The organism is Pseudomonas sp. 5P_5.1_Bac1 (assembly GCF_025466015.1).
In the GTDB taxonomy this organism is placed as follows: domain Bacteria; phylum Pseudomonadota; class Gammaproteobacteria; order Pseudomonadales; family Pseudomonadaceae; genus Aquipseudomonas.
Genome location: NZ_JANLNX010000091.1, coordinates 340,115 through 397,785 on the forward strand (window position 1 = coordinate 340,115; position 57,671 = coordinate 397,785).

Here is a 57,671-nt window from a genome sequence, read left to right on the forward strand (position 1 = left end):
TCGGGTTCGCGCGGTCAGCACGAGAAAGACATCGTCCTGCAGATCGCCAAGGAATTGCAGCGCCAGATCAATACCGAGAAGGGTTTCCGCGCCGAGCTGACCCGCACCGGTGACTATTTCATCCCGCTGCGCAAGCGCACCGAGATCGCCCGCAAGAAAGGCGCCGACCTGTTCATTTCCATCCACGCCGACGCCGCGCCGTCCACGGCGGCCTTCGGTGCTTCGGTGTTCGCCCTGTCTGATCGCGGCGCCACGTCCGAGACCGCGCGCTGGCTGGCGGACAGTGAAAACCGTTCCGACCTGATCGGTGGTGCCGGCAACGTCAGCCTCGACGACAAGGACCGCATGCTCGCGGGTGTGCTGCTGGACCTGTCGATGACCGCCTCGCTGAGTTCCAGCCTGAACGTCGGGCAGAAAGTCCTGGGCAACATCGGCCGGGTGACCTCGCTGCACAAACGCCGGGTCGAGCAGGCGGGTTTCATGGTGTTGAAGTCGCCGGACATCCCGTCGATCCTCGTGGAAACCGGGTTCATCTCCAACGCCAACGAAGCCGCCAAGCTGGCGACGCCGAGTCACCAGCAGTCGCTGGCGCGTTCGATCCACGGCGGCGTGAAGCAGTTCTTCCAGCAGAACCCACCACCGGGCACCTACATCGCCTGGCTGCGTGATAGCGGCAAGATCGCCCAGGGCCCGCGTGAGCACGTGGTGCGTCCGGGCGAGACGTTGGCCATGATCGCGGTGCGCTATCAGGTCAGCGTGGCCAGCCTGCGCAGCACCAACAGCCTCAAGACTGACGAGCTGAAAGTCGGTCAGAATCTGGATGTTCCGGCGACCACCCTGGCAGCCCAGCCATGACCAGCAGTGCGCGTATCGAACTGCTCAGCCCTCGTCTTGCCAACCAGATCGCCGCCGGCGAGGTTGTCGAGCGTCCGGCCTCGGTCATCAAGGAATTGCTGGAAAACAGCCTGGACTCCGGCGCGCGGCGCATCGACGTCGAAGTCGAGCAGGGCGGCGTGAAGTTGCTGCGGGTGCGCGACGATGGCAGCGGTATTGCCTCCGATGACCTGCCGCTGGCCCTGGCCCGGCACGCCACCAGCAAGATTCGCGACCTCGAAGACCTGGAGCGGGTGATGAGCCTGGGCTTTCGGGGTGAGGCCCTGGCGTCGATCAGCTCGGTGGCCCGCCTGACCCTGACCTCGCGCACCCGTGACGCCGAGCAGGCCTGGCAGGTTGAAACCGAAGGCCGTGACATGGCGCCGCGCGTGCAGCCGGCGGCACATCCGGTGGGGACCTCGGTCGAAGTACGCGACCTGTTCTTCAATACCCCGGCGCGGCGCAAATTCCTCAAAACCGAAAAGACCGAATTCGATCACCTGCAGGAAGTGATCCGGCGCCTCGCGCTGGCACGCTTCGATGTCGGTTTCCACTTGCGCCACAACGGCAAGAGCATCCTCAGCCTGCACGAAGCGCCGGACGATATCGCCAAGGCGCGGCGGGTCGGCGCGATCTGCGGACCGGGTTTCCTCGAACAGGCGCTGCCGATCGAGATCGACCGCAACGGCCTGCGGCTCTGGGGCTGGGTCGGATTGCCGACCTTCTCCCGCAGTCAGGCTGATCTGCAGTACTTCTTCGTCAATGGCCGGGCGGTGCGCGACAAGCTGGTCGCCCACGCTGTGCGTCAGGCCTACCGTGACGTGTTGTTCAATGGCCGGCACCCGACGTTCGTGCTGTTCCTGGAGCTCGACCCGACGGGCGTCGACGTCAACGTTCACCCGACCAAGCACGAAGTGCGCTTCCGTGACGGACGCATGGTCCACGACTTCCTGTATGGAACCCTGCACCGGGCGCTTGCGGATGTACGTCCGGACGATCAGGTAGCGGCGCCAGCGGCGACCACGGAAATCATCCGGCCAACGGGTCAGCAAGCCGGGGAATTCGGACCTCAGGGCGAGATGCGCCTTTCCGCCAGCGTGCTTGAACAGCCGGTTGCCTCGCCTTCGGCGAGCCCGGCGGGCTCGGGCGCTGGTGCGGGTTACCAGTACAACTACACCCCGCGCCAGAGCGCCGCGCTGCCGGTTGGCGAGACGCGTGAGGTCTACCGGGAGTTTTTCTCGCCACTGCCGAATGCCGAGCCCGCGCCGCTGCCGGAAGGCGAGCGTGATATTCCGCCGCTGGGCTATGCGCTGGCGCAGTTGAAAGGCATCTATATCCTCGCGGAAAACGCCCACGGCCTGGTGCTGGTGGATATGCACGCCGCCCACGAGCGGATCATGTACGAGCGGCTGAAAGTGGCCATGGCCAGCGAAGGCCTCAGCGGCCAACCGCTGCTGGTTCCGGAGTCCCTGGCCATGAGCCAGCGCGAGGCCGACTGCGCCGAAGAACACGCGCAGTGGTTCCAGCGCCTGGGCTTTGAGTTGCAGCGCCTGGGCCCGGAGAGCATTGCGATCCGGCAGATTCCGGCGCTGCTCAAGCAGGCCGAGGCCAATCGACTGGTGCAGGATGTGCTGGCCGACCTCATGGAATACGGCACCAGCGACCGGATCCAGGCGCACCTCAACGAGCTGCTCGGCACCATGGCCTGCCACGGCGCCGTGCGCGCCAACCGGCGCCTGGCCTTGCCAGAAATGAACGGCCTGCTGCGCGACATGGAAAACACCGAGCGCAGCGGCCAATGCAACCATGGCCGACCGACCTGGACCCAAATGGGGCTGGACGATCTGGACAAACTGTTCTTGCGCGGTCGTTGATATGGCGGGTTCTCTCCCTCCGGCGATTTTTCTGATGGGCCCGACCGCTGCGGGCAAGACCGACCTGGCCATCGAACTCACCAAAGTACTGCCGTGCGAGTTGATCAGTGTCGATTCGGCGCTGATCTATCGCGGCATGGATATCGGCACGGCCAAGCCGTCGAAGGACGTGCTTGCGGCCCATCCACACCGCCTGATCGACATCCTCGACCCCGCCGAAAGCTATTCCGCCGCTGATTTTCGTCGCGATGCCCTGCAAGCCATGGCCGAAATCACTGCCCGCGGCAACATTCCGTTGCTAGTTGGCGGCACGATGCTCTATTACAAGGCATTGCTCGAAGGCTTGGCCGATATGCCGCCCGCCGATCCTCAGGTTCGCGCCGAACTCGAAGCGCAGGCCCAGCAGCACGGTTGGCAGGCGTTGCACGATGAGCTGGCGGCGGTCGATCCGGTGTCGGCGGCGCGCATTCACCCGAACGATCCGCAGCGTCTGATCCGGGCGTTGGAGGTCTATCGGGTGAGTGGTTTCACGATGACTTCACATCGTTTGCGTCAAGCTGAGCAAAGTAATGGCCCAGGCGCTTCTGGGCAGGGGCAATTGCCCTATACTGTCGCCAGCTTGGCTATCGCCCCGCAGAATCGACAGGTTCTGCATGAGCGAATTGCGCTACGATTCACGCAAATGCTGGAACAGGGCTTCATTGACGAGGTCCGATTGCTGCGCGCTAGAAGTGACTTGCACGCGGGACTGCCGTCTATACGGGCAGTTGGGTATCGTCAGGTCTGGGATCATCTTGATGGCAAGCTGACTTCAGTTGAAATGCAGGAGCGCGGCATCATTGCCACCCGCCAATTGGCGAAGCGGCAATTTACCTGGTTGCGCAGTTGGGCTGATCTTCACTGGCTGGATAGTCTGGCCTGCGACAATCTGTCTCGCACCTTGAAATACCTCGGGTCGGTCTCCATATTGGGCTGAATCCCAGCGATTGCCGTCTATCCTTGGGGGTGGGGCGGCTTTAGCCATCAGTTTTCTTGTTTTTTTACTATTGATCCTTACAGGAGTGCGGCATATGTCAAAAGGGCATTCGCTACAAGACCCTTACTTGAATACTTTGAGAAAAGAAAAAGTCGGGGTTTCGATCTATCTGGTCAACGGCATCAAGCTGCAAGGGACCATCGAGTCCTTCGACCAGTTCGTGATCCTGCTGAAAAACACCGTCAGCCAGATGGTTTACAAGCACGCGATCTCGACCGTTGTTCCGGTTCGTCCGATTCGCCTGCCTAGCGCAGCTGACGCCGAACATGGCGATGCTGAGCCAGGTAACGCCTGATAGGAGTTCGCTTTGTTCTTTGAGCGCCACGGTGGTGGTGAACGAGCCGTTCTCGTTCATCTGGAAGGTCAGAGCCCTGAGGCGCGCGAAGACCCGCAGGAGTTCCAGGAGCTGGCCTTGTCGGCTGGCGCCGATATTGTTGCGCTCGCCAATGTGGGGCGGCACCAGCCTACTGCCAAGTTTCTGATTGGCAGCGGCAAGGTCGAGGAGTTGCGCGACCTGGTCAAGGCTGAAGAGGCCGACCTGGTGATCTTCAATCACACCCTCACCCCAAGTCAGGAACGCAACCTCGAGCGCGTTTTCGAGTGTCGCGTGCTTGACCGCACCGGCCTGATCCTCGACATCTTCGCCCAGCGCGCCCGTACTCACGAGGGCAAGCTGCAGGTGGAGCTGGCGCAGCTTGAACACATGAGCACGCGACTGGTTCGCGGCTGGACTCACCTTGAGCGGCAGAAAGGCGGTATTGGTCTGCGCGGCCCGGGTGAAACCCAGCTGGAAACCGACCGCCGCTTGCTGCGTGTGCGTCTGCGGCAGATCAAGGCCCGTCTGGAAAAGGTCCGCAGCCAGCGAGAGCAGGCGCGCCGCGGTCGCAAACGCGCCGAGGTGCCTTCGGTTTCACTGGTGGGTTATACCAACGCCGGCAAATCGACCCTGTTCAACGCCCTGACCGAGTCCGAGGTCTACGCGGCCGACCAGCTCTTCGCCACACTCGACCCGACCCTGCGCCGACTGGAGCTGGGTGATATCGGGCCGATCGTGCTGGCGGACACCGTGGGCTTCATTCGTCACCTGCCGCACAAGCTGGTCGAGGCTTTTCGAGCTACGCTCGAAGAGTCGAGCAACTCCGACCTGTTGCTGCACGTGATCGATGCCCATGAGCCTGAGCGCATGGCCCAGATCGAACAGGTCATGGCGGTGCTGGGCGAGATCGGTGCTGAAGGCTTGCCGATACTCGAGGTGTATAACAAACTCGATCTGCTCGAAGGCGTTGAGCCGAACATTCAACGCAATGCTGATGGCAAGCCCGAGCGGGTCTGGGTCTCGGCCCGAGAAGGCCGTGGTCTTGAGCTGGTGGGGCAGGCGATTGCCGAGTTGCTGGGGGATGACCTGTTTGTGGGTACCTTGCGTCTTGAACAGCGTTTCGCGCGTTTGCGTGCGCAGTTCTTCGCAGCGGGTGCGGTGCAGAACGAAGAACACGACGATGAAGGCAGCAGCCTTCTGGCAGTGCGCTTGCCACGGGCCGACCTCAATCGTCTGGTGTCACGCGCGGGGCTTGAGCCCGTCGACTTCATCGAACAACACACTTTGCAATAAAAGCCTGATGACGCTGTCAGGCAGCCGTGACAGGCATTCTGTAGCATTGGACGGCGCGCCGTTGGTGCGTCTTTGCTTTATCAGATGGAGAGCGCTATGGCTTGGAATGAGCCGGGTGGCAACTCGAACAATCAAGATCCTTGGGGTGGACGCCGCGGCGGTGGTGGTGGCGACAAGAAAGGGCCACCGGATCTCGACGAGGCCTTCCGCAAGCTGCAGGATAGCCTGAACGGCATGTTCGGCAGTGGCAAGAAACGTGGTGGTGGCGATGGCCTCCCCAAAGGCGGCGGCTTTGGTCTGCTTGGTGTCGGACTCGCTGTGCTGGCTGCTATCTGGCTGTACAGCGCGGTCTATGTGGTCGACGAGCAGGAGCAGGCAGTCGTTCTGCGTTTCGGCAAGTACTACGAGACCGTAGGTCCGGGCCTGAACATCTATTTCCCGCCAATCGATCGCAAGTACATGGAAAACGTCACGCGTGAGCGTGCCTATACCAAGCAGGGCCAGATGCTGACCGAAGACGAAAACATCGTCGAAGTGCCGCTGACCGTGCAGTACAAGATCAGCAACCTGCAGGACTTCGTCCTGAACGTCGATCAGCCTGAAGTCAGCCTGCAACACGCGACCGACAGTGCCCTGCGTCACGTGGTCGGCTCCACGGCCATGGACAAGGTGCTGACCGAAGGTCGCGAGCAGATGGCCGTCGAGATCAAGGAGCGTCTGCAACGCTTCCTCGACACCTACCGTACCGGTATCACCGTTACCCAGGTCAACGTACAGAGCGCGGCAGCCCCGCGTGAAGTGCAGGAAGCCTTCGATGACGTGATCCGTGCCCGTGAAGACGAGCAGCGTGCCCGCAACCAGGCCGAGTCCTACGCCAATGGCGTGGTGCCGGAAGCCCGTGGTCAGGCGCAGCGCATCATCGAAGACGCCAATGGTTACCGCGACGAAGTCGTCTCGCGCGCCAAGGGTGAGGCCGATCGCTTCACCAAGCTGGTGACCGAGTACCGCAAGGCGCCGGAAGTCACTCGTCAGCGTCTGTACCTCGATACGATGCAAGAGGTCTACAGCAACACCAGCAAAGTGCTGGTTTCGGGCAAGGACGGGCAGAGCAACCTGCTTTACCTGCCGCTGGACAAGATGGTCGAAGGCAGCCGCAATGCCGCACCGGCCAGCAGCGTACCGACCTCGTCGGCCAACGATGCAGCCAGCCGTGCCGCTTCCGATCTGCAACAGCAACAGCAGCAACTGCGTTCTAGGGAGAGCCGCTGATGAGCAATAAATCGCTGATCGCCCTGATCGTTGGCGTCGTGCTGGCCATCGTGGCCTGGAACAGCTTCTATATCGTGTCCCAGACCGAACGCGCGGTACTGCTGCAATTCGGTCGTGTGGTCCAGGCCGATGTTCAGCCTGGCCTGCATGTCAAAGTTCCTTACGTCAACCAGGTGCGCAAGTTCGACGCCCGCCTGATGACCCTTGACGCTCCGACCCAGCGGTTCCTGACCCTGGAGAAGAAGGCGGTCATGGTCGATGCTTACGCCAAGTGGCGGGTGAAGGACGCAGAGCGTTTCTACACCGCGACCTCCGGCATGAAGCAGATTGCTGACGAGCGTTTGTCCCGTCGTCTGGAAAGCGGTTTGCGCGACCAGTTCGGCAAGCGCACCCTGCACGAAGTGGTGTCGGGTGAGCGTGACGCGCTGATGGCGGATATCACTGGCTCGCTGAACCGCATGGCGGAAAAGGAGTTGGGCATCGAAGTGGTCGACGTTCGCGTCAAGGCCATCGACCTGCCGAAGGAAGTGAACCGCAGCGTGTTCGAGCGTATGAGCACCGAGCGTGAGCGTGAGGCTCGTGAGCACCGCGCCAAAGGTAACGAGCTGGCTGAAGGCATTCGTGCCGACGCCGATCGTCAGCGTCGGGTACTGCTGGCTGAAGCCTATCGCGAGTCGGAAGAGGCCCGCGGTGATGGTGATGCCCAAGCGGCGGCGATCTACTCCAAGGCCTATGGCCAGGATCAGGACTTCTACGCGTTCTACCGTAGCCTGAAAGCCTACCGTGAGAGCTTCGCCAACAAGAGCGATGTGCTGGTTCTTGATCCGAGCAGCGAGTTCTTCCGCTTCATGGAAAAGGCCAAACCTTGAAACAGATCACCCCGTCGGGCGGCTAATACGTCTGGCGGGGTGATACTGCAAGAAAACGGGTGTATGATGCGGCAGCCGGGAAATTCCCGGCTTTTTTGCGTCTGCAAGATCGAATGACCGCCTGGCGGTCTTGATTCGCGGCGCAGCCCAGGATTTACGAGGGTATCGGCACTGCGGTAACGCTGGAATCAGCGCTGCCCGACATTATTTGCCGGCACCTGCTTCACTCAAGGCTCGCCCGCAGGCAGGCCGCCCGGACCACAGGGGAAATGGCGTAATGGCAACGGTAGACCGCTGGCTGCTGCCAGATGGCATCGAAGAAGTACTGCCACCTGAAGCGACGCGCATCGAAATCGCGCGTCGCCAGGTGTTGGATCTGTTCCAGAGCTGGGGTTACGAATTTGTCGTGACTCCGCATATCGAGTACCTGGAATCGCTGCTCACCGGTGCCGGTCAGGACCTGGACCTGCGTACCTTCAAGGTTATCGACCCACAGTCGGGCCGGCAGATGGGCTTCAGGGCCGACATCACGCCGCAGGTGGCGCGCATCGATGCGCACACCCTGCGCCGCGAAGGCCCGAGCCGCCTGTGCTACGCCGGCAGCGTGCTGCACGCCAAGCCCCGTGCACTGTCGTCCTCGCGCAGCCCGATCCAGTTGGGTGCCGAACTGTACGGCGATGCCAGCCCGGTCAGTGACGTCGAAGTCATCAGCCTGATGCTGGCCATGCTGCAACTGGCCGACGTACCGGATGTCCATATGGACCTGGGCCACGTCGGTATCTACCGCAGCCTGGCCCGTGCGGCCGGCCTGTCGGGTGATGTCGAGCAGCAGTTGTTCGATGCCCTGCAACGCAAGGCCGTCGACGAAGTGATCACGCTGACTGCCAACCTGCCGGCGGACCTGGCCGGCATGCTGCGTTCGCTGACCGAGCTGTGCGGCGGTCGTGAAGTGCTGGAAGCGGCCCGCGTTCGTCTCGGCCGTGCACCGGCTGCGGTACTGGCGGCACTGGATGACCTGCTGGCGATCGCCGACCGTCTGACGGCGCGGTACCCGGATTTGCCACTGTATTTCGACCTGGGCGAGCTGCGCGGCTACCACTACCACACCGGTGTAGTGTTCGCGGCGTTCGTGCCGGGTGTCGGTCAGTCGATCGCCCAGGGCGGTCGCTACGACGATATCGGAGCTGACTTTGGCCGGGCACGTCCGGCCACCGGTTTCTCCACGGATTTGAAGACCCTGGTCACACTGGGGCGGGCAGAGGTCGTGTTGCCCACTGGCGGGATCTGGATGCCCGACAGCAGCGACGCGGCTCTGTGGCAGTTGGTCTGCCAGTTGCGCAGTGACGGTCAGCGGGTTGTGCAGGCTCTGCCTGGCCAGCCACTGGCTGCCGCCATCGAGGCGGACTGCGATCGGCAATTGATTCTGCAAAACGGGGCCTGGCAGGTACTGCCACTGGCCATCTGAGATTAGCCGCCGACCCCGTGGTCGGCGCCAAGTTTGCGCGAATGAGGACAAGTGTTATGGGTAAGAATGTCGTAGTCCTGGGCACCCAATGGGGTGATGAGGGCAAAGGCAAGATCGTTGATCTGCTGACCGAACATGCCGCCGCCGTAGTGCGTTACCAAGGTGGCCACAACGCCGGTCACACGCTGGTGATCGACGGTGAGAAAACCGTGTTGCACCTGATCCCGTCGGGCGTCCTGCGCGAAGGCGTGCAGTGCCTGATCGGCAACGGCGTGGTGGTTGCTCCCGACGCACTGATGCGGGAAATCATCAAACTGGAAGAGAAAGGCGTCCCGGTACGTGACCGCCTGCGCATCAGCCCGGCTTGCCCGCTGATCCTTTCCTACCACGTTGCCCTGGACCAGGCGCGCGAAAAAGCCCGTGGCGAAGCCAAGATCGGCACCACGGGTCGCGGCATTGGCCCGGCCTACGAAGACAAGGTCGCTCGTCGCGGCCTGCGCGTCGGTGACCTGTTCCACCGCGAGCGTTTCGCCGCCAAGCTGGGTGAGCTGCTGGACTACCACAACTTCCAGCTGGTCAATTACTACAAAGAGCCGGCCATCGACTTCCAGAAAACCCTGGACGAGTGCATGGCCTACGCCGAGCAACTGAAGCCGATGATGCTCGACGTCACCGCCGAGCTGCACGCTCTGCGCCGTGCCGGCAAGGACATCATGTTCGAAGGCGCCCAGGGTTCGCTGCTGGACATCGACCACGGTACCTACCCGTACGTCACCAGCTCCAACACCACCGCGGGCGGCATCGCCACCGGTTCCGGCGTTGGCCCGATGTACCTGGACTACATCCTCGGTATCACCAAGGCCTACACCACTCGCGTCGGTTCGGGCCCGTTCCCGACTGAACTGTTCGACGAAGTCGGTGCCTTCCTGGCCAAGCGTGGCCACGAGTTCGGCGCCACCACGGGTCGCGCTCGTCGTTGCGGCTGGTTCGACGCCGTCATCCTGCGTCGCGCCATCGACGTCAACAGCATCTCGGGCCTGTGCCTGACCAAGCTGGACGTGCTCGACGGTCTGGACACCATCCGCATCTGCGTGGGTTACAAGAACGAAAACGGCGCGGTCCTCGACGCACCGACCGACGCCGACAGCTACATCGGCCTGGAGCCGGTGTACGAAGAAATGCCGGGCTGGAGCGAGTCGACCCTGGGTGCCAAGACCCTGGAAGAGCTGCCGGCCAACGCCCGTGCCTACATCAAGCGTGTGGAAGAGCTGGTCGGCGCGCCGATCGACATCATCTCCACCGGCCCTGACCGCAACGAAACCATCGTTCTGCGTCATCCGTTCGCCTGATCTCGGTCATGCTGTAACCACCAAAGGCCCCTCTAGAGGGGCCTTTGGCGTTTTTGCCTTCTGCTGCGGCACAACCTTTGCTGTGAAAATGCCTTCAGGGATGCCATCACTGTAATGGCTCCGAAAAGCAGAGGGATTTACTGTGTCTGCCGTCATCTCATTGTTACGAAGCCGCCTTTTGCGGCCTGTCTTTGTTGCGCTTGGTATCGCTCTTTTGGTGCAAGTGGTGGTCGCTGTGGTGTTGACCCGCAGTACCGTCACCGCGTTGGAAGCCGATCTGGGCAATCGTTTGGGCACCGATAGCCAGAAGCTCACCACCGAGCTGGATCAAGCGGCGAAGGAGGTCAGTTCCGGGCTGAGCAATCTGTCCGAAAGCACCCGTCAGCGCCTGACCGCCGGTTTGTCGTCGCGTTTGGAGGAAGAACAGGCGCAATTGCGCGCCACCCTGGAGAAGAACCTCAAGGACTCGGCCAATGACATGGCCGAACTGCTCGCCTCGGTGGCGCCCCGCGCGGTGTGGGACGCCGATGTACCGACCCTGTCGGAGTTTGCCCGGCGTGCCCAGCGCAACCCCAACGTGCTGTTCGTGGTGTACAACGATGCTCAGGGAGAACACCTCACCCGCTACCTGAACCGTCAGAATCCCATCAACCAGGCCCTGCTCGACAAGGGCAAGGGTGAACGCGCCCTGGACAAGGTGCTGGAAGCCGCACGCAACGACCCGTCGGTGTACTTCGTCGAAGCCTCGATCAGCCCCAACGGCGTCGAGATCGGCAAGGTCCTGATGGGTGTATCGACCGCGTCGGTGGATGCTGAACTGCAAGCCCTCGACAAACGTTTCTCCGCGCTGATCGCCAGCGGTGACCAGTTGGTGGGCGACAGCCTGACCAGCGCCGCCGCCGACAGCACCAAAGCGCTGCGCAGCCGGCTGGAGACGGCGCAGGGCAGCGCCGCGCAGATGGCCGCCAACACCTCGCAAAGCGTTCAAGGCGCCGCAGAAACCCTGCGCTGGCGCATCGGCCTGGGCCTGGCCCTGGTCGGCTGCGGCGTGTTGCTGGTGGTGGCGGTGGTGTTGGGCCGTCGGGTGGTGAACAAGCTGCGCCTGCTGATTGCCGCGCTGGATGATCTGGCGGCCGGCGAAGGCGACCTGACCAAGCGCGTAGCCATCGACAGCCGCGACGAGATCGGCGATATGGCGGCAGCGGTGAACCGCTTTGTCGACAAGCTGCAACCCATCGTTCGCGAGGCCGGCGAAGTGGCCCAGCGCACCGGGGTCGAGATCGGCGCCATGGCCCAGCAGAATGCCGGTGCCGATTCGGCCGCGGCGGCGCAGCGTGATGAAGTGGCCGAAAGCCTGCGGGCGCTGTCGAGCATGGCCGATGAAGCCCAGGCCGAAAGCAAGGCCATGCAGGCTGCGTTGCAACAGGTGGTGGATATTCGCCAGGCCACCGACGAGAACAGTCGCACTTCGGCGCAGGTCGCCAAGCTGATCGAGGCGTTGGCCGGGCAGGTGGACACCGGTTCCAAGGTGATCGTGCGTCTGGCCGAGCAGAGCGAGCAGATCGAGGTGGTGCTGACGGTGATCCACGGGATTGCCGAGCAGACCAACCTGCTGGCGCTCAACGCCGCAATCGAGGCGGCACGGGCGGGCGAGACCGGTCGCGGCTTTGCCGTGGTGGCGGACGAGGTGCGGGCGCTGGCGAGCAAGACCCAGAGTTCCACCGGCGACATCCAGGCCCATATCGGCGCGCTGCAACAGGGCGCGAAGGAAGCGGTGGCGGCGATCAGCCAGGCGGGGCGTCAGGCCAGCGAAGGCTTGCTGGTATTGCGTGACAACGCTCGTTTGCAGCAGTCGGTGCAGGCGTCGGTGGAGCAGGTGCATGCGGCCATCGGCCTCGCGACCCGCGCTGCCGAGCAGCAGGCCCAAGGCGCGCAAGCGGTTCGCGGACGGGTGGAAAACATCCATGCGCAGGCCGAACGGGCGGCCCAGGTGGTCATGCAGACCACCGCCAGCAGCAAGGTGCTCGACGACCTGGCGGCCCAGCTCAAAGCCAGCCTGGGCCAGTTCCGCGCCTGATCAGGCGCGGTTCAGGTACATCCGGGTGGTCAGCAGGTACACCGGCAACCCGGACACCAGGATCAGCAGCGCCGCATACGGCGCTGCTGCGGCGAACTCGACGTTGGCGGTGTGCGCCCAGACTTCGGTGGCCAGGGTGGTCATGCCGGTCGGGCTAAGCAGCAAGGTCGCCGTCAGCTCCTTCATGGCGTCGAGGAACACCAGGGCGAAGGCCGCTGCCAGTGCCGGGAAGATGATCGGCAAGGTCACCCGGCAGAACGCCGTGAATGGCGTCGCCCCCAGCGTCCGCGCCGCTTCTTCCAGTTGCGGCGCGGCCTTGGTCAGCGCGGTGCGCACCGGCGCTTGCGCCAGTGGCAGGAACAGCAGCGCGTAGGCCAACAACAGCAATCCAGTGGTCTGGTACATCGCCGGCACATAGTGCAGGGCGAAGTACACCAGCGTCAGCGCAATCACCAATCCCGGCAGGGCATGCAGCAGGTACGGCAGGCGCTCGGCCCAGATCGCCAGGCGACCCTTGTAGCGCACCACCAGGAAGCTCACCGGCAACGCCAGCAGCAGGCTCACGCCCGCGCCGCCCAGCGACAGCGACAGCGACGACAGCAGCGCCCGGCTGATGTCCGCGACCGGGAAGGCCGCCGACGAACCGACGCTCAGCCAGTACGCCAGCATCCCCAGCGGAATGCCGCTGCCGAGAATCGCCAGGCCCAGGCAATACACCTGGCCCAGCGGCATCCAGCCGCGCAGGCGAACCGGTGCACCGCGTCGCGCCACGCCCTGGCCGATGCGCACATGGCGGGCCTTGCCGCGCACGCGCAGTTCCAGCCAGAGCATCAGCAGGCACATGAACAGCAGCACCGCCGAGAGCATCGCCGCGTTGGCGTTGCTGAATTCCAGTTCGAACTGCTGGTAGATCGCCGTGGTGAAAGTCTGCAGGCCGAGAATCGACAGCGCGCCGAACTCCACCAGCATGTGCAGGGCGATCAGCAGGCTGCCGCCGAGGATCGACGGCCACAGCAGCGGCAGGGTGACGCGCCAGAACACCGCCCAGCGGTTGCAGCCCATGGTCCGCGCCGACTCTTCCAGCGAGGTATCGAGGTTGCGCAGGGTCGCGGCCACCGGCAGGAAGATCAGCGGGTACTTGGACAGGCTCATCACCAGGATGGCCCCGCCCAGCCCTTCATAGATCGGGCTCAACGACACCCAGGTGAAGCCGCTGACAAACGACGGCACGGCGAACGGCAGGCACAGGATCACGCCCCACAGACGCCGGCCCGGCAAATCGCTGCGCTCCAGCAACCAGGCCAGGGACAGGCCGACCACCGCGCAGGTGACCGTGACCCCGACCATCAGCAGCAGGGTGTTGCGCATCAGGCCCCAGACGAAGGGCCGCCAGATCAGGCGCAGCGCTTCGTGCCAGCCGGCCTGCCAGGTTTTCAGGGCGACGTAGAGCAGTGGCAGCAGGCTCAGCCCCACCAGCAGCAGGACCGGCAGCACCACCCAGATCGAGGGCCGCTTGCGGCGGGGAACGAAACCGGTGCCGAGCTGAACGGGCAGGGCAGCGCTCATCAGAGCAGGCCGACTTCGCGTTCGAGTTCCAGCGCTTCCTCGGCGTTACCCAGGTCGGCCGGGGTGATCTTCGGCGGACGCAGGTCTTCGAACGGCTTCAGGCCCTGGTCGGAGACCATGCCCTTGTGCAGCGGGTACTCGGCGGTGGTCTGGGTGATGACGCGCTGGCCTTCTTCGCTGGCCATCCAGGCGAGCAGGGCCTGGGCTTCCTTCGGATGCTTGCTGGCCTTCACCGCGGCGGCGCCGGAGATGGTCATCAGGCCGCCGACGTCGCCGTCCGCCAGGTAGTACAGCTTGGAGTCGAGCTGGCCGCGTTCTTTCTTCAGCGCGTACCAGTAGTAGTTGTTCACCAGCACGGCGGCGACTTCACCGTTTTCCACGGCTTTGAGCGCGACCATGTTGTTGGTGTAGGTCTTGCCGAAGGCTTTCAGGCCGGTCAGCCATTCTTCAGCGGCTTCGCGGCCGTGGATTTTCAGGATGGCCACGGCCTGTTCCTGGAACGCGCCGCTGGTGGGCACGAAGCCGATCTTGCCGTCCCACTCGGGATCGGCGAAGTCCATTACCGATTGCGGCAGGTCTTTCTCATCGATCTTCTTCGGGTTGAACGCGACCACGCGGGTGCGCGCGGTGACGCCCATCCAACTGCCGTTGCTGGCGACGAATTCCTTGGGCAGCATCTCCAGGGTCGAATCGTCGATCTTCGCCAGCAGGCCCAGTTCGCCGAGGTTGTTCAGCGGCGGCGATTCTTCGGTGTAGATCACGTCGGCCGGCGAGCGGTCGCCTTCCTCGATGATCTGGCTGGCCAACTGATTGCTGCTGCCTTTGCGGATCTTGATGTGAATGTCGGTCTTGGCCTCGTAGGCCTTGGCGATGGCGTCACCGATTTCCTTGTGCTGGCCGTTGTACAGCGTCAGGGTCACAGGATCGGCGGCCATGGCGGCCGGCGCTGCGAGCACCAGGCCGAGAAGGGAAACGGCCAGGCCGCGCAGCATCGGGTTACGGCGAATCGTCATGCGGGTGGTTCCTCGCTTACGGCTACATATTTGGAAACAATGGTAAACGAAATTGTTTCTCAAGTGGCCGGATGACGGGAAATTCATAAGCTGACTATCGGATGGCTTGACGCCGGCTGCGGCCAGTTGGGTGCGGGACCGGCTACCAGCCGGCGATCCCGCCCTGAACAGCCAGGACCTGATCCTGGGTCATCAGTGCCTCGACCAGAAAGAAGGTTGCGCAGGCCGATTCCACCAATTGCTCCTGCTCGGTGCCGGTGCGGTAGTAGTGCCCGACGAAGCATCCCTGCTGGACCTCGCTCGACAGCAACGCGGCGATCTGCTGACAGGCCAGGTCGCGCCAGTCGTTCATGCCCGGCAGGCACTGCCACAGGCGCAGCAGCGCCACCGACGCGATGGCCACTGCGCACGGGTCGGCATTGCGCGCGACCAGGGTGCCCCGGCTGGCCGCTTCGCCCCAGCGGCTCAGCCAGTAGGCGCAAGCCTCGCGGGCGGGCGCGGCGTACTCGCCGCCATACAAGCCGACCGCCTCGGCCAGGCCGAGCATGGCCCATGCCTGGCCGCGTGCCCAATCACCCGCAGGGCCCGGCTGGAACTGGCCGTGTTCATCGAGCCGGGCGTGGCTGGCCCAGGCACCGTCGGCGCCGCGCAGGGTGCGCAGGCACAGGTCCAGATGGCTGCGCGCCATGTCGCGCTTGTGCGCATCGGGCTGCAAGTGCATCAGCGCCAGCGTCGGAGCCAGGGCGTCGATATTGAGGGTTGCGTGGCCGTTGTCGCCGCCGCCCATGCCGGGGCCCAGCGGCCAGCCGCCGATATCCGGGCGAAAATCCCGGGCCAGGGCGTCAGCGGCACGCAAGGCCAGCTCCCGTGCCGGTTCGTCCTGGGCAAGGCGGCCACCGAGGGCGGCGCCGTACCAGAACACGAAACTGCGATTCAGACTGGGTTCGTCCAGTTGCGCACCCAGTTGGCGCGACCAGAACACCGCCTGGTCGAGGTCTTCGCTGAGTTCGGTGAACGCCGCACGGCGCCACCACAGCGCCGCCCAGAAACCGCCGAGCCACGAGCCTCGCCGCGACAGCTTCCACTGCCTGTCCCGTGGCAGGCGGTACAGCGGGAATTGCTCGCCGCACTGGCGGGAAATACTGTCGAGCTGCTTGAACAGGGCGTGGACCACCGCCTGGCGTTTACGCTGTGTCGGCATGGGGATGAGCCTCTTCTGAGCGACGGGCGCGGTACAGGTTTCGGCACAGCGCGGCGCCGAGACACAGGGCAAAGATGAGTAAGGTCCAGGCGGCAGAGAAACCACCCGGCTGGCGCAGCAGCACGCCGAACAGCGGTGGCCCGACGGCGATGCCGCCGAAGAAACCCAGCGACAGCATGCCGGCGCTGCTGGCCACGCCACCGAAGCGCGGTTCGCGCAGCAGCATGCTCATGGCCACGGCGTTGCTCGCCACCAGGCTCAGGCCCATGCCGACCACGGCGAACCACAACGGCCAGTGGCGATCGGCGGCGGCGTATTGCATGACCAGCACGGTGCCGAGGCCGACCAGGAACAGCCCGCCAAGCAGCACGGTTTCGTCCTTGAGGCTCGCGCCCAGCGGGGTCAGCAACAGGCGGGAGAGAATGCCCATCAGGCCGAATCCGCTGACCATCAGGCCAATGGTGGCGGCACTGACGCCCAGGCTGCTGGCGTACACGCCGAAGAAGGTGATGAACGCGGACAGGCACAATCCCGCGCAGCCTTGAATGCCCATCAGCCGCAGCAGCCAGCCATTCGGCGCCGTCAGGCGCAGCGGAGGTCGCGGCCCCGCCGCCGGCGCGGCGATGCGTCCCGGCACCAGCAATGCCAGCAACAACGCCAGCGGTACCCAGCAGGCCAGCGCCAGGCGCCAGCCGATCGCGGCGCTCAATACCGGCAAGACCAGCCCGGCGATCAGCGCGGACAATTGCACCCCCGCCTGCTTCAGCCCGACCAGTGCCGCGCGCGGCGCATCCCTGGTCTGCGCGATGGCCTGGTTGGTGGCCGGGTTGGCCAGCGCCTGCGCCACACCGCAGAACAACAGGGCGATGACCACCCCGGTGAAGCCGGGCAGCACCGCCATCAGGCTGAACGACAGCGCCACTAGCAGAAACAGCGCCAGCAGCCCGCTACGCGAGCCGATGCGCTGCACCAGCGCCCCGGCCCAGGGCGACAGCAAGGCCGCCAGGCCGAAGGCGCTGGTGGTCAGCCAGCCGAGGTGTTCGCGGTCGATATGCAGGTCGGCGATGAGTTGCGGACCGAGCACGCCGAGGGCATAGAACACCATCATCGGCAGGCCCATGGCGCAGGTCAGCAAGGCGGCGAGGGCGGCGTGGCGTTTCATGGCGTTCCCTTGTCCAGGTGCAGTGACGGGCAACGGCTGTCGAAGGGCTTGCCGGGGGCCGTGGCCGCCAGCAGGTCGCGGCCGAGGGTGCTGATGAGCGCGTCGTCGGTGCCGTCGAGGATGTGTGTGGTGCGGGCGTGCCGGTAGATGCCCGACAGCGGCGACAGCTCGCTCAGGCCTTCGGCGCCCATGACCTGCATCGCCGAATCGACTGCGCCGGACAGCGCCTCCGACGCCGCCAGCTTGGCCAGGTTGACCTCGATGCTGTTGGCCTGGCCCTGGTCGAACTTGGCCGCCGCATCCTGGAGCAAGGCGCGGGCGCTGGCGATGTCGCGGTACACCTGATAGACCCGCCCCCGCAGCAGTTGCTTGTCGGCCAACCGCGCCATATGCCCGCGCGGCGAATGCACCCTGGCGCAGAGGTCGTCGAAGCAGCGCTGCGCCAGGCCCAGCCAGTGGGCGGCGCGCAACAGGCGGCCGAGCCCGAGGCGGCGCTGCATCAGGGCGATGCCCTGGCCGGGCGTGCCGAGCACCTGGTTCGGCGTGACGCGCACATCATCGAAGCGCAACTCGCCCTGGCCCTGTTGACGGCCCAGCAAGGCCAGCGGGCGGACGAACCGGAAGCCGGGGCTGTCGCTCGGGACCACCAGCATCGACAACGCTTCGCCTGTCGGGCCGTCGCCGGTGCGGGCGATCACGGTGGCGAAGTCGGCCCGTTCGGCGCGGCAGATGAACCACTTGCGGCCGTTCAGGCGCCAGTGATCGCCGTGCCAGTCGGCGCGGCTGGTCATGGTCGCGGGAATCGAGCCGATGCTTTCCGGTTCGGACATGGCGTAGCACGGCACCTGCTCGCCACGTACCAGCGGCATCAGGAAGCGCTCGCGCAGTTCGGGATTGGCATGGCGGTCGAGCATGTAGGCGTCGAGGGTGGCGTCGCAGCCGAGAATCGCCGGCGCGAACTCGCTGCGGCCTTCCTCGGTGGCGACCGTCAGGTACTCCACCAGGCTCACCACCCGGCCGCCGAGGGCGAACGGGTAGAAGTTGCCGAACACGCCGGCGGCTTGCGCCTTGGCCTGCAGTTCGGCGGCCAGTGCGCTGGCTGCCTTGTCGCACGCGCCCAGCTCCAGCTCGCGCGGCAGAATGTGCTGCTCGACAAAGTGCCGAACCCGGTGCGCCAGCGGTGTTGTTTCAGGGGATGCAGTGGTCATGGCTCAGCCCACCTGCCGAACAGGTTCGCCGAGGCCGGCGGCATCCGCGGCGAGGGCGCGCTTGTCGATCTTGCCCGCCGGGGTAAGCGGCAGATACCGATAGAAGCGCAGGTATTCCGGCAACTTGTTGACCTCCAGACCCTGCTCGCGCAGGAAGCCGGTGATGTCCTCCAGGGCGAATTTCGCCGCCCCTTCGCGCAGGGTCACGCACAGGCACACGCGCTGGCCGAGGTCCGGGTCGGGCACCGGGACGCAGGCCACGGTGACCACATCCGGGTGGGCCATCACCAGGCCCTCGATCTGCACCGGGCTGATGTTGGCGCCGCCGCGGATGATGATGTCCTTCTTGCGGCCGGCCAGCACCAGGTAGCCCTGCTGGTCGATAAAGCCCAGGTCGCCGGTCTTCACCCAGCCTTCGGCGTCGCGGTAGCGTTCGTCCAGCTCGGGGGCGTTGACGTACTGCATCGGGCTCAGCGGCCCGCGCGCGGTGATTTCACCGACATCGCCGTGAGGCAGTTCCCGGCCCAGGTCATCAATGATGCGGATCTCGCACACCGCCGGGTTGGGTTTGCCGACGCTGCCCAGCACCACGTCGATCGGGTCGTCCAGGGTGTTGTGGCAGTTCACGCCGTCGGCCGAGCCGTACAGGCTGATGAAGCCGCAACCGAAGTGTTCGGTACAGCGCAGCACGGTGGCCTCGTCGATCAGCGAGCCGCCGCAGATCAGGCCGCGCAGGCTCGACTTGTCGATATCGGCCAGGGCCGGCTCGGCGGCGATGCGCTGGAGCATGGTGGGCACGCCGAGAATGAACGTCGGGCGCAATTGCTCGATGGCCTTGATCGCCTCGCCGACATCGAAACGCGGCAGCACCACCAGCGAACCGCCCAGCCAGCAGAGCACGCCGAAGGTGGCGGTGGAGCCGAACGACGAGCCCAGCGGCACGAGGTAAAGGCCACGGAATTCGGCGCCGTCGTCACTGATGCGTTGCAGGAAGCGGCCACGGCCACCGACCAGCGCATTGTGCGAATAGGCGACGAGCTTGGGTTCGGACTCGGTGCCGGACGACACCAGCAGGCGCACCGGTGAGTTGGGGCAGACGTTGGGCAGGCTGGCGCTGTCGATGGGGGCGGCGTCGAGCAGCGCGTCGAGGGTCGCCCAGCCGGCGCGGGGCTCGCCGTCGACGATCAGGATGCGCAGCGAGAGCAGGGTCGGGCGCAGCGATTCGATCACTTCACAGAGGTCGATGCCGGCATATTCCTGCGGCACGATCACCGCGCGGGCGTCGCAACGGCGCACCAGCGACTGGATGTCGAGCTTGCCGCGCCCCGGCGGGAACGGCGCCACGACGGCACCCAGCGCGGCCACGGCGAGGTCGACGGCGCAGCAGCGCCAGTGGTTGCTCAACTGATAGGCGACCACGTCGCCGGCGACGATACCCGCCTGACGCAGGCTGGCAGCCATGCGCAGGGCGGCGTCGAGCAGTTGCGCATAGCTGACGTTGCCGTCCGGCGACAGCACTGCGGCTTTGTCCGGCGATTGCGCGGCGCGTTGGCGAAACAGGCTGAACACATCCTGGTTGGGGTAGCTGCCGTCTTCGCTCCAGCGGCGGCGGGTGTGCAGGGGGACCAGGTCAACGATTCCGGCAGTATTCATAGGAAACTCCACGGTGATTGAACAGAGCGGTAGGCGCGTTGGGTAAGGCTCGGGGCCACGCGCGGGTCGGCGGCGAGCAGGGTGAGGTCTTCATGGGCGACGCTGGCGGGAACGCCGGCCAGCAGGCAGGCGTCCACCCAGTGTTCGCTGCCGTGCTCGGCCAGTTGCGTCTGCAGGCGGCGCGGGTCGGCGTCGCCGCCGAGTAAGCGGGCCAGGGCCTGATGCTGCTGACGGGTCTGGCAGTCGAGGGCGAGCAAGCCGTCGGCGGTGCTGAACAGCCCTTGCAGCAAGGTCGGTGAAGGCAGGCCGCATTGACTGTCGAGCAGCAGGTCGGCGGCGCCGAGCAGCGAGCTGTGCAACTGCGCGCCGTGGCCATGCAGCTCGCGGTCGAGCAGGGCGGCGCAGATGCCTTGGGCGCTGATCACGCCGCCGAGCACATCGAGCGCGGTAAACAGGGTGCCGCCACGGGTGCCCGACGCGGAGGCGATGCGGGCCGCCACGCCAGACCAGGCTTGCACGGTGAAATCGGTGCCGGGCGCATCGATCGCCGCCTCGCCCCAGCCGCCGGCGTAGGCGTGGATCAGTGACGGCTGGGTGGCGTGCAGGTCGGCGGCGTCCAGGCGCAGTTCGGCGGCTTTGCCGGGCGCCCAGTTGTGCAGGAACACGTCGGCGTCCTGGCACAGCGCGTGGATCTGCGCGCGGCCGGCGGCGGACTTGATGTCCACCTCGCGCACGTCTTTCAGGTGGTTGAGCGCATCGAAGCGCACCGAGCAGCCTTCGGCGCACGGCGGCATGTTGCGCAGTGGGTCACCGCCCGGCGGTTCGAGGCGGATCACGTCGGCGCCGAGCAACGACAGCAGGTGCCCGGCCAGCGGACCCTGGATGCGGCGGCAGGATTCGAGCACGCGAATGCCTTGCAGCGGCAGGCGCCCGGGGACCGCGCGCCGGGCGGGCATGCCGGCCTTGCCGCGCTGCAGTTGCCAGGGGCTGGCGGCGCTTGCCGCGTAGTCGCTGTCGGCGCGACGCTGAATCAGACCGCGCACCGGCACCAGCGCCACACCCGTTTCCAGGGCGATGGCCTGGATTCGCGCCAGCGGCAAGCCGGCCAGGGCATCCAGGCATTCGGACGGCATCGGCGCGACGGCGCGGGCGTAGCGCAACAGGAAGCGCTGCCAGGCCTTGCCGGCGATGGCGTCGCTTACTTCCAGGGCATTCCAGAAGCGCCGCCATGGCTGACTGTCGAGCGTTTCCAGTTCGAACAGCACGCCGTCAGCGGAGACGAATGGCGGCCGGGCCAAGGCGTCATCAGCGCCGGGCAGCAGCCGTTCGGCGTCTTCCGGTGCGGTGGCGCCGGCCAGGTATTGGCCGATGCTCAACAGGGCGCCGGCGGCCGGTTGCAGCGAGACGTTGGCGAAGTCGCCACCGCGCAACTGGCCGACCGCGGCGGCCAGGCTGCCTTGCCAGGCGAGCGCGGCATTGAGGGTGGCGAGGTAGTTCACGCCCAGGGCCTGGGGCCTGCCACTGGCGCGGCCGTGCACCGACATGAGGCCGCAGGCGGCCTGGATCGTGAATTCGGTAGACAACTCCAGCGGCAGTGCCGGCAAGCCGGCGAAGCGGGTCTGGAGCGGATGCAAGTCGGGGTGCAGCAAGTGCAGGGACGGGCCTTCGGGGTCGCTTTCGGCATGCTGCACACCGAGGCATTCACCCTGGCGCTGCAGGGCTGCGCTCAAGGTCTGCCAGGCGGGCAGGCAGGGGCCGCTGCGCCAGGTGAGTCTGGCGTCATCCAGGATACGGGGCATGGTGGGGCACCTTGGCGTGGGGCGATCGGTCGGAATGCCGGGATTTCGGTGCGGGCCTTTTCGCGGGTCAGTCCGCGAAAAGGCCGTCGCGGTTCAGCCGCCAGCGACGGCGGGCAGTACGGTCAGCTTGTCGCCCGGCGCAATGGCGGTGGCCAGGCCTTCGGCAAAACGGATGTCATCGTCGTTGACGTAGATATTGACGAAGCGGTGCACCTCGTCCGCGTGCACCAGGCGCGCCTTGATTCCGGGGTAGCGGCTGTCGAGGTTATCGATGATGTGGCGAACCGTTTCGCCCTGGGCCTCGACTTTTTTCTGCCCGTCGGTGAGGGGACGCAGCAGGGTTGGAACCATGACTGAAACCGACATGTGATTCTCCTTTGATGGGGTGTCCTGGCCGCCGGTCAATGGCGGCCCTGTTCATTCCTGAATGGACAGTTGCTCTTCGAATACCCGGCCTTCGACGATCCGGAAGCTGCGGATCCGGTGCCTGGCGCCGGGCCAGGTGGACAGGATCAAGTAGTGCAGCGCGGGGTCCTGGGCGTGGGCGATGTCCTCGCGGCTGGGCCAGGCTTCGCTGGCGGTGTGCGAGTGATAGAGCACCCGGCATTCCTCGTCGCGCTCGTCCAGCTCGCTCCACACCCGCAATTGCTCGCGGGGGTCGAAGCTGAACCAGACCTCCGACGCGGCGTGGTTACGCATCGGGATCACCCGCGCCGCGACCGTTGCCTCGCAGGGCGCGGCGATCAGGCCGCAGGCCTCGATCGGGTGCTCCCTGGCCGCCTGGCGCTGGATCTGCTCGAGCGCCGCACGGGTGATGCGCAATGGCATGCCTTGCACCTCAGTAGGTCGGCAGCGCCGGCTCGACGTCACGAACCCAGGCCAGCACACCGCCTTCGAGGTTGCGCACCTTGTCCAGGCCCAGCTTGCGCAGGTCGCTGGAAACGGCCTGGGAACGCATGCCCGACTTGCAGGCGATGACCAGCTCGGTGTCATGGCCGAAGCGCGCGACGATCTGGCTGGCGACGTCGGCGGACTTGGGCATCAGCAGGGCGCCGTCGATGCGCACGATGTCCCACTCGGTCTGCTCGCGCACATCGATGATCACCGGGGCCGTGCCGCCATCCTTGAGCGACTTGAGCTGGAGCGCGCTGATCAGCGGCACGCCGCTGTCGTTCGCGGCCGCTGGCCGGTTGAGGCCGCAGAACGCCTGGTAGTCGGACAGCGCGGTGACCGGCTGGCGGTTGCGCAGGCGGCGGATCGGCAGTTCGCGGTAACTCATTTCCAGGGCGTCGTAGACCATCAGGCGGCCGAGCAGCGGGTCGCCGATGCCGGTCAGCAGCTTGATCGCTTCGGTGGACATGATCGAGGCGATGGCCGCGCACAACACACCGAGCACGCCGCCTTCGGAGCAGGACGGCGCCAGTTCCGGTGGTGGCGGCTCCGGGTAGAGGTCGCGGTAGTTGAGGCCGCGACCGTCCGGGGCGTTTTCCCAGAACACCGAGGCCTGGCCTTCGAAGCGGAAGATCGAGCCCCACACGTAGGGCTTGTCCGCGAGGATGCAGGCGTCGTTGACCAGGTAACGGGTGGCGAAGTTGTCGGTGCCGTCGAGGATCAGGTCATAGCGCGAGAACAGCTCGACCGCCATCTCCGGTTCCAGACGGTCGCTGTGAGTGATCACCTTGACCAGCGGGTTGAGGCGGGCGATGGCCTGGCGGGCACTTTCCACCTTGAGCTCGCCCACGCTGTCGACGGTATGGATCACCTGGCGTTGCAGGTTGGACTCATCGACCCGATCGAAATCGATCACGCCGAGGGTGCCGATGCCGGCGGCGGCGAGGTACAGCAGGGTCGGCGAGCCGAGGCCACCGGCGCCGATGACCAGCACCTTGGCGTTCTTCAGGCGGCGTTGTCCGATGACGCCCAGGTTGGGGATAAGCAGGTGACGGCTGTAGCGGTTCACTTCCTCGCGCGTAAGCTCGGCACCGGGTTCGACCAGCGGCGGTAAGGTCATATCGCTTTCTTCCATTCAGTAGATACGAACTGGAATTATTTTCAAATGTGACAGGAAAAGTTGCAATCGGGGTAGGCGGGGGATTCGTATGGCAAAGCGCGGAAAAGCTATGAGATCTGCTGGGGCCCTGTCGCTGTGGCTCGGCGCCCCGAACCACAGCGATGAACCTCCTCAGGATTCGAACGTGGCCAGGTCCTCACAAACCGCAGCAAACGCGCCAAGGAACCGGTCCGCCTCGTCGACACTCAGCACCAGCGGCGGCTGGATGCGCATCACCCGGTTGTTGTTGGCGGTGACGAAGGTGAGGATGCCGTGCTCCTCGGAAAGTTTGGTCATCAGGCGCAGCACGAACATGTCTTCGAGGCTCTGCTCCAGCTCTTCCATCGCCGCTTCCAGGTGCCGCCGCGCGGTGCCCGAGAGCATGCGGTAAGTGGCTGCCGCCTGACCCGGAATGCGCCCGGCCATTTCTCGCACCAGCGCCTCGATGCCGCCGGCCATGCTGTTCTGGAACTCGATGGCGAGCATCAGGCCACGACCCCGTACGGCCTTGATGAACGGGTAGCGCTCGGCGATGTGCAGCAAGCCCTGTTGCAGGTGCGCGCCGACCTCGGCGGCATTGGCCATCAGGCCGTCCTGTTCCAGCACGTCCAGTGCCGCCAGTGCCGCCGCCGCGGCGAAGTTGCCGCCGCCGAAGGTCGAGGTGTGCAGGGCGAAGGTGTCGATGTCGCCATAGGCGCGTTGCCAGACCGCCTCGCGGGAGAGGGTCGCGCCAATCGGCACGAGGCCGCCGGACAGTGATTTGGACAGCACCATGATGTCGGGCGCGACGCCGTCCCATTCACAGGCGAAGCGTTTGCCGGTGCGGCCCAGCCCGGTCTGGATCTCGTCGAGGATCCACAGGCAGTCGTACTCGTCGCACAGCGCCCGCACGCCGGCGAGATAACCGTCAGGCGGCAGGATCACACCGCCTTCGCCCTGGATCGGCTCGATGATCAGGGCCGCTACATCGCCTTTGGCCAGGCGCGTGCGCAGGGCGTCTAGGTCGCCGAAGGGCAGGCTGTCACAGCGCGGCAGCAGCGGCTCGAACGGCTTGCGGTGTTTGGCCCGGCCCGTCACCGAGAGCGCGCCGAGGGTCTTGCCGTGGTAGCCGTTGTCGCAGTACAGCACGGTGTGTTTGTCGCTGGCGGCGAGGGCCAGTTTGAGCGCCGCTTCCACCGCTTCGGTGCCGGAGTTGCTGAAGAACACCCGCGACAGGCCGCCCGGCGCCAGGTCGGCCAGACGCTTGGCCAGCAGGCTGGCGTGCAGGGGCGCGGAAAGGTACTGGATGAACGTCGGGAACTGTTGCTGCAAATAGCGTTGCAGTGCGGCGCTGATGGCCGGGTGGTTGTGGCCGGTGTTGAGGCAGCCGTAGCCCGCGACGAAGTCCAGGTAGCGGCGGCCATCCAGGTCGGTCAGCCAGCAGCCTTCGCCGTGGCTGAACACCCGCTCGATATGGTTGAACTGGTAGAACTCGCGCAGCACCGGGTTGATGTGCTCGCCGAAGTTGTTGAGCACCTCGCGGCGCAGGTTCATCGGGTCGTCCTTGGCGTCGCTGGCGCGCACCGGACGCTGGCCGTGGTGATGGCGGCGCAGGCGGCCGAAATCATCGTCTGCGAGGGCTTCTCCGTCGCTGGCCATGGGCGAGGGTGTGAAGCCGTGGCGGGCGGCGATGGCGCCGATTTCCAGCACCTTGTCCGCCGGCAATTCGCGGCCGATGGAGAACGCTTCGGCGCGGCCTTCCAGCGCCAGGATCATGGTTTCGGCCAGGCAACCGTTCATGCTGCGCTTGGGTTCCAGGCCCATGGTGCGCATGCCCAGGTGCACCGCCGGGCTGGCCGAAACCAGGCCGCCGTCCACCAGCAGGATGTCGCGGCGGGTGTGCGCGACGTCCATCACGTCCTTGGGCAGCGCGGCGTCGATCACCACCGAGCCGGGCAGCAACCGACGCGGGTCGATCAGGCCGCCGCTGGAGGTGGCGGCGACGAAGAAGCGCACGCTGGCGTAGCAGTCTTCGATGCTGTCGTGCAGGCTGACCTGCGCGTGGTACTGCGCCGGCAGGTATTCGAGCTGCGCCTCGGCCTGGCGTTGGTTGCCGCGGTGCACCAGACGCAGCCGGCAGCCATGACCGGCGAGCAGACGCGCCACCGCCAGGGCGATCGAGCCGGGGTAGCCGAGCACCGCCACCTCGGCGTTTTCCGGCGCGACGCCGAGCAGGGTGAGGCTGTCCAGCAGGTTGATGTAGGCGGCGTAGGCGGTCAGCGAATTGCCGGTGGTCACGGCCACGTCGGCCTGTTCCATGGTCGCCAGGCCGCGGTTGCCGACGATCGCGGTGAAGCCGCCCAGGCCGACCAACTCGGCGCCTTCGGCCTTGAGTGAATTGACCCCTTGCAGCACGCGTTCGGCGATGGCCCGGGGCTGGCGCAGCATCTGCTCGGCGGTCAGCGGCATGAACTGCAGGATGCCGGAACACTCGGCGCCGCACGCGCTGACGATGCGGCCGAAATCGACGAAGGGCACCAGGTTGCGCTGGCGCCAGCGGGCGCTGTCGTAACCCCAGGCCTGTTCTTCCAGCGTGCGGTCGAGCAGGTCGACCAGCTTGACCTGATGCAGCAGGCCGGTGGAGGTGGGGTGGGCAATGAATCCGAATTTCATCAGTGGCTCTCTGCGTTGAGGCGGCTCCAGGCCGTTTCGGAGACGAGGCTCAAGCCGTCGCCCTCCGAGTTGTGGCCCAGCCAGACGTCGAAGAAGTTGAGGCGACCAGGCGCGGTGATGGCCTGGCGCAGGGTGTCGGGGCAGAACGCGAGCAGGCGCGCGCGGCAGATGCTGATCGGGCCGAAGGGCTGTTCGTCCCAGACCGGCCCGCCGTTCAGCGGCACGTTGACCTGCGCCGCGCCGTGGCAGGCGTAGCGCTTGTCGAGGTAGGTCTGGATCATCGACAGCACGCCGTTGGAGAGGTACAGCACGGTGACGTTGCGCTGCGCGGCGTCGGCGGTGCTGGCCAGGCACATGGCCAGGCGCTGTTCGATGTCCGGCACCAACGCGCGGGCACCGTCGCCGATGAACGCCAGCACATGCCGGCGGTTGTTCAGGGCGATGTAGGGCAGCGACATCAGTGCGTCGCCCATCAGCGCGCGGCCATACCAGCCGGAGAACCCGGCGTCGGTGCGCGGCAGGTTGCGCATGGCCGAGATGCTGCAACGGCCGACGTCGTAGACGCCGGTGTAGCGGTAGCCGTCGCGCTGGATCATTTCGCCCAGCAGCAGGCCGAGCCGATGGAAGAAGAAGTTCGGCGTCATCGGCAGGGTTTCGACCTGGTCGCTCGGCAGCGCCTCGCGGGTGCGCTGCAACCGCTGCAAGCGCTCGCGGCGCGCCTGCAATAAGGGCGGCGGCACATTCAGGCGCGGCTCAAGATAGTCCAGCACCGTGGCCAGCGGCAGCTCCAGCGCCACTTCGGTGAAGGGCGAAATGTGTTCGCGGCGGCGGTTGATCTGGACGATGTGGAACAGGCGCTTGAGCCGGCCTTCGGAGTAGGGCGTGGCCGACTGGTCGATCTTGCTCTTGAGAAAGAACAGCCAGGGTTTGCCTTCGTCGGCGTCCGGCTGTTCGAGGAAGGCGTGGATGCGCCGGCTGAAGCCGTACATCGACAACGGGCCGAGGTAGTTGAGCACTGGTTCCTGGTCTTGATAGGCGCTCACGCTGCCCGGCGCGATGATGCTGTCGGCCAGTGCCACGCCGCTGCGCTTGGCCAGGGCCATGACGCGGTCGCGTTCCTGTTCGCTGAGCCGGCCGCATTGCCAGAGGATGCGCGACGGCTCGTGGTTGAGCACGTCCAGCACGCTGTCGAGGGCGGCGCGCTGGGTGTCGTCGAGTTCGCTGGCCGGGGCGGGTTGCGGCGGTGCCGGCTCTTCCGGGCCGGTTTCGACCCGCGACTCCAGCACCGCCTGGGTGGCGAACAGGAAGGTGGGCGCTGGCGCGGCGTCGAGCGCGGCGAAGGCGGACTCGACGCTGGCGCGGGATTCATCGGGGCGACGGATGAACCGCTGCCACAGGCCGCGGGCGGCAATCACCTGGTGGCCGTCGTTGTCGCGATCGAGGCTGCCCTGAAAGGCGAACCACACCGACTCGGGCGAGTCGGCGCAGATTACCAGTCCTGGTGCACCGGCGCGTTTGAGGTTGGCCAGGGTGCCGCGCAGTTCGTCGAGCATGCCCGAGGTCATGACGATCACGTAGGCGCGGCGGTACAGCTGCCAGCCGGCCAGCGCACTGACCGCCAGGGCGTGCTCGTTGCTGGCGGTGTGGAAACCGCGACCGCTGCCACGCAACAACGCGCCCATGGAATCGAGGAAACCCGCGACCATGGAGCCGGTGAAGAAGTGGCAGTCCCAGTGGTCGCCCCAGCGTGCGTCCATGCGCTGCTGGATGTCCCGCGCCAGCGCCACCGGCTCGCTGGACTGCAGCGTGGTGCGGGCCAGCAGGCGGTTGAAGTAGGCGTGTTCCAGATGATCGACGAACAGCCGCAGCAGGTCGGCGCGGCGCAAGGTTTGCGTCGGATGCGGCACCCGCACCAGGCGGTTGCCGCCGAGGCGCGGCAGCCAGTGTTGCAGGTGTTCTTCGTCACACAGCAGCAGCGCCGAGCTGGGAGAACGCTTGGCTTCGGGCTGGGCGTCGAGCAGTTCCACCAGCGGGTCGCTGTCGGGTTGAGCGGGCAGGTGACGGGTGTCGAACAGCACGTAGTCGCTTTCGCTGCTGGCGGTGGCCAGTGCCAGGCTGGCGTCGGCGGCGCTGTCGAACACCCGCAGGTCGAGATACAGGCCATGCCCCTGGGCGTGTTCGCGCACATAGGCTTCGGCTTGCCCGGCCACCTGCCGGTACAGGCACTGCGAATCGCTGTCAGGCCAGTGCTGGCTGTACAGCGACGTTTCATGGCCCAACCAGTGGTTGAGCCGGTCAAGCACTGCTTGCACATCCTCCTGCAGCGCGCGATTGCGGCTGATCAGGCAGATGCCGACGGTACGCGGCTTCATGCTTTGCCCTCGGTAACGATGGGGATCACGCCGGCAGTGGCGTGGCGTTCATTGACCAGCAATGCTTCGGCACTGCCGGCGATGCTGTGGCGTACCCGCCACGCCAGCAGCAGCGCCAGCAGCAGACCGGTGCTGAGGCAGGCGAGCATGCCGGCGTGGCCGAGGCGGTCCAGCAGCAGTCCGGCAGCCACGGGGGCGGCCAGGCGAGTGATGACGAACAGGCTCGATTGCAGGCCGTAGTCGCTGGCGGTGCGTTGGCGCCGGCTGAAAAACAGCGTCAGGCCGAACATCAAGGCCGACACCGCGCCCATGCTCGCCGCCAGGCACAACGCGCTGGCGATCAGCCAGGCCGGGCCCAGCCGCAGCCACACGGTGACGGTCAGCAGCACTAGGGCGAGCAAGGCGGCGAGCAGGTACAGCAAGATCGCCCGCGCCGTGCCGAGCACGCTGAGCAGGCGGCCGCCGAGCAGGCTGAACACAGCGCCGGTGGCACCGCCGGCGATGCCCACGACCCAGGCCACTTCCTGCATTGGCATGCCTTGGTCGAGCAGCAACGGTTTCAGGTACAGCCAGGCGGCGCCGATGAACGGGAAGGCGGTCAGCAGCAGCCAGGTCCACTGGCGTGCCGCCGGCTGGCTGAAGAAACTCATCCAGTCGGCGACAAAGCCGGACGGCGCCGCCGACGCGGGTTCCACCGGTTGCGGCCGTCGACGCAGAACCAGCAGCGGCACCACGCCAATCACCAGTGCCACGCCCATGATCAGGAACGGCGCCTGCCAGCCCAGCCGGGCCTGAATCAACAGCATGGCGCCGCCACCGACGATCGCCCCGAGGAACAGCGCCGCCGAGCGAATGCTGCCGGCGCGCAACTGCTCGCTGCGCGGCAGCCACTGCACCGCGAGAGCGTTGAGCGGGATGTCCATCCAGGTGGCGATGATGCTGATGGCGAAGGTCATGACGAACAGCGGCATGCGCTGCTCGATCAGGTTCTGTCGGCCGATCAGCCAGTACAGCACCAGCAGCGCCGCGCCGAGCAGCAACATCCAGTGGACCAGATGGCCCTTGCCCAGACGCACCCGTTGCACTGGCACGGCCAGCAGGAACTTGAACACCGCCGGCAACCCGGCGAGCTGGAACAGGCCGATTTCGGTGCCGCTCCAGCCGTACTGGCGCATGACCAGCGGCATGCCGAACATCAGGTAGATGCTGGGTACGGCCAGCGCCAGGTTGAGCCAGCCGAACAGCAATTGCAGGCCGGCGATTCGCGTGCGGTCCATCGAGTTACCCCTGGGGTTTGCGAGCGATGACGGCGTTGACCGGGGTGACCGGGAAACGCAGTTCGTTGAGTTGTTGCACGGCCCTGAAGCCGATGCCTTCGAGCGTGCGCGCCAGTTCACCTTCGGCGAGCACGTGGCGCCCTTGCAGGCGCATGTGCAGGTAATAAGGCAGCACCTGCGCGGCGGCCTGGCGTTCGTCCGGCACTTCGGCCTGGCAGCACAGCAGCACGCCACCGGGACGCAATGCGGCGAAGAGGCGGTGCAGCGTGGCGGGCAGGTCGTTCACGAAATGCAGCACCGACGAACACCAGATGAGGTCGTAGCCGCTGCCGAAGTCGTCGTCGTTGAGGTCGCCGCCGATGGCTTTCAGGCGCTGGGCGAGGCCGGCGGCGGCGATGTTTTCGCGGGCCACTTCGGCGGCCAGCGGGTATTCGAAAACCACGCCTTCGACGGCGGGCAGGCGCTCGGCCAGGGCAATCGCCACCAGGCCGGGGCCGCCGCCAAGGTCCAGCAAGCGTTCCAGTCGGTGGACTTCGGGCAGGCTTTCGACCAGCGCGCAGGCCACGTCGCGGGTGACGGCGCGCTGCTCCTGGGCGATCTGCAGGCGGGCGGCGTCGGCCCAGCCCTTGGCGATCGCCGCGGAAGCCATTGGCGCGCGCGGCACGCCGTTGCGCAGGTAGTCGCCGAGCTGGGCGCCGGTCTGGCGCATGACCCGGTGGCGAAACAGCAGGGCATCGCCGCAATAGGCGCTGGCCTCGGCGCGCAGGTACAGGTCGGCCAGCGGCAGGTTGTGGTAACGCGGTGGTTGCTGGCGGTCACGTTCGAGCAGGCCCAGGCTCCACAGCAGTTCGAGAAAGTAGCCGGTACTGGCGGCGTCCAGCTCGAGGGTGTCGGCCAGCGCGGACGCGCTGACCGGCGCGCCCAGATGGTCGAACAGCGCGCATTCGAGCGCCACCTGCAGGGCGTCGGCGCCGAGTCCGGCGAGTTGCAGGTCCCAGCACGACTGCAGGGGATGGGCGCTGTTCAGATCTTGGTGAGGCTGATCGAGGTTGGCACGTTGAGGCACGGTAACTCCCTGTACTTGGCCGCCTTGTTCATAACGAAACAAGCCGTGGCCGAATCACTGAAAAAGGTGATATATATTAAATGAGAATCATTAATGTTAAGTATGCGAGCCGGAGCCGTTCCTATGCGAAGCGCCGCTCGCATGGCCGCAGGGATGTCGTCATGAGCACAATGAAAGGGAGTTGCCGTCTCGGCCTGGATCACCCCAGGCACCGTTCGGTGCAAGCGGACGGACGCTTGCGCATGCAACTGTCCGAGGACCTCGGCCAGTGCTATTCGGAGCTATTGCAGCTCGAGCAAGGCTTGTCGCTGGGGCGTTTGCACTACCACCCCGTGCGCACCCTGATCGAAGAAACCTGCGGCCCGCATGACGGTCATGTGATGGTCGTGACCATCGGCCTGCAGGGGAAATCCGGTTTTCTCGGTCAGGACGGCAGCAACCTGGCCTTCGACGCCGGCCACACGACCATCACCGCGTTCCGCGCCACGCCTGGCGAGCGCCGCTATCAAGCCCACGAGACCGCCTCGCAACTGCGTGTGGTGATCGATCAGCCGACCCTCTGCAAGTACGTCGGCGAGGAACGCGCCGCGCAGGTGCTGGGCAGCGGCCGCTTGAACCGGCTCGACTACCGCGCCAGCTCCAAGGCTGCACAGGCCCATGCCGCGGCGTTGGTGCGCTACCTGCAACCCGGTGTGCTCAACCCGTCCAACCGGCTGGACTTGCACATCCATACCCTCAGCCTGCTGTCGGAGCAGTTCAACCTGCTGGCGCCGCAGGACAGCACCGCGTCGCCGCTGGGCACCAGTGACATCGAGCGCATCGAGCGGGCCCGTAACCTTCTCTGCGAGCAGCTACACACGCCCCTGACGGTGGAGTATCTCGCCACCGCTGTCGGCATGAACGAACACAAGCTCAAGGAAGGCTTCCGCTACCTCTTCGACACCACGCCCGCGCGCATGCTGCTCGACTTGCGCATGCGCAAGGCCATGACCTTGCTTGAGTCCGGCCAGCAGGTCGCCCAGGCGGCGTGGCAGGTGGGATACAAATACCCGAACAATTTCACCGTGGCGTTTACCCGCTATTTCGGGCGCGCGCCCAAGTCGATTTTCGGCAAGAAACGCTGAGTCTCCTTCCGGGAGCGGACTTCTCCGCTCCCTGCCTGCCCGCATAGAAATTTCTGTTTCCCGCATATGAATCTAAACGAGATTCATTCGCTTTTGTCGGTAGTATCACCTCGCCGCCGCAGAGTGGCCATGTATCTGCCATCTACCACCGACAACGACAGGTTTCGCCATGCTCTCGCCCGTACCCACGCCTTCGTCCCTGCCACTCAAGCCTCTGGTCTGGTCGATCACCCTGGCGCTCTCCGGCGCCGCTGCATTTGCTGAAGAACAGGCGTCGACGCCGAATATGGGCCCGCTGGAAATAGAACTGCCCGCCGGTTATGAGGAAGCGATGAGCAAGCCGGGGACATCGCAGCGCGGATTGCAGGTGCTGGAAGCGCAGGAAGTGAAGGGCGAGTGGGAAGACCGCGATGAGAAGGGGCAAAGCGACGTTTACCGCAAGGATGTTTCCAACGTCTATGTCGGCAAGGAGGAGCTGGAGCGCTACAAGGGCACTTCAGTGTCTGACGTGTTCAGCGGCCTGAACGGCGTCTACAGCGGCGATGCGCGCAACAGCGGGGCGCTGGACCCGAACATCCGCGGCATCCAGGGCGAAGGACGGATTCCGGTGACGGTTGACGGCACCGAGCAGGCGATGTCGGTGTGGCAGGGCTCGGGCGGCATTTCCAACCGCAACTACGTCGACCCCAACATGATCGGCAGCATTTCGGTGGAGAAGGGCCCGTCCGTCACCGACGGGGTCAAGACCGGCATCGGCGGCTCGGTCCAGATCAAGACGCTGGATGTCGACGATATCGTCAAGGCCGGGCAGCCCTGGGGTATCGAGATCAAGACCGAGACGGCGACCAACTCGGTGTCGCCGGACGAGTCGGGGATCAATCAGTTCGGCAAGGATTATCGTGACGTACCGGGTGCCACCGCAGGCTACGACGGAACCGTAGGCTTCGCGCTGCCCAATGGTGGCCGCATGACGCCGCGCAAGGGCTCGGGCGGCACCGATTTCGACTTCGAAGACAATGCTTTTCGTATCGCCGCCGGTACCCGTCAGGAAGATTTCGACCTGTTGGCGGCGTACAGCTACCGCCGCAAGGGCAACTACTACAGCGGCAAAGGCGGCAGCCAGCGCTACGAGACGGAAGACTGGCTGGACAAGGCCAAGGCGGAGAGCCAGCAGAGTGTGCCGGGAGCCGGGACGTCCTATGTGGCTCAACTGTTCCAGCCGGGCTATGAAGTCACCAACACATCGAGTGACGTGCGTACCACGTTGCTCAAGGGCACCTGGTACCTGCCTGACCAGCAGAGCCTGAAGTTGTCCTACATGCACACCGATATGGAGTTTGGTGAGAGTTCGCCCTACGTGATCAGCCTCACCACGTACACCGGGCTCGATGGCAACCAGAATGTCGGAATCCAGTATCCCTACGCGAAGGTCAAGCAGGACACCTGGTCGCTGAACTACGAATGGAATCCCGAAGACAGCGCCCTGATCAATCTCAAGGCCGGTCTCTGGATGACCAGCAACGACAGCGATCGTTACCAGACAGGCGAGTCCATCTATGGCGTCGGCGCGACGGGCCAGGATATCGACCGAAACTGGAACAACTATGTGTTGTGCCAATACCGTAATGACCCCACGGCCTGTGCTCAGGCGCCCACCCAGCCGGTCCGGCTGGACAACAGCGATGGCCGCTTCACCCTCATTCCCAAGTCGCTTCAGGTTTCCAACCATGAGCGTTGGGGCGTGAACCTGAGCAACCGGATGGAACTGAGCGACACCCTCAACCTCACGCTTTCCAGCGACTTCAGCCATGAAAAGCTGGACGAGCGCTACGGCGCCGCCAACGCGACAGTCAATGAGATCGTCTGGGCCACCCAGCATTTCGGGCCGCGCAGTGGCAACCGGCAGCAGTACAACTTCAGCTTCAACAACGAATGGACGGTCATGCCCTGGCTGGTTATCAACGCGGGAGCCAGGTACAGCGACTACAACTCGTTTGATGAAGGCTTGGCCAAGCACCGTGAGAACCGCGACAGCGACTGGGCTGCGGGTTCAACCACAACGGGCACCCGCTTCGGTTATCGACGCCTGATGAGCGATGAGGAAGCCACGGCACTCGAGCAGAGTGTGCGAGCAGAGTACGAGTCCTGGGGCTTCACACCAGAAGAAATCGAGCAGGAAATGCTGACGGCCATGGATAACTACCAGGTCAATGGCGTGTATTACACCGCCAGGAACAGTGAGAGTTTTGTCGCCGCGTACGACGGTTTCAAGATCGATCGTTCCACCAACCAGTTCCTCAACGGCACCATCGACCTGAACGAGACGGTGGCTAACGCCCAAGGCACCACGGGCACCGTCAATCGCTATATCCAGCCGGAACAGATTTCGACCGTTACCGTACCGCCCACGGAGGGAGAGTTGTGGGCCAAACCTGACAAGCGCCGTGATCACGCCTGGACGCCGATGCTGGGGGCAACCTTCCTGCTGACTGAAAATGCCCGGGTATATGTGCGCTACAGCGAACTGGTGCGGTTCCCCACGTTGTACGAAGACACTCAGGCCGGTACGACGTTTGGTCGTAGTTCCACCGGCAGCATGAATCCCGAGCATGCGTATAACTGGGAAGTTGGTTATGTCCACGACCTGCGCAGTTTCGTCCCGGACTGGCGTCATGCCGATTTCCGTATCAATTACTACGAGAATGAAATTCACGACTATATCGACCGCGACCAGATGTACAACATCGTGCAGTTCGATAAAAAAACTTACTCGGGTATTGAGTTGCAAACCCGTACTGATACGGGGCGTTATTTCACTAACTTCTCCGTCAGCTACCGGTTGGAGCAGAAACTATGTGACAAGGACTATGCCGCCACGCTCGATCCTATCTACAACAACGCAATCGACAGTTGCGTCACCGGCGGTTTTCCTTCCACCTTTGCCCGCACCAGCCTGCAACCCAAATACTCCATCAACCTCGACAGCGGTATGCGCCTGCTCGATGAGAAGCTCGAAGTGGGCGGGCGGATGGTCTACCACAGCAGCGCCGAAAACGAAGAAGAAGCCAAGTGGATCGCCAGCGGCGTGACGGGCGCTGAAGCATTCGGGCGACCTTATCGCTGGCACCCAATCTGGGTATTCGATGCCTATGCAAGTTATCAGGTAACCGAGAACCTGGATGTCGATGTCGGCGTCAACAACATCACCAACCGTTATTACATCGATCCCTTGGCCAGGGCCATGTTGCCGGCACCCGGCCGCACGATGAAGTTGGCACTAACCGCGCGATTCTGAATAAGAGCATCCCTGAATTTTTTGCTGTTTTTTATTAAAAACAGTGGCCTTTCAATTATCCAAGGAGGTTTCATGAAAAAGCTGTTTGTACTTTCCGCATTGTCTCTGATGGCATCCACCAGCTTCGCGGCAACCGTCGCGGGTGGCTCGTCGAGTAGCTATGTAGTGCCCACGGCATCCAACATGATGGCTGTCGGCACCGCCGGGATTGCAATGCCTACCACGGTAGGTGGCACTGCGGATCTCACCAAGGTCGTCAGCTTTGCGGCGGGTCCGATTGCCCAGACCAACGCGCTGATTGCAACACCAGGTACTGCTTCGGCAATCATTACCCAGATTCATCCGGTTACCGGTCTGCCTTACAACGTCTCGGAGACCTGGAAAAACACCGTTGCGTACAACACCAGCGTCTACGCCTATCGCCAGATCGACAACCCGCTGCCGAACTTCCCGCAGTTCGGCGGCGAAGTCATCGCCAAGGTTTCCGGCGCCGAGGTGTACTTCGGTGAATGGGCGCCACGCAAGTCTGGCACCCAGCCGCTGAACAGCACCGACCTGAACCTCACCGATGCCAACCGCACCGTCTGGTATGTCGGCGAAAACCCGACCACCAGCATGCCAACCCTGGTCAACGCCAAGTACAACGTGGTCGGCGTCAACCAGTACAACCCGGGGACCGGCGCTGGCGTGACCTCGGGTGTGCTGACCGCCAACTATGGTTCCGGCAGCGGCACCCTGACCGGCACCGTTGGCTCGATCAACTTCGGCGGCACCACCATCGCGTCGAATGGCTCGTTCTCGCGTACTTCCCAGATCCAGGGTCAGTTCTACGGCGCCAATGCCGAGGCCCTGGCGGGGATCTACACCAGCGGCACCACCAAAGTCGCCTTCGGCGGCGCCAAGCAGTAACACCCGCGTGTCATTGGAGGAGGGAGCTTCGGCTCCCCCTTCCGACCTCTTTCTTTCTGTCCCGGAACGATCACCATGCTGCCGTCCATGCGGGGGCGCGTTGCCCTGCTGTGTTTCTCTGCCCTGTGTTCCACCGCGCTGCTGGCCGATGACGACGACACCCGTCTGCTGTTGAACAAGATCGACCGCACCGCCGAGGCGCGCGAGCGGGCCAATCTTGGCGCGCCGGATCCGGCCGAGAACGATGCTTCGCTGATCACCATCGAGGGGCAGACCTACAACGTACAGAACACCCTCGAAGACTTGGGGCCGGCCATCTACGTCTCCATCAACCTGCAGCAGTGGGGCAAGGTGCGCCAGTTTGTCGAGCGCTACCGCCAACTGCCCGGTCATGAGCCGGCACTGATTGAAATGGCCGAGGGGCTGATCGCCCGCAGCGACCGCCAGTACAAGCAGGCCATCGCACATCTGCGCAGGGCCGATGAGCTGCAGCCAGGTTTCGTCCGTGCTCGCCTGGAATTGGCGCGCACGCTGTTCGAAGACAATCAGACCCGTGAAGCTGAAGCGCTGTTTCGCGAGGTCGCCGCGTCCGATGTGCCCGAGCAGGTCCTGAGCGTGCTGGGCGAGTACCACAAGGGCATCGACCTGCGCCGCGAATGGCATGGATCGGCGTCGCTGGGCTTCGGCTACAACAGCAACATCAACCAGGGTAACGGCATGACCACCAGCACCCAGGTCTGCACGATCTTCTTCGAATGCTTCGACTACAGCCGGCAGATGCCCAAGCCAATCACGTCATCCAGCCTGGTCTATGACATGGCCGCCGAGCGGCGTTTCCAGATTGCCGGCAATCACCATCTGCTGGTGCGCGGCCTCAGCTATGGCAATACCTACGACAAGCATGGCGATGACGGCGAAACAAAGACCTGGTACGACGACAACACCTCGGTGCTGTACGCCGGCTACAGCTTCCAGAGTGCGCTGAACGATGTGTCGCTCACGCCACTGTTCGAGAATTACTACAACGACCATCACACCAAGTACCAGGCCAGCGGCGTGCGCGGGGAGTGGAAGCACAACCTGACCAACCGGCTGCAGGTCGGCCTGCAGGCCCAGCACAAGCACTTCCGCTTCCAGGGCGAACAGCGCGAGTACTTCGATGATTACGACGAACGTCAGGTCGGCACCTCGCTGTCGTACATGCTCGATCCGCGCACCCTGGTATTCGGCGGCGTCACCTACACCCGGCGCAGCCAGGACGCCGATACCGCCAGCAATCGCGAGTACATGGGCAGCCTGGGCGCGTATCACAGCTTCGACCTGGGGGTTAACTTGAGCGTGGTCGGCTTGTACCGCACCACCCGCTATGATGCGCCGGACGTTTTCCTCGGCGGCCTGCGCAAGGACCGCCAGCAGATCTACATCGCCAACCTGAGCATGCCGCGTTTCGCGTTCGCCGGGGTGGTGCCGAATCTCTACATGAAACGCACGGTCACCGACAGCAGCATCGACTGGGCCTATGCCTACCGGCAGACGGAGGTGGCATTGAAATTCGAGAAGACGTTCTAGGAGGGAAGGGGCCTCGGCGAGATCCGAGGTCAAATCGCAGGCATAAAAAAACCCGCTTTCGCGGGTTTCTTTGAATATGGTGCCCAGAAGAAGACTCGAACTTCCACGACCGTAAGGTCACCAGCACCTGAAGCTGGCGTGTCTACCAATTTCACCATCTGGGCAAATTTGAAGCAGTTGTAACAAAAACAGTCTAGCGTATTGCTTAATCTCAGACACGTTATGAAGCTATCTGAAACTTGAAATATGGTGCCCAGAAGAAGACTCGAACTTCCACGACCGTAAGGTCACCAGCACCTGAAGCTGGCGTGTCTACCAATTTCACCATCTGGGCATTTCGTTGATTTCGCTTCGATGCTTCACATCGTGCGGCTTCTCAACTATAACGACGGTCTCCGTCGCTGTGGTGCGCACTATACGGATGGCTCCAAGGGCTGTAAAGCCCCGGTTTGAAAAAAATCTTAAAAGATTCAAGCCGTTGGTCTTCCACAGCGAACAGCGCATTCTGGGGCCGGTCCCAACGGGGCTGTCCAAGGTTGAAATTTCCGGTTTCAATACGGCTATGCCAAACTAACCCTTATATAGACAAGGTGAACCCCTCCTAATGGCCGATTGGCAGTCCCTCGATCCCGAGGCCGCTCGTGAAGCGGAAAAATACGAAAACCCCATCCCTAGCCGTGAGCTGATCCTCCAGCACCTCGCCGAACGAGGCTCGCCCGCTGCGCGCGAGCAGCTGGTCGAGGAACTCGGCTTGCATACCGAGGAACAGATCGAGGCCCTGCGCCGTCGTCTTCGGGCGATGGAGCGTGACGGCCAGCTGATCTATACCCGGCGCGGCACCTATGCCCCGGTGGACAAGCTCGACCTGATCCTCGGCCGTATTTCCGGTCACCGCGACGGTTTCGGTTTCCTGATTCCCGATGACGGCTCCGAAGACCTGTTCCTCAGCCCCGCGCAGATGCGCCTGGTGTTCGACGGTGACCGCGCCCTGGCCCGTGTCTCTGGTGTCGACCGCCGTGGCCGCCGCGAAGGCGTGGTTGTCGAGGTCATTTCCCGCGCCCACGAGAGCATCGTTGGCCGCTACTTCGAAGAAGGCGGCATCGGCTTCGTTACCCCTGACAACCCGAAGGTCCAGCAGGAAGTGCTGGTCACCCCGGGTCGCAGCGGTGGCGCGCGTGTCGGTCAGTTCGTCGAGGTGAAGATCACCCACTGGCCAACCCCGCGCTTCCAGCCTCAGGGCGACGTTGTCGAAGTCATCGGCAACTATATGGCTCCCGGCATGGAAATCGACGTTGCCCTGCGCAGCTACGATATCCCGCACGTCTGGCCTGAAGCGGTCGTTAAAGAAGCGCGCAAGCTCAAGCCTGAAGTCGAAGAGAAGGACAAGGAAAAGCGCATCGATCTGCGCCACCTGCCGTTCGTCACCATCGATGGTGAAGACGCCCGCGACTTCGATGACGCCGTTTATTGCGAAAGCCTCGGCAAACTGCGGCTGTTCTCCGGTGGCTGGCGCCTGTACGTCGCTATCGCCGACGTGTCCAGCTACGTCCGCCTCGGTTCGGCGCTGGATGCCGAAGCCCAGGTGCGTGGCAACTCGGTGTACTTCCCCGAGCGCGTTGTGCCAATGCTCCCCGAAGAGCTTTCCAACGGCCTCTGCTCGCTGAACCCGCACGTCGATCGCCTGGCCATGGTCTGTGAAATGACCATCAACAAATCCGGGCAGATGGTCGATTACCAGTTCTACGAAGCGGTCATCCACTCCCATGCCCGCCTGACCTACAACAAGGTCAGCAGCATGCTGGAACACGCCCGCACCCGCGAAGGCCGTGCCCTGCGCGAGGAATACAGTGGCGTGGTGCCGCACCTGAAACAGCTTTATGCGCTGTACAAGGTGCTGCTGGACGCCCGTCATGCCCGCGGCGCGATCGACTTCGAAACCCAGGAAACCCGGATCATCTTCGGCTCCGAGCGCAAGATCGCGGAAATCCGTCCGACCGTGCGCAACGACGCCCACAAGCTGATCGAGGAATGCATGCTGGCGGCCAACGTCGCCACCGCCGAGTTCCTCAAGAAGCACGAGATTCCGGCCCTGTACCGCGTCCACGACGGTCCGCCGCCGGAGCGCCTGGAAAAACTGCGCGCCTTCCTTGGTGAGCTGGGCCTTTCCCTGCACAAGGGCAAGGACGGTCCGTCGCCGAAGGACTACCAGGCACTGCTGGCCAGCATCGCCGGTCGCCCGGACTTCCACCTGATCCAGACCGTCATGCTGCGTTCGCTGAGCCAGGCGGTGTACAGCGCCGACAACAACGGCCACTTCGGTCTGAATTACGAGGCGTACACCCACTTTACCTCGCCGATTCGCCGCTACCCCGACCTGCTGACCCACCGGGCCATCCGCAGCGTGATCCGTTCCCGCCAGGACACCCCGCACGTCAAGCGCGCCGGTGCGATGAGCATTCCCAAGGCGCGGATCTACCCGTACGACGAAAACACCCTCGAGCAACTGGGCGAACAGTGCTCGATGAGCGAGCGGCGTGCCGACGAGGCGACCCGTGATGTGGTCAACTGGCTCAAGTGCGAGTACATGAAAGACCGCGTGGGTGAGTCGTTCCCGGGCGTGATCACCGCGGTGACCGGTTTCGGCCTGTTCGTCGAGCTGACCGACATCTATGTCGAAGGCATGGTGCATGTCAGCGCGCTGCCAGGCGACTACTACCACTTCGATCCGGTCCACCACCGTCTCACCGGCGAGCGCACCGGGCGTACCTTCCGTCTCGGCGACACCGTCGAAGTGCGGGTGATGCGCGTCGATCTGGAGCAACGCAAGATCGACTTCGAAATGGCCGAGAACACCCTGAATGCGCCGATCGGCCGCAAACAGCGTCAGACCGCGCCCGAACCTGCTGGCAAGGCTCCAGCCGCTGCCAAAGAGCAGCCGGCACCTCGCGCCAAGAAAGCCAAGAACGAAACCGCCGAAGCCTATTTCCCTTCCCATGCCGCGGCGAAAAACGCCGAAGTGCGCAAGAGCCGGGAAATGAAGAAGGCCCTGCTGGCCGATGCCAAGCAGGCGCACGCCAGCGGCAAGCCGGCGGGCAAATCCGGCAAGACCGAGAAACCGACCAAACACCGCAAGGGACCGCCCAAAGCTGGTTCCACGTCGCGTAAACCCAAAGGCAAGTCATGAGTCAGTTGGAAAAGATCTACGGCGTCCATGCCGTGGAAGCGCTGTTGCGGCACCACCCCAAGCGGGTCAAGCAGATCTGGCTGTCCGAGGGTCGTAGCGAGCCTCGGGTCCAGGCGCTGCTGGCGCTGGCCGCCGACAACCGCGTTGCGGTCGGCCAGGCCGAACGCCGCGAGCTGGATGCCTGGGTCGAAGGTGTTCACCAGGGCGTGGTCGCTGAAGTCAGCCCGAGTCAGGTCTGGGGTGAGGCGATGCTCGAAGAACTGCTGGAGCGTACCGAGACGGTTCCGCTGCTGCTGGTTCTCGACGGCGTCACCGATCCGCACAACCTCGGCGCCTGCCTGCGTACTGCTGATGCTGCCGGCGCGCTGGCGGTCATCGTGCCGAAGGACAAATCGGCGACGCTTACCGCGGCCGTGCGTAAAGTTGCCTGCGGCGCTGCTGAAGTGATGCCTCTGGTGGCCGTGACCAACCTGGCGCGAACCCTGGAGAAACTCCAGCAACGTGGCCTCTGGGTGGTCGGCACTGCGGGCGAAGCCGAGCAGGAGCTGTATCAGCAGGACATGACCGGGCCGACCGTGCTGGTGATGGGCGCGGAAGGCAAGGGCATGCGCCGCCTGACCCGCGAGCACTGCGATTTCCTGGTCAAGCTGCCGATGGCAGGCAGCGTCAGCAGCCTGAACGTATCGGTCGCCACTGGCGTCTGCCTGTTCGAGGCTGTTCGTCAGCGTAAAGCCGGCAAATAATTCGCGATCCCTCTTGTAGGAGCGAGCTTGCTCGCGATGGCCTCCTAAGTCGGCCTATCGCGAGCAAGCTCGCTCTTACAGTTGTATTTGAGGTTGCCGGCTATCGGCACTGCTCAATATTTCACCAATCACCTTGCTTGTCCCTCGGCGCTTCTCTACAATTGCGCCCCTTGCCGTGTTGGCAGGCGCGCATGTGCCTCTTTCCAAGGCAAGACATACAAGTGTCATTCACTCCTTGTCTGACCGCCATTTGTCGGCAGACTACAACCCGTAAGGAGCATTCATGCGTCATTACGAAATCATCTTTCTGGTCCACCCGGACCAGAGCGAGCAAGTCGGCGGCATGGTTGAGCGTTACACCAAGCTGATCGAAGAAGACGGCGGCAAGATCCACCGTCTGGAAGACTGGGGCCGTCGTCAACTGGCCTACGCAATCAACAATGTTCACAAGGCTCACTACGTGATGCTGAACGTTGAGTGCACCGGCAAGGCCCTGGCCGAGCTGGAAGACAACTTCCGCTACAACGATGCCGTGATCCGTAACCTGGTCATCCGTCGCGACGAAGCCGTTACCGGCCAGTCCGAGATGCTCAAGGCTGAAGAAAACCGCAGTGAGCGCCGTGAGCGTCGCGATCGTCCTGAGCATTCTGACAGCGCCGAAGGCGATGACAGCAATGACAGCGACAACAGCGATAACGCTGACGAGTAATCCACGGACCTTTTGAGGAGCCTATTACATGGCACGTTTCTTCCGTCGTCGTAAATTCTGCCGCTTCACTGCTGAAGAAGTGAAAGAGATCGATTACAAAGATCTCAACACCCTGAAAGCTTATGTATCTGAAACCGGCAAGATCGTTCCAAGCCGTATCACTGGTACCAAAGCTCGTTATCAGCGTCAGCTGGCTACCGCTATCAAGCGTGCCCGCTTCCTGGCCCTGCTGGCCTACACCGACAGCCACGGCCGCTGAGACCGGGTCGTCGACAAGTAGCAAAGGATAAATTGCATGCGTGCCCTGGCTGATTTCATCATGCGCGGTCGCGTGCAGGCCACTCTCGTAGTGGTCGGTTGTGCGGCATTGCCGCTGTTGTTCTGGTTGAGTGCCGCCGCCGGGAGCCTGATCTTCCTGCGGCGCGGTTTCAAGGACGCCTCCGGTGTCCTTGCCTGGGCATTGCTGCCGGCGTTGGCCTGGTGGTTTTTCGGTGAGCCGCGCACCTTGATGGTGTTGCTTGGCACGCTGGGTCTGGCTGCGCTGTTGCGCGCCGGGCAGTCCTGGAATCGGGTGCTGTTGTTCAGCATCGCCCTGGGCCTGGTGTATGGCGTCGCTCTGGGTTCGGTGTTCCGTGAACCGATCGAGTCGCTTGCGCAGGGGATCGCCAAGATCCTCCCGCAGATGCTCGAGGGGATCTACCAGCAGTTGAAGGTAGAAGAACGGGCCCGACTGGAGGGGCTGATCGCACCAGTGCTTACCGGCCTGATTGCGGCATTGTTGCAAGCTGTCAGTGTGCTGGCCCTGATGTTGGGTCGCTACTGGCAAGCAGCGTTGTATAACCCGGGAGGCTTCGGTCGCGAGTTTCGCGCCGTGAGACTGCCGCTGGCGGTGGCGTTGGGGCTGCTGGTGATCATTCTGGTGGGGCCGAATTTCGGTACCGAACTGGCGATGTTGACACCGCTTTGCACCATCCCGCTGCTCTTCGCCGGACTGGCCGTGATTCATGGCCTGGTGGCGCAGAAACGACTGGCGAAGTTCTGGCTGGTCGGGTTGTACGTGACACTGCTGCTGTTCATGCAGCTGATTTATCCGTTGCTCGTGGTCCTGGCCATTGTCGACAGCCTGATTGATTTTCGCGGACGCGGGGCGTCCCCAAGTGACGCCGACAACGGCTCCGCGAACGGTGAAGGTTAAAAGTTAAGAGGTTATTACCAAATGGAACTGATCCTGCTGGAAAAAGTCGCCAACCTGGGCAACCTGGGCGACAAAGTTAAAGTTAAGTCGGGTTACGGCCGTAACTTCCTGCTGCCATTCGGCAAGGCTGTCGCCGCTACCGCTACCAACCTGGCCGCGTTCGAAGAACGTCGCGCCGAGCTGGAAAAAGCTGCTGCTGACAAGAAAGCTTCGGCTGAAACCCGCGCTGCCCAACTGGCCGAGCTGGAAGTGACCATCACTGCCACCGCTGGCGACGAAGGCAAGCTGTTCGGTTCGATCGGCACCCACGACATCGCTGACGCCCTGACCGCCTCCGGCGTTGAAGTGGCCAAAGCTGAAGTTCGTCTGCCAAACGGCACCATCCGTAACGTCGGCGAATACGACGTTGCCGTGCACCTGCACAGCGACGTTGAAGCCACCGTTCGCGTGGTCGTCGTCGCAGCCTAAGCTGTATCGACCTGCTGGCTCCCTCGGGGTCAGCCGGTTAACATCGGGCACGATCCTGCATTGCAGGTCGTGCCCTTTGTCTTTTTCAACACCCAGATTTCCAGGTGGCCATGAACGAGATAACCGCCCCAGAGCAATATGATCTGCAAACCTCCGCCCTGAAGGTTCCGCCGCATTCCATCGAGGCCGAACAGGCCGTGCTCGGTGGCTTGATGCTGGACAACAACTCCTGGGAGCGAGTGCTCGATCAAGTCTCCGATGGCGACTTCTACCGCCATGACCACCGCCTGATCTTCCGGGCGATCCACAAGCTGGTCGACCAGAACGTCCCCTTCGACGTCGTGACGCTGCACGAGCAGCTCGACAAAGAGGGCCTCAGCTCGCAAATCGGCGGCCTGGGCTATCTCGGCGAGCTAGCGAAGAACACCCCGTCGGTGGCCAACATCAAGGCCTACGCGCAGATCATTCGCGAGCGCTCGACGCTGCGCCAACTGATCAGCATCAGCAACGACATCGCCGACAGCGCCTTCAACCCGCAAGGGCGCAACGCCGCAGAAATCCTCGATGAAGCCGAGCGGCAGATCTTCCAGATCGCCGAGGCGCGGCCCAAGACCGGTGGCCCGGTGGGAGTCAACGACCTGTTGACCAAGGCCATCGACCGCATCGATACGCTGTTCAACTCCGACAGCGACATCACCGGCCTGTCCACCGGCTACACCGACCTGGACGAGAAGACCAGCGGCCTGCAGCCGGCTGACCTGATCATCGTCGCCGGTCGTCCATCGATGGGTAAGACTACCTTCGCCATGAACCTGGTGGAAAACGCCGTGTTGCGCAGCGACAAAGCGGTGCTGGTGTACTCCTTGGAGATGCCAGGCGAATCGCTGATCATGCGTATGCTTTCGTCCCTCGGCCGCATCGACCAGACCAAGGTGCGCTCCGGCCAACTGGACGACGACGACTGGCCGCGGCTGACCTCGGCGGTCAACCTGCTCAACGACCGCAAGCTGTTCATCGACGACACCGCCGGCATCAGTCCGTCGGAGATGCGCGCGCGAACCCGGCGTCTGGTCCGTGAGCACGGCGAGGTCGGCATGATCATGATCGACTACCTGCAGTTGATGCAGATCCCGGGTTCCAGCGGCGACAACCGGACCAACGAGATTTCCGAAATCTCCCGCTCGCTCAAGGCCCTGGCCAAGGAATTCAACTGCCCGGTCATTGCCCTGTCGCAGCTCAACCGCTCCCTGGAGCAACGCCCGAACAAACGCCCGGTGAACTCCGACTTGCGGGAATCCGGAGCGATCGAGCAGGACGCCGACGTGATCATGTTCGTCTACCGGGACGAGGTCTATCACCCGGAAACCGAGCACAAGGGCATTGCCGAGATCATCATCGGCAAGCAGCGGAACGGCCCGATCGGCTTTATCCGCCTCGCGTTCATTGGTAAGTACACCCGCTTCGAGAACCTTGCGCCAGGCAGCTACAACTTCGACGACGACGAATAAAATCGTCCCCTGATCAATTCCGACCTGCAGCGTCGGAATTGGTCAATTTTTGTGCTATATTCCGCGCCCGCGATTTTTCCTGCATCCAAAAAAACCGGTCACTGACATGCAAGCAGCCAAACCACTCTTCGACTATCCCAAGTACTGGGCCGAATGCTTCGGACCAGCGCCATTCCTGCCAATGAGCAGGGAGGAGATGGATCAGCTCGGCTGGGACTCCTGCGACATCATCATCGTGACCGGCGATGCCTACGTCGACCATCCGTCGTTCGGCATGGCGATCATCGGCCGGCTGCTGGAGGCCCAGGGCTTCCGCGTCGGGATCATCGCCCAGCCGAACTGGCAGTCGAAAGACGACTTCATGAAGCTCGGCGAGCCGAACCTGTTCTTCGGCGTCGCCGCCGGCAACATGGACTCGATGATCAACCGCTACACCGCCGACAAGAAAATTCGTTCGGACGACGCCTACACCCCGGGCGGCATGGCCGGCAAGCGTCCTGACCGCGCCAGCCTGGTTTACAGCCAGCGCTGCAAGGAAGCCTACAAGAACGTGCCGATCGTTCTGGGTGGCATCGAGGCGTCGCTGCGCCGCATCGCTCACTACGACTACTGGCAGGACAAGGTTCGTCATTCGATCCTGATCGACGCCAGCGCCGACATCCTGCTCTACGGCAACGCCGAGCGCGCGATCGTCGAAGTGGCCCAGCGCCTGTCGTTTGGCGAGTCGATCGAGACCATCACTGACGTGCGCGGCACCGCGTTCATTCGTCGTGACACGCCGAAAGGCTGGTACGAGTTCGACTCGACCCGCATTGACCGTCCGGGCAAGGTCGACAAGATCATCAACCCGTACGTCAACACCCAGGACACCCAGGCCTGCGCCATCGAGCAGGAGAAGGGCGAGGTCGAAGACCCGAACGAAGCGAAGGTGGTCCAGTTGCTGGACAGCCCGCGGATGACCCGGGACAAGACCGTGATCCGTCTGCCGTCCTTCGAAAAAGTGCGCAACGACGCCGTCCTTTATGCCCACGCCAACCGCGTGTTGCACCTGGAAACCAACCCCGGCAACGCCCGGGCGATGGTGCAGAAGCATGGTGAAGTGGACGTCTGGTTCAACCCGCCGCCCATTCCGATGACCACCGAAGAAATGGACTACGTCTTCGGCATGCCTTACGCGCGGGTCCCGCACCCGGCCTACGGCAAGGAGCGCATTCCCGCGTACGAAATGATCCGTTTCTCGGTGAACATCATGCGTGGCTGCTTCGGCGGCTGTACCTTCTGCTCGATCACCGAGCACGAAGGCCGGATCATCCAGAACCGCTCCCACGAATCGATCATCCGCGAGATCGAAGAGATTCGTGACAAGGTACCCGGCTTTACCGGCGTCATCTCCGACCTCGGCGGGCCGACCGCGAACATGTATCGCATCGCCTGCAAGAGCACCGAGATCGAAACCCACTGCCGCAAGCCGTCCTGCGTGTTCCCGGGTATCTGCCCGAACCTGAACACCGACCACTCGGCGCTGATCAAGCTTTACCGCAGTGCTCGTGCCTTGCCGGGCGTGAAGAAGATCCTGATCGCCTCGGGCCTGCGCTACGACCTGGCGGTGGAATCTCCGGAGTACGTGCGCGAGCTGGTGACGCACCACGTCGGCGGCTACCTGAAGATCGCCCCGGAGCACACCGAGGAAGGCCCGCTGAACCAGATGATGAAGCCTGGTATCGGCAGCTACGACCGCTTCAAGCGCATGTTCGAGAAGTTCTCGAAAGAGGCGGGCAAGGAGCAGTACCTGATCCCGTACTTCATCGCCGCGCACCCGGGCACCACCGACGAAGACATGATGAACCTGGCCCTGTGGCTCAAGGGCAATGGCTTCCGCGCTGACCAGGTGCAGGCGTTCTACCCGTCGCCGATGGCCTCGGCCACCGCCATGTACCACTCGGGCAAGAACCCGCTGCGCAAGGTCACGTACAAGAGCGAAGGCGTGACCATCGTCAAGAGCGATGAACAGCGCCGCCTGCACAAGGCGTTCCTGCGCTATCACGATCCGAAGGGCTGGCCGATGCTGCGCGAGGCGCTGGAGCGCATGGGCCGCGCCGATCTGATCGGCTCGGGCAAGAATCAGTTGATCCCGGCCCACCAGCCGGCGACCGACAGCTACCAGAGCGCCCGACGCAAGAACTCCACCCCGGCGGGCAGCCACAAGGTGGGCAAGGAACAGAAGATCCTGACCCAGCACACCGGCCTGCCACCGCGTGCCAGCGACGGCGGCAAACCGTGGGACAAGCGCGAGGAAGCCAAAGCTGCCGCCTTCGCCCGCAACCAGGAAGCCGCCAAGGCGCGCAAAGACGCCGCCAAAGGCAAAGGCCCGCGCAAGCCTCGCCAGCCGGCTGTGCCGCGCTGATGTCCATGGTGGGGCCTGTCGATGACATGCCCCGCCATGAGGCGTTGCAAGGCACTGGTTCAGTGCATTGTCTTTCATAAGGCCGGCGCCTGGTGCGCCGGCCTTTGTTCATGTTCAATGAATGCTCGGCGCAAGCCCCGGTGGCATAACTCTTGCCGCGTTTCTGTGCAAAAACACTTGGCGCACGACGCCGAGACACCCTGCCCGTAAATGAGCACTGCCATGGCTGACCTGCCGGATCGTTCTTCGCCGAGCGCCGCGACCTATCACGAGATGCTTGCCGCCGATGGCGCGGTGCGTCCGCACTGGCAGGCGCTGTACGCCCATGTGCAGCGCAGCAGCCCGGCGCAACTGGCCCAGCGCCAGGCGCTGCTGAACCGGCAACTGCGGGAAAACGGTGTCACCTACAACATCTACGCTGACCCCGACGGCGCCGACCGGCCGTGGGAGCTGGACCTGTTGCCGCAGGTCATTCCCGCCGCCGAGTGGCAGGCGATTGGCCAGGGCGTGGCGCAGCGTGCTCGCCTGCTCAACGCGGTGCTGGCGGATATCTATGGCCCGCAACAGCTGATTGGCGAAGGCCTGCTGCCCGCCGAGCTGGTGCATGGGCACAATAATTTTCTCTGGCCGTGCCAGGGCATTTCGGTGCCGGAGCAGACCTTCCTGCATGTCTATGCCGCGGATCTGGCGCGTGGCCCCGATGGCCGTTGGTGGGTCACGGCGGATCGCACTCAAGCGCCGTCCGGTGCCGGCTATGCGCTGGAAAATCGCACTGTGGTGTCGCGTGCCTTTCCCGAGCTGTACCGCGACCTTCATGTGCAGCACCTGGCCGGCTTTTTCCGCACGCTGCAGCAGAGCCTGGCGCGACTGGCGCCCAGCGAGCGGGAAACGCCGCTGGTGGTGCTGCTGACGCCGGGGCGCTTCAACGAAAGCTATTTCGAACACCTTTACCTGGCCCGCCAGCTTGGCTATCCGCTGGTGGAAGGCAGCGACCTGACCGTGCGCGACGGTACGGTCTTCCTCAAGACGCTGAGCGGCCTGCGGCGGGTCCACGCGATCATGCGCCGGCTCGATGACGACTTCTGCGACCCACTGGAACTGCGCACCGACTCGGCCCTGGGTGTGCCGGGCCTGCTGGACGCGGTACGCCAGGGGCGGGTGCTGGTGGCGAATGCCTTGGGCAGCGGGGTGCTGGAGTCGCCCGGTTTGCTTGGCTTCCTGCCGGCCATCAGTCAGCGCCTGTTCGGCGAAGAACTGAGCCTGCCGTCCATCGCCACCTGGTGGTGCGGCGAGCCGGCGGCGCTGGAGCAGGCGGTGGAAAAATTGCCAGAACTGCTGTTCAAGCCGGCGTTTCCTTCGCAGAGCTTCCAGCCGCTGCTGGGGCGGGATCTGGATGACGCCGAGCGTCAGGCCCTGGTCGGGCGCCTGCGGGCGCGCCCTTACGCTTACGTCGCCCAGGAACTGGCGCAACTTTCCCAGGCGCCGGTATGGCAGGCCGATCACTTGCAGGCGCGCCCGGTGGGCATGCGCGTCTATGCCGTGGCCAGTGCCGATGGCTACCGGGTGCTGCCGGGCGGATTGACCCGGGTGGCGGCGCAGGCGGATGCCGAGGTGGTCTCGATGCAGCGCGGCGGGGCGAGCAAGGACACCTGGGTGCTCGGCGAGGTCGCCGCTCAAGGCGAGCAATGGCAGGCCAGTCGCAGCCTCGGCGTGGCCGACCTGATCCGCCAGGACCCGTATCTGCCCTCGCGGGTGGTGGAGAACCTGTTCTGGTTCGGCCGCTACTGCGAACGTTGCGATGCCAGCGCGCGGCTGCTGCGAATTCTCCTGAGCGGTTATCTTGACGGCGACTCGCCGCAAGCGCTGGATGCCGCCGTGACCCTGGCCGAGGAGCTTTCGCTGTTGCCCGCCGAGGGCACGCTGGACGCGCGTTTGCGCACGGCATTGCTCGATCCGGCGTGGGGTTTCAGCCTGCGGGCCAACCTTCAGCGTCTGCAATGGGCGGCAGGGCAGGTGCGCGGCAAGCTTTCGCGGGAGAACTGGCAGGCGCTGGTGGAGCTGCAACGGGAAGCCCAAAGCCTCGATGATCTGTCAGCGGATTTCGCCGAGCTGCTGGACTTCCTCAACCGCCTGATTCTCGCGCTGGCGGCGCTGTCCGGTTTCGCCCTGGATGACATGACCCGCGACGAAGGCTGGCGCTTCCTGATGACGGGGCGGCGCATCGAGCGCGTCTACGCCTTGAGCAGCAGCCTGGCGAGTTTCCTGCGCGGGCCGGGAGACGCCGATCAGGTGGGGCTGGAGTGGCTGCTGGAACTGGCCAACAGCAGCATCACTTATCGCTCGCGTTACCTGGCGGTGGCGCAGCGGGTGCCGGTGCTGGACCTGCTCCTGCTGGATGAGCAAAACCCCCACGCGGTGTTGTTCCAGCTCAAGGCGCTGCTGCGCTCGTTGGGGCGTCTGCAAGAATCCTTTGGCAGCCCGCCGGAGGTGGATCTGGCGCAGCTTGCTGTCCGCCTGCAGCGTTTCGACCTGCACAGCCTGGAAAACCCGTTGTTCGGCGAAACCAGCGTGCGCGCGGTGCTCGACGGTCTGGCGGCGCTGCTCACGGAAATCGCCGAGGCCAGCGAGGCGGTATCGGACCGCCTGGCCCTGCGTCACTTCGCCCATATCGATATCAGCCAGCAGACGGTGTCCGCCTGATGAGCGTTCGTTACCAGATTCTTCACGACACCCATTACCGCTACGCCAGCCCGGTGTCGCTGGCCCAGCAACTGGTGCACCTGTGGCCGCGGGATTGCCCGTGGCAGCGCTGCGAAGCGCGGCAACTGGACGTGACGCCCACGCCGACGCGACGGCGTGATGCGCTGGATGTGTTCGGCAACCCGCTGACCCGGCTGGCCCTGGAATACCAGCACGATGAGCTGCGGGTCAGCACCCGGGTGCGTGTCGAGGTGCTGCCCCGGCCTGCGCCCTGCCTGACGGATTCACCGCCTTGGGAACTTGCGCGCAACGCCCTTGGCTATTCGCGACAGGCGCTGTCGGCGGAGGTCCTGGATGCCTGCCGTTACCGTTTCGAGTCGCCGTATGTCCGCCTGAAAAAGCGTTTCGTGGAGTTCTCCGAGCCGTGCTTCGGTGCCGGCGTGCCGCTGCTGGTGGCGGTGCGGGCGCTGATGGAAAAGATCTTTCGCGAATTCACCTTCGATGCCGGTGCGACCCAGGTCGCTACACCCTTGGTGGAGGTGCTGGCGCGACGTCGCGGCGTCTGCCAGGACTTCGCCCACCTGATGCTCGCCTGCCTGCGCTCTCGCGGCCTGGCGGCGCGTTATGTCAGCGGTTACCTGTTGACCCGGCCGCCGCCCGGGCAAGCCCGGCTGATCGGCGCCGATGCCTCGCATGCCTGGGTCTCGGTGTTCTCCCCGCGGCAGGGTTGGGTGGATTTCGATCCCACCAACAACCTGCTGCCGGCGCTGGAACACATCACCCTCGGTTGGGGCCGGGACTTTTCCGATGTGTCACCGCTGCGCGGGGTGATTCTCGGCGGTGGCAGCCACGACCCGGACGTGCGGGTGACGGTGCTGCCACTCGATGATGAGCCGGCTCAAGCGGGCGGCTGATCGACCCACTTCGGCGCGACCACCGGCTTCCAGGCGTCCAGTGCGTCGAGCAGGGCGTCGGGCTCGGGATTGAGCTGCAGCATCGAGCGGTGTTGCGGGCGGACGAAACCTTCCTCGACCACATGATCGAGGAAGCCGCTGAGTTTCTCGTAGAAGCCGTTGACCTCCAGCAGCCCCAGTGGCTTGCCGTGGTAGCCGAGCTGGCCCCAGGTCCAGACTTCGAACAGTTCTTCCAGGGTGCCGAGGCCACCGGGCAGGGCGATGAAGGCATCGCTCAGTTCGGCCATGCGCGCCTTGCGGGCGTGCATGCCGTCTACGACTTCAAGGCGGGTGAGGCCGGGGTGGGCGATTTCGGCGCGTTGCAGGCTGACCGGGATGATGCCGATCACCTCACCGCCGGCCGCCATGGCCGCGTCGGCGACGATGCCCATCAGGCCCACGGCGCCACCGCCGTAGACCAGGGTCAGACCGCGACGGGCGATGGCCTCGCCGAGCGCCACCGCGGCTTCGCGGTAGGCCGGATTGGCGCCGGTGCTGGCGCCGCAGAATACACAGACGGAACGTAGAGACATGGTTTTCTCCGGGTCGAAAATCGCCACAGAGTAAGGGCCATGGGCAGGTCTTCCAAGCGTTGTGTTATTCCGGGCGGGAGAACTCGTACACGTTGCCGGCGTTGGCGCAGGCGTAGGCGGCGAGCATGCTTTGCATGAAAGTGCTGATGGACATGTAGGACTACTCCTAATTGAGAGGTTGTCGCATCGTCCGTCATACGGGCATGATGGGCACGTTGATTGTCTTGATGGACACCATAGAAGAATTTCACCGCCCGGATATGGTCCCACGTTTGACCCATATCAGCAGCGCAGAGCGCTGGATAGGGCAGTCTGATTTCGATAAAAAACCTGCCATGGAGATTCACAATGTTTGCCAAGTTCGTTGCCGTGTCCCTGCTGACCGTTGCCAGTGCCCAGGTAATGGCCGCTGATTGCAAGGTCACCGTCGACTCCACCGACCAGATGTCCTTCAACACCAAGGAAATCGCCATCGACAAGAGCTGCAAGCAGTTCACCGTCGAACTGACCCACTCCGGCAACCTGCCGAAGAACGTCATGGGCCACAACCTAGTGATCAGCAAAGCCGCTGACATGCAGCCAATCGCTACCGACGGCCTGAGCGCCGGTATCGACAAGGATTACCTGAAAGAGGGTGATACCCGCGTGATCGCGCACACTAAAGTGATCGGCGCTGGTGAGAAAGACGCCGTCACCTTCGACGTTTCGAAGCTGGCCGCTGGCGAAAGCTACGGCTTCTTCTGCTCCTTCCCGGGCCACATCTCGATGATGAAAGGCACCATCGTTCTGAAGTAAAAGTCCCTTTCGCGAGCAAGCTCGCTCCTACGGGTTCGGCACATGCCGGGCTGTGTAGGAGCGAGCTTGCTCGCGATGCCTCAAGGCGCGAACGGCATTTCCCGCTTGTGATGCGTCTTTTCATACGTCCGCTTGATGATCCCGAACGCTTCCTCGCTCACCGGCTCGCCGTGCAGGAAGGCGTCGATCTGCGCGTAAGTCACGCCATGTGACGCTTCGTCCGGCTTGCCCGGTGCAAGGTCTTCCAGGTCGGCGGTCGGCACTTTCTCTACCAGTGACTCCGGCGCGCCAAAGCTGCGTGCGATCGAACGCACCTGGTTTTTCACCAGCCCGCTCAGCGGTGCCAGGTCGCAGGCACCATCACCGAACTTGGTGAAGAACCCCATCACTGCTTCCGCCGCATGGTCAGTGCCGATCACCAGGCCCGCGCGGGCACCGGCGATGGTGTACTGGGCCACCATGCGCATGCGCGCCTTGGTGTTGCCGACCACGAAATCCACCAGGCTCGGCTGGCCGCCTTCCAGCGCCTTGACCTCGGTGGCGAGGGCGCGCACCGCCGGGGCGATGTTCACCGTGTGCAGTTCGTCCGGCTGGATGAAGTCGATGCAGGCCTGGGCATCGTGTTCGTCGTGTTGCACGTGGTACGGCAGGCGCACGGCGATGAAACGGTAGTGCTCGTCACCGCTCTGCTGGCGCAGGTCGTTGATCGCGCGCTGGGCCAGCAGCGCCGCGGTCAGCGAATCGACGCCGCCGCTGATGCCCAGCACCAGGGTCTTGAGCCCGGCGTTTTTCAGGCACTGCTGGATGAAGGCGACGCGCCGGGCCACTTCGGCCTCGAGCGCGGCCTGGTCGGCGAACGGCGGCTGGACCTTGAGCTGCTGCGCGATCTCTCGCTGGACGGCTTGCATGGGTTACTCCTCGCTGGGAACTTTGAAAACGTGACGCAGGTAGGAAACGAAGTTGGGGTCGCGACACTGGGTCTTGGCGGCCTCATCGGAAATCTTGGCCACGGGCTGGTCATTACAGTCGGTCATTTTAAGCACGATGCTCATCGGCGCCACTCCGGGGATGTCGCAGGTGAGGTTGGTGCCGATGCCGAAGCTGACATTGATCCGCCCGCGCAGGGCCCGGAAGATTTCCAGCGAACGGGTCAGGTTCAAGCCGTCGGAAAACACCAGGGTCTTGGTCATCGGGTCGATGCCGAGCTTGCGGTAGTGCTCGATGGCTTTTTCCGCCCAGGCCACCGGTTCGCCCGAGTCATGCCGCAGGCCATCGAAAAGCTTGGCGAAGTACAGGTCGAAGTCCTGCAGGAAGGCATCCATGGTGATGCAGTCGGTCAGGGCGATGCCTAGCAGGCCGCGGTACTCGCGCACCCAGCAGTCGAGGGCGGCAATCTGGCTGTCGATCAGCCGCGGGCCGAGTTGCTGGTGGGCCATGATCCATTCGTGGGCCATGGTGCCCAGTGGCTTGATATCCAGTTTCCATGCCAGGTGCACGTTACTGGTGCCGACGAAGCGCGCGGGGAAGTCGGCCTTGAGCACCTTCACTACTTCTTCCTGAACGCCGTAGGAGAAGCGCCGGCGGGTGCCGAAATCGGCGACTTGCAACTCGGACAGTTCCTCGGCGCTGGCGTTGGCGCGCAGCCAGTCGAACTTGCGGTGCAGTTGTTCGCGGGCCTGTTCCAGGCGCACCTGTGGATAACGGTTGCGGTTGCGCACCTCGCTGATGATCGCCAGCAGCGGGACTTCGAAGAGGATCACGTGCAGCCACGGGCCGCGCAGGCGGAGGAAAAGCTGGTCGTTCTCGATGCCCAGTTTGAGGTAGCGCAGGTTGAAGCGGAACAGGCCGAGGAAGCGCAGGAAGTCCGGCTTCATGAAGCTGATCTGCTCAAGGAAGGCCAGTTGCTCGGTGCTGATGCACATCTCGCTCAGGCGCTCGATCTGTTCACCGATCTGCCCCAGCCAGGGGCGCAGGTCCTCACCATTGCGGCAGCGGAACTCCCACTCGACGTCGACGTTGGGGTAGTTGTGCAGCACCGCCTGCATCATCGTCAGCTTGTAGAAATCGGTGTCCAGCAGGCTCTGCACGATGCGATCGGCGAAGGCGCTTTCGCTCATATAAGGCTCCAGTCCAGGCGTGTGCCATCAGAGCTGCTCATTGTGCCAGTCTTTGCCGTTGGGCGAAGCCGGCGTCTGCCGGGTCATTCGGTAGCAGCCTACCTTTAGCGGCGATTTCTCCAACCCAGACTAGCCTCTTATGGTGCTTGCTGTAGCAGTCGCGCACCACGGATGTGCACTTCCGTTACGCATGCTGTTACAGGACGGTTGCACGTAAACACGCGCGAGGGTTGCAATGATGGCATTGAGTGGTTGCGCCTATTTATGGCCTCGGGTGTAACTTTCTGTGTTGCAGAGGGTTGCACGACCCATAAAGAAAGCCCGCGACCGCTTGCCGGTGAACCTGAGCACGAGTTTCTTTCGAATAAAAAACCGATGGCACGGCGCTTGCTCTGAGCAAGACGCAGATACAAGTTGCTGAAAGTTGTAGTGCCAACCCAAAAAAACATCAGGAGCACCAACACATGTCGCAGACGTTTTACAAGAAAGGCTTTCTTGCCTTGGCCGTGGCAACGGCGCTGGGCATTTCTTCGTATGTACAGGCCGATGTGAAGATCGGCGTCGCGGGCCCCATGACGGGTGCCAACGCAGCGTTTGGCGAGCAATACATGAAAGGTGCCCAGGCGGCGGCCGACAAGATCAACGCCGAGGGCGGGATCAACGGCGAGAAGATCGTCCTGGTCAAAGGCGATGACGCCTGCGAGCCCAAGCAGGCTGTAGCCGTGGCCAACCGTCTGGTCGACCAGGACAAGGTGGCCGGCGTGGTGGGTCACTTCTGCTCCTCCAACACCATCCCTGCTTCCGAGGTCTACGACGAAGCCGGCGTGATCGCCATCACCCCGGGCTCCACCAACCCGCAGGTCACCGAACGCGGCCTGAGCGCCATGTTCCGCATGTGCGGCCGTGACGACCAGCAAGGCATCGTCGCCGGCGACTACATCGTCGACGTGCTCAAGGGCAAGAAGGTCGTGGTGCTGCACGACAAGGACACCTACGGTCAGGGCCTGGCAGACGCGACCAAGGCACAACTGGAAAAACGCGGCGTGAAGCCGGTGCTGTACGAAGGCCTTACCCGTGGCGAGAAAGACTTCAGCGCCGTGGTCACCAAGATTCGCGGCGCGGGCGCCGATGTCGTCTACTTCGGCGGCCTGCACCCGGAAGCCGGTCCACTGGTTCGCCAACTGCGTGAAGCCGGCCTGAAAGATGTGAAGTTCATGTCCGACGACGGCATCGTTACCGACGAACTGGTGTCCACCGCAGGCGGTGCGCAGTTCGTCGACGGCGTGTACATGACCTTCGGCGCCGACCCGCGCCTGCTGCCAGACAGCAAGGCCGTGGTGGAAGAGTTCCGCAAGGGCGGCACCGAGCCTGAAGGCTACACCCTGTACGCCTACGCTTCGGTCCAGGCGCTGGCTGCCGCGTTCAACGGCTCCAAGTCGAACAAAGGCGAGGACGCCGCCAAGTGGCTCAAGGCCAACCCGGTGAAAACCGTCATGGGCGAGAAGAAGTGGGACAGCAAGGGCGACCTGACCGTCTCCGACTACGTGGTCTACCAGTGGGACGCCAGCGGCAAATACCACCAGCTCGAAAAACAAAAATAACAACGGCACTCGGCCCGGGACGTTCGTGTCCCGGGCCGTTGCCCGGTTGCCGTACCTGTCTTTTCTCGTAGATCTGCACAACCCTGCGCTGCGAGGGTCCCTTCATCCGGGGCCCGCCGTAGTCGGCGCTTGTGCAATCTCAAATACGTGAGATTGCGTTATGGATGGAATTTTCCTGCAGCAACTGATCAATGGACTGACCCTCGGGTCTGTCTATGGTCTGATCGCCATCGGCTACACAATGGTCTATGGCATCATCGGCATGATCAACTTCGCGCACGGCGAGGTGTATATGATTTCCGCTTACCTGGCGGCAATCAGCCTGGCATTGCTGGCCTATTTCGGCGTCGAATCCTTTCCGCTGCTGATGTTGGGAACCTTGTTGTTCACGGTTGTCGTCACTGGCGTCTATGGCTTCACCATC

The 57,671-nt window shown here is 64.0% G+C and carries 44 protein-coding genes, 2 tRNA genes and 1 pseudogene (2 of these 47 running past the window's edge); 28 read left to right on the top strand and 19 right to left on the bottom strand.

What is annotated here, in order from left to right; all coding sequences use genetic code 11:
• The 11 genes and pseudogenes from NTD82_RS19930 to NTD82_RS29445 all read left to right on the top strand — a co-directional run.
• A protein-coding gene (locus NTD82_RS19930; protein WP_218241266.1) for an N-acetylmuramoyl-L-alanine amidase crosses the window boundary here: on the top strand, window positions 1-855 show its 3' portion. Its footprint begins 576 nt before the window's first position; 855 of the gene's 1,431 nt are visible here — the last part of the coding sequence; its start codon lies off the left edge, out of view; it ends in the stop codon at window positions 853-855.
• Entirely contained in the window at window positions 852-2,747 is a 1,896-nt protein-coding gene (gene mutL / locus NTD82_RS19935; RefSeq protein ID WP_262129906.1) for a DNA mismatch repair endonuclease MutL, read from the top strand. Before NTD82_RS19930 ends, mutL begins: the two co-directional genes overlap by 4 nt.
• Before the next feature lies 1 nt (window position 2,748).
• On the top strand, window positions 2,749-3,723 hold the full coding sequence (gene miaA, locus NTD82_RS19940; RefSeq protein ID WP_095155948.1) for a tRNA (adenosine(37)-N6)-dimethylallyltransferase MiaA: 975 nt from the start codon (window positions 2,749-2,751) through the stop codon (window positions 3,721-3,723).
• 94 nt (window positions 3,724-3,817) lie between these two features.
• Window positions 3,818-4,078, top strand: a complete 261-nt coding sequence (gene hfq / locus NTD82_RS19945; protein WP_065758756.1) for an RNA chaperone Hfq — start codon at window positions 3,818-3,820, stop codon at window positions 4,076-4,078.
• 12 nt (window positions 4,079-4,090) lie between these two features.
• Entirely contained in the window at window positions 4,091-5,392 is a 1,302-nt protein-coding gene (hflX, locus tag NTD82_RS19950) for a ribosome rescue GTPase HflX (protein ID WP_095155949.1), read from the top strand.
• 96 nt (window positions 5,393-5,488) lie between these two features.
• The gene (gene hflK, locus NTD82_RS19955; protein ID WP_110971463.1) at window positions 5,489-6,661 is read left to right on the top strand and encodes an FtsH protease activity modulator HflK; all 1,173 of its coding nucleotides are present in this window, start codon (window positions 5,489-5,491) and stop codon (window positions 6,659-6,661) included.
• The gene (gene hflC, locus NTD82_RS19960; RefSeq protein WP_095155951.1) at window positions 6,661-7,530 is read left to right on the top strand and encodes a protease modulator HflC; all 870 of its coding nucleotides are present in this window, start codon (window positions 6,661-6,663) and stop codon (window positions 7,528-7,530) included. The genes hflK and hflC overlap by 1 nt, the downstream gene beginning before the upstream one ends.
• Before the next feature lie 277 nt (window positions 7,531-7,807).
• A complete protein-coding gene (locus NTD82_RS19965; RefSeq protein WP_095155952.1) occupies window positions 7,808-8,995 on the top strand; it encodes an ATP phosphoribosyltransferase regulatory subunit in 1,188 nt (395 codons plus the stop codon).
• A gap of 56 nt (window positions 8,996-9,051) precedes the next feature.
• On the top strand, window positions 9,052-10,344 hold the full coding sequence (locus tag NTD82_RS19970; RefSeq protein ID WP_095155953.1) for an adenylosuccinate synthase: 1,293 nt from the start codon (window positions 9,052-9,054) through the stop codon (window positions 10,342-10,344).
• A 958-nt stretch (window positions 10,345-11,302) separates the two neighbouring features.
• Window positions 11,303-11,515, top strand: a pseudogene (locus NTD82_RS29440) (methyl-accepting chemotaxis protein); the annotation flags it as partial.
• A gap of 201 nt (window positions 11,516-11,716) precedes the next feature.
• Window positions 11,717-12,421 carry a methyl-accepting chemotaxis protein gene (locus tag NTD82_RS29445; protein ID WP_410017071.1) on the top strand — a complete coding sequence of 235 codons (705 nt, stop codon included), beginning with the start codon at window positions 11,717-11,719 and terminating at the stop codon, window positions 12,419-12,421.
• On the opposite strand, the gene NTD82_RS19980 is transcribed toward NTD82_RS29445, so the two are convergent.
• The 14 genes from NTD82_RS19980 to NTD82_RS20045 form a co-directional block, all read right to left on the bottom strand.
• Complete coding sequence (locus NTD82_RS19980) at window positions 12,422-13,987, bottom strand: ABC transporter permease (protein ID WP_175653945.1); 1,566 nt, start codon at window positions 13,985-13,987, stop codon at window positions 12,422-12,424.
• On the bottom strand, window positions 13,987-15,000 hold the full coding sequence (locus tag NTD82_RS19985) for an extracellular solute-binding protein (protein WP_262129910.1): 1,014 nt from the start codon (window positions 14,998-15,000) through the stop codon (window positions 13,987-13,989). Before NTD82_RS19985 ends, NTD82_RS19980 begins: the two co-directional genes overlap by 1 nt.
• A 142-nt stretch (window positions 15,001-15,142) precedes the next feature.
• Window positions 15,143-16,201 carry a glucuronyl hydrolase gene (locus tag NTD82_RS19990; protein WP_095155957.1) on the bottom strand — a complete coding sequence of 353 codons (1,059 nt, stop codon included), beginning with the start codon at window positions 16,199-16,201 and terminating at the stop codon, window positions 15,143-15,145.
• Window positions 16,185-17,363: a CynX/NimT family MFS transporter gene (locus tag NTD82_RS19995; RefSeq protein ID WP_262129911.1), complete on the bottom strand. Its 1,179-nt coding sequence runs from the start codon at window positions 17,361-17,363 to the stop codon at window positions 16,185-16,187. Before NTD82_RS19995 ends, NTD82_RS19990 begins: the two co-directional genes overlap by 17 nt.
• Complete coding sequence (locus NTD82_RS20000) at window positions 17,360-18,571, bottom strand: acyl-CoA dehydrogenase family protein (protein ID WP_262129912.1); 1,212 nt, start codon at window positions 18,569-18,571, stop codon at window positions 17,360-17,362. The genes NTD82_RS19995 and NTD82_RS20000 overlap by 4 nt, the downstream gene beginning before the upstream one ends.
• Before the next feature lie 3 nt (window positions 18,572-18,574).
• Window positions 18,575-20,224: a class I adenylate-forming enzyme family protein gene (locus NTD82_RS20005; protein ID WP_262129913.1), complete on the bottom strand. Its 1,650-nt coding sequence runs from the start codon at window positions 20,222-20,224 to the stop codon at window positions 18,575-18,577.
• Window positions 20,221-22,023, bottom strand: a complete 1,803-nt coding sequence (locus NTD82_RS20010) for a CoA transferase (RefSeq protein ID WP_262129914.1) — start codon at window positions 22,021-22,023, stop codon at window positions 20,221-20,223. Before NTD82_RS20010 ends, NTD82_RS20005 begins: the two co-directional genes overlap by 4 nt.
• 93 nt (window positions 22,024-22,116) lie before the next feature.
• Window positions 22,117-22,389, bottom strand: coding sequence for a MoaD/ThiS family protein (locus NTD82_RS20015; RefSeq protein WP_095155961.1), 273 nt, complete (start codon window positions 22,387-22,389; stop codon window positions 22,117-22,119).
• A gap of 51 nt (window positions 22,390-22,440) precedes the next feature.
• Window positions 22,441-22,851 (bottom strand): M67 family metallopeptidase, encoded by a 411-nt coding sequence (locus NTD82_RS20020; RefSeq protein WP_262129915.1) that lies wholly within the window; start codon window positions 22,849-22,851, stop codon window positions 22,441-22,443.
• A 10-nt stretch (window positions 22,852-22,861) separates the two neighbouring features.
• Window positions 22,862-24,034, bottom strand: coding sequence for a molybdopterin-synthase adenylyltransferase MoeB (gene moeB / locus NTD82_RS20025; RefSeq protein WP_262129916.1), 1,173 nt, complete (start codon window positions 24,032-24,034; stop codon window positions 22,862-22,864).
• A 171-nt stretch (window positions 24,035-24,205) separates the two neighbouring features.
• Entirely contained in the window at window positions 24,206-26,725 is a 2,520-nt protein-coding gene (locus NTD82_RS20030; protein WP_262129917.1) for an aminotransferase class III-fold pyridoxal phosphate-dependent enzyme, read from the bottom strand.
• Window positions 26,725-29,097, bottom strand: a complete 2,373-nt coding sequence (locus NTD82_RS20035) for a decarboxylase (RefSeq protein WP_262129918.1) — start codon at window positions 29,095-29,097, stop codon at window positions 26,725-26,727. The genes NTD82_RS20030 and NTD82_RS20035 overlap by 1 nt, the downstream gene beginning before the upstream one ends.
• Window positions 29,094-30,374: an MFS transporter gene (locus tag NTD82_RS20040; protein ID WP_262129919.1), complete on the bottom strand. Its 1,281-nt coding sequence runs from the start codon at window positions 30,372-30,374 to the stop codon at window positions 29,094-29,096. The genes NTD82_RS20035 and NTD82_RS20040 overlap by 4 nt, the downstream gene beginning before the upstream one ends.
• 4 nt (window positions 30,375-30,378) lie before the next feature.
• Complete coding sequence (locus NTD82_RS20045; RefSeq protein ID WP_262129920.1) at window positions 30,379-31,440, bottom strand: class I SAM-dependent methyltransferase; 1,062 nt, start codon at window positions 31,438-31,440, stop codon at window positions 30,379-30,381.
• Window positions 31,441-31,601: 161 nt separating this feature from the next.
• On the opposite strand from NTD82_RS20045, the gene NTD82_RS20050 reads away from it, so the two are divergent.
• The 4 genes from NTD82_RS20050 to NTD82_RS20065 all read left to right on the top strand — a co-directional run bounded on the left by NTD82_RS20050 (window position 31,602) and on the right by NTD82_RS20065 (window position 38,337).
• Window positions 31,602-32,564 (top strand): helix-turn-helix transcriptional regulator, encoded by a 963-nt coding sequence (locus NTD82_RS20050; protein ID WP_256587743.1) that lies wholly within the window; start codon window positions 31,602-31,604, stop codon window positions 32,562-32,564.
• A gap of 169 nt (window positions 32,565-32,733) precedes the next feature.
• Window positions 32,734-35,859, top strand: a complete 3,126-nt coding sequence (locus tag NTD82_RS20055; protein WP_262129921.1) for a TonB-dependent receptor domain-containing protein — start codon at window positions 32,734-32,736, stop codon at window positions 35,857-35,859.
• A 72-nt stretch (window positions 35,860-35,931) separates the two neighbouring features.
• On the top strand, window positions 35,932-36,768 hold the full coding sequence (locus NTD82_RS20060; RefSeq protein WP_262129922.1) for a Slam-dependent surface lipoprotein: 837 nt from the start codon (window positions 35,932-35,934) through the stop codon (window positions 36,766-36,768).
• Window positions 36,769-36,843: 75 nt separating this feature from the next.
• Window positions 36,844-38,337: a porin family protein gene (locus tag NTD82_RS20065; protein WP_095155970.1), complete on the top strand. Its 1,494-nt coding sequence runs from the start codon at window positions 36,844-36,846 to the stop codon at window positions 38,335-38,337.
• Between the two features lie 77 nt (window positions 38,338-38,414).
• On the opposite strand, the gene NTD82_RS20070 is transcribed toward NTD82_RS20065, so the two are convergent.
• Both NTD82_RS20070 and NTD82_RS20075 read right to left on the bottom strand, forming a co-directional pair.
• Window positions 38,415-38,501: transfer RNA gene (locus NTD82_RS20070), tRNA-Leu, on the bottom strand.
• Window positions 38,502-38,584: 83 nt separating this feature from the next.
• Window positions 38,585-38,671: transfer RNA gene (locus NTD82_RS20075), tRNA-Leu, on the bottom strand.
• Between the two features lie 270 nt (window positions 38,672-38,941).
• On the opposite strand from NTD82_RS20075, the gene rnr reads away from it, so the two are divergent.
• From rnr to NTD82_RS20125, 10 genes are all read left to right on the top strand, one after another.
• Window positions 38,942-41,521 carry a ribonuclease R gene (gene rnr, locus NTD82_RS20080; protein WP_095155971.1) on the top strand — a complete coding sequence of 860 codons (2,580 nt, stop codon included), beginning with the start codon at window positions 38,942-38,944 and terminating at the stop codon, window positions 41,519-41,521.
• Window positions 41,518-42,264 (top strand): 23S rRNA (guanosine(2251)-2'-O)-methyltransferase RlmB, encoded by a 747-nt coding sequence (rlmB, locus tag NTD82_RS20085; protein WP_095155972.1) that lies wholly within the window; start codon window positions 41,518-41,520, stop codon window positions 42,262-42,264. Before rnr ends, rlmB begins: the two co-directional genes overlap by 4 nt.
• Window positions 42,265-42,547: 283 nt before the next feature.
• Window positions 42,548-42,973: a 30S ribosomal protein S6 gene (gene rpsF, locus NTD82_RS20090; protein ID WP_095155973.1), complete on the top strand. Its 426-nt coding sequence runs from the start codon at window positions 42,548-42,550 to the stop codon at window positions 42,971-42,973.
• A gap of 28 nt (window positions 42,974-43,001) precedes the next feature.
• On the top strand, window positions 43,002-43,232 hold the full coding sequence (gene rpsR / locus NTD82_RS20095) for a 30S ribosomal protein S18 (RefSeq protein WP_003171373.1): 231 nt from the start codon (window positions 43,002-43,004) through the stop codon (window positions 43,230-43,232).
• A gap of 36 nt (window positions 43,233-43,268) precedes the next feature.
• The gene (locus NTD82_RS20100; RefSeq protein WP_095155974.1) at window positions 43,269-44,168 is read left to right on the top strand and encodes a hypothetical protein; all 900 of its coding nucleotides are present in this window, start codon (window positions 43,269-43,271) and stop codon (window positions 44,166-44,168) included.
• 21 nt (window positions 44,169-44,189) lie between these two features.
• Complete coding sequence (gene rplI, locus NTD82_RS20105) at window positions 44,190-44,636, top strand: 50S ribosomal protein L9 (RefSeq protein WP_095155975.1); 447 nt, start codon at window positions 44,190-44,192, stop codon at window positions 44,634-44,636.
• Window positions 44,637-44,746: 110 nt separating this feature from the next.
• Window positions 44,747-46,144: a replicative DNA helicase gene (dnaB, locus tag NTD82_RS20110; RefSeq protein WP_095155976.1), complete on the top strand. Its 1,398-nt coding sequence runs from the start codon at window positions 44,747-44,749 to the stop codon at window positions 46,142-46,144.
• A gap of 106 nt (window positions 46,145-46,250) precedes the next feature.
• Window positions 46,251-48,548 (top strand): YgiQ family radical SAM protein, encoded by a 2,298-nt coding sequence (locus NTD82_RS20115; protein ID WP_095155977.1) that lies wholly within the window; start codon window positions 46,251-46,253, stop codon window positions 48,546-48,548.
• A 222-nt stretch (window positions 48,549-48,770) separates the two neighbouring features.
• Window positions 48,771-51,248, top strand: a complete 2,478-nt coding sequence (locus NTD82_RS20120; protein WP_262129923.1) for a circularly permuted type 2 ATP-grasp protein — start codon at window positions 48,771-48,773, stop codon at window positions 51,246-51,248.
• On the top strand, window positions 51,248-52,162 hold the full coding sequence (locus NTD82_RS20125) for a transglutaminase family protein (RefSeq protein ID WP_262129924.1): 915 nt from the start codon (window positions 51,248-51,250) through the stop codon (window positions 52,160-52,162). The genes NTD82_RS20120 and NTD82_RS20125 overlap by 1 nt, the downstream gene beginning before the upstream one ends.
• Here the strand turns inward: NTD82_RS20125 and NTD82_RS20130 are convergent.
• On the bottom strand, window positions 52,147-52,734 hold the full coding sequence (locus tag NTD82_RS20130) for a TIGR00730 family Rossman fold protein (protein ID WP_262129925.1): 588 nt from the start codon (window positions 52,732-52,734) through the stop codon (window positions 52,147-52,149). The two genes, NTD82_RS20125 and NTD82_RS20130, sit on opposite strands and share 16 nt — an antisense overlap.
• A gap of 348 nt (window positions 52,735-53,082) precedes the next feature.
• On the opposite strand from NTD82_RS20130, the gene azu reads away from it, so the two are divergent.
• Complete coding sequence (gene azu / locus NTD82_RS20135) at window positions 53,083-53,529, top strand: azurin (protein WP_095155981.1); 447 nt, start codon at window positions 53,083-53,085, stop codon at window positions 53,527-53,529.
• An 80-nt stretch (window positions 53,530-53,609) separates the two neighbouring features.
• On the opposite strand, the gene nadE is transcribed toward azu, so the two are convergent.
• A complete protein-coding gene (nadE, locus tag NTD82_RS20140; RefSeq protein WP_262129927.1) occupies window positions 53,610-54,437 on the bottom strand; it encodes an ammonia-dependent NAD(+) synthetase in 828 nt (275 codons plus the stop codon).
• A gap of 3 nt (window positions 54,438-54,440) precedes the next feature.
• Entirely contained in the window at window positions 54,441-55,646 is a 1,206-nt protein-coding gene (gene pncB, locus NTD82_RS20145; protein ID WP_262129928.1) for a nicotinate phosphoribosyltransferase, read from the bottom strand.
• A 464-nt stretch (window positions 55,647-56,110) separates the two neighbouring features.
• Between pncB and NTD82_RS20150 the strand changes: the two genes are divergently transcribed.
• Together NTD82_RS20150 and NTD82_RS20155 are read left to right on the top strand one after the other, a co-directional pair.
• Window positions 56,111-57,247: a branched-chain amino acid ABC transporter substrate-binding protein gene (locus NTD82_RS20150; protein WP_262129929.1), complete on the top strand. Its 1,137-nt coding sequence runs from the start codon at window positions 56,111-56,113 to the stop codon at window positions 57,245-57,247.
• A gap of 160 nt (window positions 57,248-57,407) precedes the next feature.
• Window positions 57,408-57,671, top strand: partial view of an ABC transporter permease subunit gene (locus NTD82_RS20155; protein ID WP_095155985.1) — the beginning only. It continues 651 nt past the right edge of the window; the window shows 264 of its 915 coding nt (coding positions 1-264); it begins with the start codon at window positions 57,408-57,410; its stop codon lies off the right edge, out of view.

What these genes read in the sequence shown, in the direction of transcription:
- mutL (WP_262129906.1), top strand. Translation starts at nt 852, where the DNA reads ATGACCAGCAGTGCGCGTATCGAACTGCTCAGCCCTCGTCTTGCCAAC.
- miaA (WP_095155948.1), top strand. Translation starts at nt 2,749, where the DNA reads ATGGCGGGTTCTCTCCCTCCGGCGATTTTTCTGATGGGCCCGACCGCT.
- hfq (WP_065758756.1), top strand. Translation starts at nt 3,818, where the DNA reads ATGTCAAAAGGGCATTCGCTACAAGACCCTTACTTGAATACTTTGAGA.
- hflK (WP_110971463.1), top strand. Translation starts at nt 5,489, where the DNA reads ATGGCTTGGAATGAGCCGGGTGGCAACTCGAACAATCAAGATCCTTGG.
- hflC (WP_095155951.1), top strand. Translation starts at nt 6,661, where the DNA reads ATGAGCAATAAATCGCTGATCGCCCTGATCGTTGGCGTCGTGCTGGCC.
- NTD82_RS19965 (WP_095155952.1), top strand. Translation starts at nt 7,808, where the DNA reads ATGGCAACGGTAGACCGCTGGCTGCTGCCAGATGGCATCGAAGAAGTA.
- NTD82_RS19970 (WP_095155953.1), top strand. Translation starts at nt 9,052, where the DNA reads ATGGGTAAGAATGTCGTAGTCCTGGGCACCCAATGGGGTGATGAGGGC.
- NTD82_RS29445 (WP_410017071.1), top strand. Translation starts at nt 11,717, where the DNA reads ATGGCCGATGAAGCCCAGGCCGAAAGCAAGGCCATGCAGGCTGCGTTG.
- NTD82_RS19980 (WP_175653945.1), bottom strand. Translation starts at nt 13,987, where the DNA reads ATGAGCGCTGCCCTGCCCGTTCAGCTCGGCACCGGTTTCGTTCCCCGC.
- NTD82_RS19985 (WP_262129910.1), bottom strand. Translation starts at nt 15,000, where the DNA reads ATGACGATTCGCCGTAACCCGATGCTGCGCGGCCTGGCCGTTTCCCTT.
- NTD82_RS19990 (WP_095155957.1), bottom strand. Translation starts at nt 16,201, where the DNA reads ATGCCGACACAGCGTAAACGCCAGGCGGTGGTCCACGCCCTGTTCAAG.
- NTD82_RS19995 (WP_262129911.1), bottom strand. Translation starts at nt 17,363, where the DNA reads ATGAAACGCCACGCCGCCCTCGCCGCCTTGCTGACCTGCGCCATGGGC.
- NTD82_RS20000 (WP_262129912.1), bottom strand. Translation starts at nt 18,571, where the DNA reads ATGACCACTGCATCCCCTGAAACAACACCGCTGGCGCACCGGGTTCGG.
- NTD82_RS20005 (WP_262129913.1), bottom strand. Translation starts at nt 20,224, where the DNA reads ATGAATACTGCCGGAATCGTTGACCTGGTCCCCCTGCACACCCGCCGC.
- NTD82_RS20010 (WP_262129914.1), bottom strand. Translation starts at nt 22,023, where the DNA reads ATGCCCCGTATCCTGGATGACGCCAGACTCACCTGGCGCAGCGGCCCC.
- NTD82_RS20015 (WP_095155961.1), bottom strand. Translation starts at nt 22,389, where the DNA reads ATGTCGGTTTCAGTCATGGTTCCAACCCTGCTGCGTCCCCTCACCGAC.
- NTD82_RS20020 (WP_262129915.1), bottom strand. Translation starts at nt 22,851, where the DNA reads ATGCCATTGCGCATCACCCGTGCGGCGCTCGAGCAGATCCAGCGCCAG.
- moeB (WP_262129916.1), bottom strand. Translation starts at nt 24,034, where the DNA reads ATGACCTTACCGCCGCTGGTCGAACCCGGTGCCGAGCTTACGCGCGAG.
- NTD82_RS20030 (WP_262129917.1), bottom strand. Translation starts at nt 26,725, where the DNA reads ATGAAATTCGGATTCATTGCCCACCCCACCTCCACCGGCCTGCTGCAT.
- NTD82_RS20035 (WP_262129918.1), bottom strand. Translation starts at nt 29,097, where the DNA reads ATGAAGCCGCGTACCGTCGGCATCTGCCTGATCAGCCGCAATCGCGCG.
- NTD82_RS20040 (WP_262129919.1), bottom strand. Translation starts at nt 30,374, where the DNA reads ATGGACCGCACGCGAATCGCCGGCCTGCAATTGCTGTTCGGCTGGCTC.
- NTD82_RS20050 (WP_256587743.1), top strand. Translation starts at nt 31,602, where the DNA reads ATGAGCACAATGAAAGGGAGTTGCCGTCTCGGCCTGGATCACCCCAGG.
- NTD82_RS20055 (WP_262129921.1), top strand. Translation starts at nt 32,734, where the DNA reads ATGCTCTCGCCCGTACCCACGCCTTCGTCCCTGCCACTCAAGCCTCTG.
- NTD82_RS20060 (WP_262129922.1), top strand. Translation starts at nt 35,932, where the DNA reads ATGAAAAAGCTGTTTGTACTTTCCGCATTGTCTCTGATGGCATCCACC.
- NTD82_RS20065 (WP_095155970.1), top strand. Translation starts at nt 36,844, where the DNA reads ATGCTGCCGTCCATGCGGGGGCGCGTTGCCCTGCTGTGTTTCTCTGCC.
- rnr (WP_095155971.1), top strand. Translation starts at nt 38,942, where the DNA reads ATGGCCGATTGGCAGTCCCTCGATCCCGAGGCCGCTCGTGAAGCGGAA.
- rlmB (WP_095155972.1), top strand. Translation starts at nt 41,518, where the DNA reads ATGAGTCAGTTGGAAAAGATCTACGGCGTCCATGCCGTGGAAGCGCTG.
- rpsF (WP_095155973.1), top strand. Translation starts at nt 42,548, where the DNA reads ATGCGTCATTACGAAATCATCTTTCTGGTCCACCCGGACCAGAGCGAG.
- rpsR (WP_003171373.1), top strand. Translation starts at nt 43,002, where the DNA reads ATGGCACGTTTCTTCCGTCGTCGTAAATTCTGCCGCTTCACTGCTGAA.
- NTD82_RS20100 (WP_095155974.1), top strand. Translation starts at nt 43,269, where the DNA reads ATGCGTGCCCTGGCTGATTTCATCATGCGCGGTCGCGTGCAGGCCACT.
- rplI (WP_095155975.1), top strand. Translation starts at nt 44,190, where the DNA reads ATGGAACTGATCCTGCTGGAAAAAGTCGCCAACCTGGGCAACCTGGGC.
- dnaB (WP_095155976.1), top strand. Translation starts at nt 44,747, where the DNA reads ATGAACGAGATAACCGCCCCAGAGCAATATGATCTGCAAACCTCCGCC.
- NTD82_RS20115 (WP_095155977.1), top strand. Translation starts at nt 46,251, where the DNA reads ATGCAAGCAGCCAAACCACTCTTCGACTATCCCAAGTACTGGGCCGAA.
- NTD82_RS20120 (WP_262129923.1), top strand. Translation starts at nt 48,771, where the DNA reads ATGGCTGACCTGCCGGATCGTTCTTCGCCGAGCGCCGCGACCTATCAC.
- NTD82_RS20125 (WP_262129924.1), top strand. Translation starts at nt 51,248, where the DNA reads ATGAGCGTTCGTTACCAGATTCTTCACGACACCCATTACCGCTACGCC.
- NTD82_RS20130 (WP_262129925.1), bottom strand. Translation starts at nt 52,734, where the DNA reads ATGTCTCTACGTTCCGTCTGTGTATTCTGCGGCGCCAGCACCGGCGCC.
- azu (WP_095155981.1), top strand. Translation starts at nt 53,083, where the DNA reads ATGTTTGCCAAGTTCGTTGCCGTGTCCCTGCTGACCGTTGCCAGTGCC.
- nadE (WP_262129927.1), bottom strand. Translation starts at nt 54,437, where the DNA reads ATGCAAGCCGTCCAGCGAGAGATCGCGCAGCAGCTCAAGGTCCAGCCG.
- pncB (WP_262129928.1), bottom strand. Translation starts at nt 55,646, where the DNA reads ATGAGCGAAAGCGCCTTCGCCGATCGCATCGTGCAGAGCCTGCTGGAC.
- NTD82_RS20150 (WP_262129929.1), top strand. Translation starts at nt 56,111, where the DNA reads ATGTCGCAGACGTTTTACAAGAAAGGCTTTCTTGCCTTGGCCGTGGCA.